The following is a 57,671-nucleotide window of genomic DNA, read 5'->3' on the forward strand; positions in this document are numbered from 1 at the left end:
ATCCCGATGCTGAGGTCGGCGAGCAGCACATCCCCGAGACGCACCTCATTCCGCTGATGCTGGATGCCATCGCGGGCAAACGCCCGGCGCTCACCGTGTTCGGTTCGGATTACGCGACGCGCGACGGCACTTGCATCCGCGATTACGTCCACGTCTCCGATCTGGTCGATGCCCATGTTCTGGGTCTGAAATGGCTCGAGGACGGTAAACCCTCGCGGGTCTTCTGCCTCGGCTCGGGCAACGGGTTCTCGGTGCGCGAAGTGATCGACGCCTCGCGCGCGGTGACCAATCAAGACGTCCCGATTGTCGAAGGCGACCGTCGTCCCGGTGATGCCGCCGCGCTGGTGTCGGGCTCGAAACGGGCGACCGAGGAGCTTGGCTGGCAGCCGAAACGGTCGGACCTTTCCACCATGATTTCCGATGCATGGCGTTGGCATCAGGCGAAAGAGTATGAATACTGACCCCGAGGTAGGGTCAGGAGAATGAATGCCATCGCGCCGTGAGCTTTGGGAGGGCTACAGGCTGCGCCTCAAGCGCAAGCATTTCCTGTGGCGCGCCCTGCGCAAACGGCACCAGCTCGACCCCGTCACCAACCGCACGGGCAAGATAAAGCCCAGCGCGATCCTCGCCTTCGCGGTGATGCGCAACGAGGCGCGGCGGCTGCCGTTTTTCCTCAAGCATTACCGCAAGCTCGGCGTGGATCACTTCCTGATCGTCGACAATGGCAGCACGGACGAAACCGCCGCGCTGCTGGCGGAGGCGCGCGATGTCTCGCTCTGGCAGACGTCGGGCAGCTACCGGGCATCGCGCTTCGGGCTCGATTGGGTGACGTGGCTGATGCTGCGCTACGGGCACGATCACTGGTGCCTCACTGTCGATGCGGATGAACTGCTGATCTATCCCTATCACGACAGCCGCCCCCTGCCTGCGCTGACCGACTGGCTCGACCGGTCGGAACAATGCAGCTTCCCGGCGATGATGCTCGACCTCTACCCGAAAGGGCCGCTGGGCGCGCAGCGCTACGAGGCGGGGCAGGACCCGTGCAAGATCCTGAGCTGGTTCGACGCCGGAAATTACATGATCACCCAGCAGGCGCAGACCGACGCGCTGTGGATCCAAGGCGGACCACGGGCGCGGGCTTTTTTCCCCGACAGCCCGCGCCAATCGCCGACCCTGTCGAAGATCCCGCTGGTGCGCTGGCACCGGCGATGGGCCTATCTGAACTCGACCCATGCGCTGCTGCCGCGCCACCTGAACCAGACCTACGACACACAGGGCGGCGAGGCGATTTCGGGGCTGCTGCTGCACACCAAGTTTCTCGACGAGATCGTGGACAAGTCGAAAGAGGAGAAATCGCGTGGCGAGCATTTCGGCCAGCCCGCGGAATTCGACCAGTATTACGACGCGCTGGCCGCCGATCCGGAGCTCTGGACGCCGCACTCGACGCGGCTCGGCGACTGGCGGCAATTGGAGGCGCAGGGGCTGATGTCGCGCGGCGGCTGGATGTGAAGTTGTTGACTTGGCGGCAACATTGCTGACGCAAGCGTTAGGCGTGGCCTTCTCAGCTGCGCGCAAACCGGGTAAGTATCGGAAGACATTGATAAGCCGTTGAAAACTTGCCGATTTGAACAGGGCGACCTTTAACGATTTGAGAACTACGCTGCGAGTAGCAAAGGACCAGTGCGGCACGAAATGACCGCGACGTCGGAGAGGGACGGATATTGGGACTGAGAGAGATCGCCAGGCTGCGCCGTAAACGCAGAATTCGGCAGATTCGGGCTTTCCGCAAAAGCCGCGAACTCTCTCTCTATTCCGACCGCACCGGCGACATCCGCCCCGAGGATATCCTCGTCTTCGTCACCGCCCGCAACGAACGCATCCGCCTGCCCTATTTCCTGCGCTACTACCGCGAGATGGGCGTCGGGCACTTCCTGTTTGTCGACAATGGCAGCGACGATGGCAGCGCCGAGTATCTCGCCCAGCAGGAGGATTGCTCGGTCTGGCACACGGACGCCTCTTACAAGGCCTCGAATTTCGGCATCGACTGGATGAACTGGCTGCTGCGCAAATACGGCACCGGGCATTGGACGCTGACGCTCGATCCGGACGAGTTCTTCGTCTACCCGTTCTGCGATACCCGGCCCATTCAGGCGCTGACCGACTGGCTCGACACTTATGGCATCCGGTCCTTCCCGGCGATGCTGCTGGATATGTATCCGAAAGGCCCGATCGACGCGCAGCCCTATCGCGAGGGGCAGAACCCGTTCGATCTGGCTTGCTGGTTCGACGCGGGCAACTACATGATCTCGCCCAATCCCGAGACCAGCAATCTGTGGATTCAAGGCGGGCCCCGGGCGCGCATCTTCTTTCCCGACGCGCCCAAGAAAGCCCCCTCGCTCAACAAGATTCCGCTGGTCAGATGGGAGCGCGGGAACGTCTATATCTCCTCGACCCATGCGCTGCTGCCGCGTGGTCTGAACCAGGTATACGACACGATCGGCGGCGAGATGGTCTCGGGCTGCCTGCTGCATGCGAAGTTCCTCTCGCCGCTGACCGACAAGGTCGAAGAGGAATTGCAGCGCAAACAGCATTACGCGGAATCGCGCGAATATCACGCCTATGCCCGCACGATCTCAAAAGAGCCCGATTTGTGGTGCAAATGGTCTGAGAAATATATCAACTGGCGCCAGCTCGAGATCCTCGGGCTGATGTCGAAGGGCAATTGGGCGTGAGGAAACAAGGCGCGTGACAGTCGGATTCATCATGATGTGCCACACCGCGCTCGACCGGGCCGCGCAGGTCGCGCGGTTCTGGTCGGAGGGCGGATCGCCCGTGGTGATCCATGTCGATGCCCGCGTGACCGCGCATGACTATAACGGCTTCAAGAAGATGCTCTCCGATCTGGAGAATGTCTCCTTCTCGCGGCGCTACAAATGCGACTGGGGCACGTGGTCGCTGGTTGCCGCCAGCCAAGCCGCGGCCGAGCAGATGCTGGCGCTGCATGACGACGTGCGCCACGTCTATCTGGCGTCGGGCTCCTGCCTGCCGCTGCGCCCGCTGCACGAGCTAACCGACTATCTCGACGCGCGGCCCTATACCGATTTCATCGAAAGCGTGACCACCACGGAAGTCGGCTGGACCGTCGGCGGGATCGACATCGAACGCTTCACGCTGCGCTTCCCCTTCTCGTGGAAGAAGCAGCGGCGCATGTTCGACCGCTATGTCGAATTTCAGCGCCGCGTGGGCTTCAAGCGGCGCATCCCCGACGGGCTGGTGCCGCATCTGGGCAGCCAATGGTGGTGCCTGACGCGCCAGACCCTGTCAGCCATTCTGGAAGACCCCGATCGCGCGCTCTATGACCGCTATTTCAAGCGCGTCTGGATCCCGGATGAGAGCTATTTCCAGACCCTCGCAAGGCTCTATTCCACCTCGATCGAGAGCCGGTCGCTGACGCTGACCAAGTTCGATTTTCAGGGCAAGCCGCATATCTTCTACGACGATCACCTGCAGCTTCTGCGGCGGTCGGACTGTTTCGTGGCGCGGAAAATCTGGCCCAAGGCGGACAAGCTCTATCGGACCTTCCTCGACAAAAGCCCCGGGCGGTCCGTCATGGCGGAACCGAACCCCGCCAAGATCGACCGGCTGTTTTCCAAGTCGATCGAGCGGCGCACGCGCGGGCGGCCCGGCCTCTACATGCAAAGCCGTTTTCCCAGGAAAGACCACGAGAACGGCAAGACCTCGGCGCCCTATTCGATCTTCCACGGCTTCTCGGATCTCTTCGAGAATTTCGACGGCTGGCTCGCGAAATACGTGGGCGCGCGGGTGCATGGGCATCTCTACGCCCCCGAGCGCGCCGAGTTCGCGGGCAACGAGCGGATGTTCAACGGCTGCCTGACCGACGACGCAGCGCTGCGCGACTACAACCCGCGTGCCTTCCTGACGAACCTGATCTGGAACTCGCGCGGCGAACGTCAGTGCTACATGTTCTCGCCGCGCGACAATCAGGCGAATAACTGGTTCACCGCGACCGACCCGAATGCGCAAATCTCGGTCATCACCGGCGCTTGGGCGCTGCCGCTGTCGCGCAAGAACGAGAATTTCGCGACGATCCGGCGCGAGGCCGCGATGCTGCAAAAGCGCGAGCTGGAGCATCTGGAGATTCTGCGCTCGATGTATGTGAAGGCGCGCGTGCGAATCTGGACCGTCGCGGATTTCATCGAGAACCCGATGGAGCCCCTGCAGACCATCATCGACGAGATCAGCCCCCGCGCGACCCGTCGCCTGACCGAAGCGCCGCAGATGGTCGATTTGTCGGGGTTCAACCAATTCCTGCAAAATCTCAAGAACCAGGGGATGCAGCCACTCGTGATGGGGGATTTCCCGCTCGAGCAAAGCGGGCAGCGCGACGCCGCCACCCGCCGCGGTCGCCCCTATCTGGTGAAATAACCTATGCCCAAGTTTGACAGTTTCGTCGTCTTCGCCGAGATGCGCACCGGCTCCAATCTGCTGGAAGCTGCGCTGAACGATCTCGACGGCGTGACCTGCCATGGCGAGGCGTTCAATCCGGCGCTGATCGGCTATCCGAACCGCAAGGAGCTGGTTGGCGTCACCAAGGCGCAGCGCGATGACGATCCGCTGGCGCTATGGGGCGCGATCAAAGCGCAGGACGGGCTGAACGGCTGCCGCTATTTCCACGATCACGACCCGCGGATGCTCGCCGTGTTCGTGAACGATCCGAAATGCGCGAAGATCGTGCTGACCCGCAATCCGATCGAGAGCTATGTCAGCCTGATGATCGCGCGCGCCACCGGCCAGTGGAAGCTGGGCGATGCGAAGCACCGCAAGGCCACGAAAGCGCGCTTCGACGCCGAGGAGTTCGAGGCCCATCTGGAAGGGCTGCAGGATTTTCAGGTAACGCTGCAAAACGCGCTGCAGCGCTCGGGGCAGACGGCCTTCTATATCGATTACGAGGATGCGCAGTCGGTCGAGGTGCTCAACGGTCTCGCGAATTGGTTGGGCGTCGCGGGGCGGCTGAAACAGTTGCCCGAGAGCCTGAAGGTGCAGAACCCCGAGCCGCTGGAGACGAAGGTTGCGAATTTCCCGGGGATGGAGGCGTCGCTGGCGCGGCTCGATCGGTTCAACCTTTCGAAGACCCCGAATTTCGAGCCCCGGCGCGGCCCCGGCGTCCCCGGTTTCATCGCGAGCGAGGCGGGGCTGCTTTATATACCGCTTCGGCCCGCGATGGATGCGCCGATCCGCGACTGGCTGGCGGCGACCGGCGAACTGGTCGAAGGGTTCAGCCAGAAGACCCTGCGTCAGTGGAAGCGCCGGCACTCCGGCCATCGCAGCTTCACCGTGCTGCGCCACCCGCTGATGCGCGCGCATCTCGCGTTCAACGCGGTGCTCAACTGGGACAACATGGACGAGACCCGCGCCGTCCTTCGTCAAAGCTACAAGCTGCCGATCCCGAAGGAAGGCGAAAGCATCGCGCATGGCGACTATGCCGAGGCGCTGATCGCGTTTTTGGGCTGGCTCAAATCCAATCTCGCGAACCAGACGAGCCTGCCGGTGAATACGCTCTGGGCGACGCAATCCGCGGCGCTGCAGGGGATCGGCCAGTTCGCCCTGCCCGACCTTCTGGTGCGCGAAGAGCGGATGGCGGAGGATTTCGCCTATCTCGCCAACATGGCCGGGGTGGAGGCCCCTGCCTTCGTGCCCGGCGAGACCGACACCGCGCCGATCAAGCTCGCCGATATCTGGACGCCCGACCTCGAAGCCGCCGCACGCGAGACCTATACGCGCGACATGATGCAGTTCGGCTTCGGCAACTGGCGCGACTGAGCCTGCGCCACGAAAAAAGCGCGCCGGACGAACCGACGCGCTTTTTCGATTTTCATTCGAGACCGGTTCAGGCCGCCTGACGGCTCTGCGCCTCCGTCAGAACTGCGTGCAGCGTCGACGGGTCGGTGTTCGCCCGCAGCTTCTCGCAGGTTTCCGGATCGCGCATCGTGCGCGACACGAGGGCCAGCGCCTTGAGATGCTCGACCCCGGAATCCTTCGGCGCGAAGAGCGCGAAGACCAGATCGACCGGCAGCCGGTCCACCGCGTCGAAATCGAGCGGCTTTTCCAGACGCAGGAAGACACCCACGACTTCGCTCAGCCCGTCGAGCCGCGCATGCGGAAGCGCAACGCCGTGGCCGACACCGGTCGGCCCGAGGCTTTCACGCTCCTGCAGCGCATCGACAGTCTCTGCGGCGTCGATCTTGTAGCACGCCGCCGCGATGTCACCGAGATCCTGAAACAGGCGTTTCTTGCTCGTGACATTCGACAGCACTTTGACCGCGCCAGGCACGAGAAGTTTAGATAGGTCCATGAACTCGTCTACTCCGCGCCCGTTCCGGGCCGCTCATTTGCTGTTGCGCGGGTCGATCCAGCCGACATTGCCGTCTTCACGCCGATGAACGACGTTGACCCCGCCATGTTTCTCGTTGCGGAAGACGAGTAGCGACGCATCAGACAGCTCCATCTGCATGACCGCTTCACCGACCGAGAGAGTGGGAACCTTGGTTTCCATCTCGGCTACGATCATCGGAGCACCTTCGTGCGTCTCGCCGGTATCGTCATCCTCTTCCGAGGCGAGCACATATAGACCTGCAGCTTCGAATTCAACTGGTTCAGCACGGTCGCGGTGATGATCTTTCAATCTGCGCTTGTGACGCCGCAGTTGCTTGTCCATCTTTTCGCGCGCCGCATCGAAGGCCGCATAGATTTCCGTGGCATGACCCTTGGCCGAAGCGGTGAGCCCGGTCGACAGGTGCACCGTCGCCTCGCAAATAAACTCATGCGCATCGCGCGAGAAGGTGATCTGCGCATCGGTGGGACGCTGCATGTATTTCTCGGCGACCTCGCCCAACTCCGACTTGACGTGAGATTGCAGGGCCTCTCCGACATCGATTTGTTTGCCGGTGATTTGGTAACGCATGGATTTCCTCCTTCACGCATTGGGCCAGTGACCCCAGCCTTTGGGCTGAGGTGTTTCGGGCCGGTTAATCTCTTGAAAAGTCGCGTTGAGTCTGAATTCGCCCGGGCCCTCTTTCGGGGACCTTCCGCGCGCCGGGCCCCTCTCGGGGGCAGCAAGCGCGCCCGGGGAGTGGGGGCGAACATTACGCATCTCTTATGTATTTGGGGATGGATCGTGGGGGGTGTCAACGGGTCTCCCTCGCTGCAGTGCAAAACTGCCGGTAGGCGGAGGCGCCCGGCAGGGATCCGCGGATCACGATCAGAGGATGCGGAAGTGCTGGCCGAGATAGACGCGGCGGACGTTTTCGTCCTGCACAACCTCTTCCGCCGTGCCCGACATCAGCACCGTCCCGTCGTGCAGAATGTAGGCACGATCCACGATCTCGAGCGTTTCGCGCACATTGTGATCGGTGATCAAAACCCCGATACCCCGATCTTTCAGCTGTGCGACGAGCGCGCGAATCTCCGACACGGCGATCGGATCGACGCCCGCGAAGGGTTCGTCCAGCAACAGATATTTCGGATCGGCGGCCAGACAGCGTGCGATTTCGCAGCGCCGGCGTTCGCCCCCCGACAGCGCCAAAGCGGGCGCATGACGCAGGTGGCCGATCGAGAAATCGCCCAGAAGTTCTTCCAGCCGTTCGCGACGGGTGTGCGGATCGGACTCCGCCACTTCCAGCACCGCCATGATGTTCTCTTCGACCGAGAGACCCCGGAAAATCGAGGCTTCCTGCGGCAGATAGCCGATCCCGAGCCGCGCGCGGCGATACATCGGCAGGCCCGTCACATCGCGCCCGTCGATCAGAACCTCGCCCGCATCGGGTCGGATCAGACCGGCGATATTGTAAAAACAGGTAGTTTTGCCCGACCCGTTCGGCCCGAGAAGCGCCACGACCTCGCCGCGCGACAGGTCGAGCGAGACGTCGCGAATCACGGGGCGGCGCTTGTAGCTCTTGCGCAGACCCCGGACCTGCAAACCGCCCTGGCCCGCGACCGGGGCGAGCCCGGCGTCGCTTTTGACGGCATCCTCGGTCATCACTTGCTCCCGGCGGGCTTCAGAAGCGTGCGCACACGCCCGTCCATCGTGCCGGCGCCGGTGCTCAGATCGACGTTGAGCTTGTTGCCCGACATCACATTGTCGCCTTGGGTCAGCAGCACATTGCCGGTCATCACGACGGTGCCCGCTTTCACGTCATAGACGGCTTCCTCGGCCTCCGCCGCCTCAGTGGGCGAAACCAGCGTGACGCCGCCCGTCGCGTGCAGCTTCGTGATCTCGGAGCGCTTGTCGCTGGCGTAGAACACCTCAAGCTCGGCGGCTTTCATGTGCATGTCGCCCTGCGTGACCTCCACATTGCCGGAGAACACCGCCTGCCCGCTTTCCTGATTGACGTTGAGCGAGTCGGCCGTGACTTCGACCGGGGCCGTCTTGTCGGCGCGCAGCCCGCCGAAATCGACGCTTTGCGCCATCACGAGAACCGGGAACGAAACCGCCATCGCACAGGCGGTGAAAAAACGCGCTCGAAACATCCACACCCTCATTGTTGCGGCTGATATACCAGCTTCACACCCTGTTTGAAAACAAGATCGTGACTGCTGCCATCCGCCGTCGGGACCATCTGCATATAGCCCGCATCGAGCGTTCCGAAAGGGGACGTTCCATGGATCGGGCCGGGCGAGGTCAGGATACTGCTATCGGTCTGCAACTCGACCTTGTCGGAGTTCACCCGGTAGCCATCGGAGGTCTGCATCGCGACTTTGCCGGTCAGGTCAATCCGGTTCGAATTGGGCTGGAATAGACCCTCATTCGCGCTCAGATCGGTCACATGGCCATCGGGCGCGGTCAGCTTTGCCGCGACCTGATCGGCACTCGCGCCCTGATCCTGCGAGGGCTGGGTGCGGGCCATTGCTGCGGTCACCGAGAGCGTCGCGCCGGTATCGGTCACCCCGGAATATTCGGGCCGGGTGACCGCATTTTCGCGCGCGAGTTTTTCGACATCGACCTTGGCATAGGGAATCGCGGCGCTCGGATCGATCCGGCGCGAGACGAGAAAGATCGTCGACAACAGCGCCAGCGCGAGCAGCGGCAGGACGATCTTCGCCCAGTTCACCAGTCGCGTATGGCTGTTGTCGTACATCATCAGACGATCCCGGCCCTCAGGCAGTCGTGGATCTGCAGGAAGCCCACGGGTTTCTCATCTTCGACCACGAAGAGCGCGGTGATCTTGCGCTCGTTCATCTGCGCCACGGCGGCCTCGGCCAATTGTCCGGGCGCGATGGTGCGCGGATTGGCGGTCATCACCTCGGAGACCTTGTGCTCCAGAAGACCCTGCATATGACGCCGCAAATCGCCGTCGGTGACGATCCCGGTCAGACGGCCCGCCTCATCGGTGACGCCGACCACGCCGAAACCCTTCTGGCTCATCATCAAGAGCGCATCGGGCATCGGCGTGTCTTCCGCCACCAGCGGCATATCGCGATGCATCAGGTCGGAGACTTTCGACAGACGCGCGCCCAGCTTTCCGCCCGGATGGAAGGTGCGGAAATGCTCGGCGGTGAATTCGCGATGCTCCATCAGCGCGACGGCCAACGCATCGCCCAGCGCGAGCGTCATCGTCGTCGAGGTGGTGGGTACCACGCCCGTGCCGCAGGCTTCCTCCGCCTTGGGCAGCACCAGCGCCAGATCGGCCTGCCGAAGCAGGGTCGAGTCCGGGCGGCTCGCGACACCGATCAGCGGGATCTGAAAGCGCCGCGTATGGGCGATCAGATCGGCCAGCTCCGGCGTCTCCCCGGAATTCGACAGAACCATCGCCAGATCGTGCCGGGTGACCATGCCCAGATCACCGTGGCTCGCCTCCGCCGGATGCACGAAATGCGCAGGCGTCCCGGTCGAGGCCAGCGTCGCCGCGATCTTGCGCCCGATATGGCCCGATTTCCCCATGCCGGAGACGATCACGCGCCCCTCGGTCTTGAGGATCATCGCCACTGCGCGCGAAAACTCGCCATCGAGGCTCGCCGCCAAGGCTTCCAGCCCGGCAACCTCGATGCCGATCACGCGGCGGGCGACGTCGGAATAATCAGTGGTGGAAGATGTCATTGGGTTCATCCCAGCCCAGCAGATCGAGCTTCGCACGCGTCGGCAGGAAGTCGAAACAGGCCTGCGCCAGCCCGAGCCGGTTCTCGCGCTCCAGCCGTGCCACGAGTTCGGCCTTGATCTGGTGCAGGTAGAGCACGTCCGAGGCCGCATATTCCTTCTGCGCGTCGGTCAGCTCCGCCGCTCCCCAGTCCGAGCTTTGCTGCTGCTTGGAAATGTCGACGCCGACAAGCTCCTGCACCAGAACTTTCAGCCCGTGGCGATCGGTGAACGTGCGCACCATCTTCGAGGCGATCTTGGTGCAGAAGACCGGCTTCGTCTCCACCCCGAACGCATTGTAGAGCGCGGCCACGTCGAAACGCGCGAAGTGGAACAGCTTCTCCACCGACGGGTCGGCCAGCATGCGGCACAGGTTCGGCGCTTCGGTCTGACCTTGGGCGATCTTCACCAGATGCGCGTCGCCGTCGCCCGCCGAAAGCTGCACGAGGCAGAGCCGGTCGCGGCGCGGGTCGAGGCCCATCGTCTCGGAGTCGATGGCCACAACGGGACCGAGATCGAGCCCGTCGGGAAGGTCGTTTTGATGCAGGTGGATTGCCACGGCGTGTCCTTCTTTAACGTCTTGCCGGGCATATAAGCCTTTTGCCGCGTTCTTGCCAACGCGAGATGGCAAAACCCGGCTTAGGTGTCGCTTGTGCTCAGCAGTTCAGCTCTCGCGCGCGGGCGTGGCGCCGCTGGGATCTTCGTTATCTCTCAGCGGCTTCCAGGTGATCACCCGATAGGCGTAGAGCAGGACGAGCACCACGATCACGCCGGTCGAGACCGGGTTCACCCAGCTTGCGACTTCGCTGTACTGCTTCCCGAGCAGATAACCCGCGACGGTCAGCAGCGCGGTCCAGAGCGCGCTGCCCAGCGTCGTGTAGGCAAGGAACGGGACGAAGGGCATCCGCGCCATGCCCGCCGGCACCGAGATCAGCGTGCGGACGCCGGGAAGCATCCGCCCGAAGAACACGCCCACCCAGCCGTGCTTGTCGAACCATTTCTTGGTCCGGGTAATGTCGCGCGGGGTGATGCCGATCCAGCGGCCATGGCGGCTCGACAGGTGGCACAGGCGCTTGATCCCGATCTTGAGGCCGATCCAGTACCAAAGGAGCGCGCCCAGCACCGAACCGATGGTGCCCGCGACGATCAACAATGTGAGCGAGAATTTCCCCTGCGCCGCCATGTAGCCCGCGAGTGGCATGATCAGCTCGGACGGGATCGGCGGGAACACGTTCTCCAGCAGCATCAGCCCCGCGATACCGAAATAGCCGAAGGACGCGATGACGCCGGTGATCCAGTTGAACATGATGTCTCCTTTGGCGCCTCAAGCCGGAACGGCGCGCTGGGTTCGGTTATATTGGACGACAGGTCTCTCGAAGCCTCATTCGGCAGCCTCGTGCGGAGCGTCGGCCTGGCGATCCTTCTCGCTTTGTCGCTGGCGGTGTCGCAGCTGTTGCAGCTCTGCGCCACGCTCGCGGCGTTGGCCGTCTTCGCTGGTCAGGAAAGCGCGTGCTTCCTGCTCCAGCATTTCCTTCAGCCGCGCCGCCAATTCGCGACGTTTGCGGAAACTGCGCAGCTGCACCGTCGAAGAGGTCTGCGGCAAGAAGCGCTGATGCTCCCCGGCGTGATAGACATCGAAACAGAGCCGTCCCGCGGTCAGGATATTGTCGCGACTGCCCTCTGCCAGCACGGTGAAAATCACCGTTTCCACCTGTTTCGCGTCTTCGGGCAGGTCGGAGAATTCCAGCGCGACGTCCACAAGATCGGAAATGCGGCCGAGATCGCGATATGCCGCGGTTTTCAGCGGGCCCTTGATCGACTCGTTGGGGCTGGACTCCGCGAATGGCGCAAAGCCCCCCGAATCGCTGGCGATCGAGTGATAGGTTTTCCCATCGATCACGAGATCGGCCAGAAGGGCTTTCACGAAAATCGGCTCCGCGCCCATATTGCCGAGCATCAGATGCCCGCGCTCATGGCCGCCCGCGACACGGGTCAGCAGCAGTTTCGAGCGACGCTCCCGCCGGAAATTCTGCAGCAGAAGTTGCAGATAGATAATCCAGACGAGCGCGGTGACGATCTGCACCGCAATACTCACCACCTGATTGTGATCGACGAGCCACTCCATTTTCATCCTTCTGCAACGGTCGCGTGTAAGCTTTCATCGGCAACGCGGCAGAAGGGGCTCCGGGTCCGAAAACCCGGAGAAAAGAGGGGCGCGGGCCCGTTTTCGCGTCGTCAGTCGGCCAGAACGAGCAAATCGCGGCTCGCCACGCTGACCTCGGCCTCGGTGCCGACCTTGGGCGGCGGATTGCCGGGGCGGTTGAACGTGTCGAGCGCGATAAGCTGCCCTTCGACCTCCATTTTCACCCGCAGGATCGAGCCGAGGAAATGCGTCTCGACGATCCGCCCCGTGAACACCGTGTCATTGCCCTCGCGGCGACCCAGCGCCAGAACTTCGGGCCGCGCGGCCAGCGTGACCGGAGTGCCTTGGCCTGCGGTAACCGGTTCGGACAGGATCACCTCGGTGTTGCCGACGCGCAGAGCGCCGCGCGCCGGATCGGCCACTTCGGCCTCGAGCGCGTTCAGCGTGCCCACGAATTGCGCGACGAAGCGGGTCTTCGGCTGGTTGTAGATCTCGAAGGGCGCACCGATCTGCTCGGCCACACCGCCATTCATCACCACCACCCGATCCGAGATCGACAGCGCCTCTTCCTGATCGTGGGTCACGAAGATCGTCGTGATGCCCAGACGGCGCTGAATGTCGCGGATCTCTTCGCGCAAGGAGACGCGGATTTTCGCATCGAGCGCGGAAAGCGGCTCGTCCAGCAGCAGCACGCGCGGCTGAATCGCGAGCGCGCGCGCCAGCGCCACACGCTGCTGTTGCCCGCCCGACAGCTGGAACGGGTAGCGGTTGCCCAGATCGGGCAGACCGATCAGCTCGAGCATCTCGGTCACACGGGCCTTGATCTCGGCGCGCGGACGTTTCGCCACGCGCAACCCGAAGCCCACGTTCTGCGCGACCGTCAGGTTGGGAAACAGCGCGTAGGCCTGGAACACCATGCCGATATTGCGCTGGTTCGCGCCCAGATGCGTGACGTCCTGCCCACCGATGCGGATCGCGCCGCCCGAAGGGCTCTCGAAGCCTGCCACCATCCGCAGCACGGTCGTCTTGCCGCAGCCCGACGGGCCGAGCAGCGAGATAAATTCGCCCTCTTCGATGGAGAGGTTGAAATCCTTCACCACGCGGTTCGCGCCGAAGGATTTTTCCAGATGTTCGATCTCGAGAGAGGCCATGGGTTACCGCTTTGCGTTCGTATGTTTGGAAAACCGGGTGACGAGTTGGATCAGCCCCATGCAGATCCAGGTGATCGAGAAGGCGATCACCGCAAGCGCGGCGGGCTCGTAAGCCTTGTTCGCGCCCGTCAGCTGCATATAGGGGCCGAATGCTGGCCGGTTGAGGAGCGAGGCGAGGACGAACTCGCCGATGACGATGGCGAAGGTGATGAAGGCGCCCGAGAGCACCGCTACCAGCACGTTCGGCAGGATGACGCGGGCGAGGATCGTGCTCCACCCGGCGCCGAGGCTTTGCGCGGCTTCGGTCAGCGTGCCGACATCGATGGTGCGCAGCCCGGTATCGACCGCGCGATACATGTAAGGCAGCGATAGCGTGGCATAGCCCAGCATCAGCAGGAGGTTGGTGCCCGTCGTCGTGCCGGTCAGCGGCAGGATCGAAGAGGTGTTATAGAGCCGGATATAGCCGAAGACGATCACGATCGGCGGGATCACCAGCGGCAGGAGCGTGATGAACTCCACCACCGGGCGCCAATGCGGCAGCTTCAGACGCACCCAATAGGCGGTCGGCACCACGATCAGCGCGCCCACGAGGATCGTGAAGATCGCCATCACCACGGAGTAGCTGAAGGTCTCGCGGAATTGCGGATCGGCCAGCACCGAGCGGTAAGCGTCGAGCGAATAGACCCCGCGCCGCGCCCGCAGCGAGAATTCCAGCGTACCAAGCAGCGGCAGCGCGAAATAAAGCGCCCCGAAAGCCAGCGCGAGCCAGGACCAGAGTTTCTTGGATTTCATCGCATCCACCTTTCGGAGCGTACGCGGAGCCAGACATAGGCGAGGTTGGCGAGGCCGGTGATGACGATCATCCCGAAGGCCAGCGCGTAGCCCAGATGCGGGTCCTGCAGCACATCGCCGCGGATTTGCGCGTAAAGCATGATCGGCACGATCGACATCGACGAGCCGGTGAGCGCATAGGCCGTCGCCACCGCGCCGAAGCTATTGGCGAACAGCAGCGCCAGCGTGCCCAGCAGTGAGGGCCAGAGGATCGGCAGCGCGACGATGCGCCAATACTGGAAGCCGGTCGCGCCGAGGATGCTCGCCGCCTCTTTCCATTCGCGCTTCAGACCGTCCAGCGCCGGGGTGATGATCAGCACCATCAGCGGGATCTGGAAGAACAGATAGGTCAGCGTGAGGCCGAAGAAGCTGAGAAGGTTGAAGCCGTGGCTGTAGATGTTGAAGCCGAACCACGACTTCAGCAGCACGGTCACGAGACCCAGACGTCCCAGCGTCGCGAGGAAGGCGAAGGCCAGTGGCACGCCTGCGAAGTTCGAGGCCACGCCCGAGAAGGTCATCACCGGACCGCGCAGCCAGTTCGGCAGGCCGCCCAGCGTCACGGCGGCAGCCAGCGCGAAGCCGATCAGGCAGCCTACAAGCGCAGTGGCGAGGCTGATCTTGATCGAGATCCAGTAGCTCGCGAGGATCGTCGGTTGAAACAGGTTCACGAGGTTCGACAGCGTGAAGCCCCCGTCGCTCGTCCTAAACGCGCCGACCACGATATACATCGTCGGTGCGATCAGGAACAAAAGCGCGAAGAGCGTGAAGGGAACCATCCCCACCCAAGTCAGCGGCAGCTTGCGGCTTTGCATCGGGCCTCGCTTTGCAGAATTTTCAATAAAGTCGCCCCGCGCGATCAGGCGCGGGGCGTGTGCTTATGCGGGTTCGGTTACTGGACGTTCGCGCCGACGACGCTATCCCAGCCGCCGGTCACGACTTCCTTGTTCGCAGCCTGCGCGTCGAGCGACGGGAAGACCGCTTTGGCATAACCCTCGGCGGGCGGCATCGCGTCGAGCATCTTCTGCGGAACCTTGCCGTTGGCCGACAGGTCGTTGAAGCGGATCGGGTGGCAATAGCCCTCCAGCCAGCCGAGCTGACCTTCGTCCGAATAGAGGTATTCCATCCAGAGTTTGGCTGCGTTCGGGTGCGGCGCGTAGGCCGAGATCGCCTGAACGTAGACACCGGCGACAACGCCCGATTTCGGCACGACGACGTCGACCGGCGGGTTGCCGTTCAGCGTGTCGCGACCGGCCAGAGCGTTATAGTCCCACTCGACGACGATCGGGGTCGCGCCTTGGGCTAGCGTCCCGGTCTTGCCGATGACGGGCACGAAGTTGCCGTTCTTGTTCATCTCGGCGAAGTATTTCAGGCCGGCTTCGCCCGAGGCTTTGCCCGGCTCGCCGCCTGCTGCGACGCCCGCGGCCAGAACGCCGAGGATCGCCTGGTTCGAGGCGCGCGGATCGCCCGCGAGAGCCACCGAGTTCGCGTATTCCGGCTTGAGCAGGTCCGACCAGTCCTGCGGCACATTGTCGACGATGTCCTTGTTCACCGCGAACGACAGCACGCCGTAATAGTCGCCATACCAGTAGCCTTCAGCATCCTTGGCGCTGTCCGGGATCGTGTCCCAGGTCGAGACCTTGTAGGGCTGGATCAGACCCTCGTCCTTGGCCGCCGGGCCGAAGGAAAGGCCCACGTCGATCACGTCGGGCGCCTGCGGACCCTTGTTGTCCTTGTTGGCGCGGATCGCTTCGAGTTCGTCGGCCGAGCCCGCATCGGGGTTCAGTTCGTTCACGGTGATCCCGGGATACTTCTTCTTGAAGCCGTCGATCACGCCCGCGTAGTTGCACCACGAATGCGGCAGCGCGATCGTGGTCAGGCTGCCTTCTTCTTTCGCAGCAGCGTAGAGGTCATCCATGCTGTCGGCGAAGCTGGCGCCGGTGCTGGCAGCAAGGGCCATGGCGCTGGCCGCTGCAAGGTAACGGAACTTGAAGGTCATTTTCAGGTCTCTCCCCGTTGATGGAGGGCGGTGCCGCCTCATGCGGTCCTGTCTCCCCCGAGCTAATGTCTTTCGACGGTTGTGCCGTCCGGTTGGCTCCGGCATCGGCGACCCTTTATGCGGGCGTTGTAACAGATTTTTGGCAGTACAGATGTTGAAGCAAAATTCCTCATCAACACTAGTTACAGACGCGTGAGCCGCGCCAACGAGCGAGGGCGCAGCCCCCGCTCGCGCCGATGTCAAAGGCACGCCTCATAAAGCGCGCGGGTATTCTCGGTCGTCATCTCGACCGGGTTGCCGCCACAGGACGGATCTTCCAGCGCCATCTCGACCAGCATTTCGAGATCTTCGCGCTTCACGCCCATCTCGGTCAGGTTCGCCGGGATGGACAATTCGGTGCGCAGGCTCTCGATCCGGGCCTTGAAGCCCTCGAAGCCGCCCGCGATGCCCAGGTAAGCCGCCGCGCGGTTGATCCGCTCCTCGATGGTGGCGCGGTTGAAGTCGAGCACCATCGGCATCACGCAGGCATTGGTCGTGCCGTGATGGGTGCCGTAAACCGCGCCGACCGGGTGGCTCAGCGAGTGGATCGCGCCGAGGCCCTTCTGGAAGGCCACCGCCCCCATCGCCGCAGCCGACATCATGTTGGCGCGCGCCTCCAGATCGTCCGGCGTCGTATAGGCGCGCGGCAGGTTCTCGAACACGAGCCGCATCCCTTCGAGCGCGATCCCCTGGCTCATCGGGTGGTAATGCGGGCTACAGAACGCCTCGAGACAATGCGCCAGCGCGTCCATCCCGGTTCCCGCCGTGATGAAGGGCGGCATGCCGACCGTCAGCTCCGGATCGCAGATCGTGATCGCGGGCATCAGCTTCGGGTGGAAGATGATCTTCTTCTTGTGAGTCTCGGAATTCGTCAGAACGCCTGCGCGCCCGACCTCCGAGCCGGTCCCGGCGGTGGTCGGCACCGCAATGATCGGCGCGATGGCGTCACCGTTCGCGCGCGTCCACCAGTCGCCAATATCTTCCAGATCCCAGACGCTCAGCGAAGCGTCCTGCCCCGCCATCAGCGCGATCATCTTGCCCAGATCGAGCGCGGAGCCGCCGCCGAAGCAGATCACACCGTCATGGCCGCCCGCCTTATAGACCTCGATCCCGGCGGCCATATTGCCCTCGTTCGGGTTCGGATCGACCTCGGAGAACACCGCGCGGCCAAGGCCCGCCGCGTCCAGCACGTCGAGCGCCCCGGCGGTGATCGGCAGCGCGGCCAGCGCCTTGTCGGTCACCAGAAGCGGCTTCTCGATACCCACGGATTTGCAGTGATCGGCCAGTTCCGAAATTCGGCCGGGGCCGAATTTGATCGTGGTCGGATAGGACCAGTTTGCGGTGGGGGCAGTCATTTCGTCACCTTCTTGAGATGGTAGGATTTCGGACGCGTCAGCGCGTGATAGCCCAGCACGGAGAGCGAGCCGCCCCGGCCCGTTTCCTTGCAGCCGGTCCAGCACAGCGCCGGGTCGAGATAGTCGCAGCGGTTCATGAAGACGGTGCCGGTCTGCAGTCGCTTGCCCATCGCCTCGGCGCGGGCGGGATCGGCGGTCCAGATCGAACAGGTCAGCCCGTAATCGCAATCGTTCATCGCGGCGATGGCTTCCTCGTCATCCTTCACCGGCATGATGCCGACGACAGGACCGAAGCTTTCTTCGCGCATCACGCGCATCTCGTGGTTCACATCGACGAGGATCTGCGGCGCGAGATAGGCGCCACCGTCATCGGCCGGGAACAGCTCGGGGTCGAGCAGCGGCTTGGCGCCATCGGTGATCGCATCCTCGATCTGGCCGCGCACCACTTCGGCGAAGCGCTTGTTGGCCATCGGGCCCAGCGTCGTTTCCGGTTCGAACGGATTGCCGAGGGTCAGCTTGCTCGCCCAGGCAGCGGCCTTCTCGACGAACGCATCATAGAGGCTGGCATGGACGTAGATCCGCTCGATCCCGCAGCAGCACTGGCCCGCGTTGAACAGCGCGCCATCCATCAGCCCGTCGACCGCCGCGTCCAGATCAGCATCCGCGGCCACATAGCCCGGATCCTTGCCGCCCAGTTCGAGGCCCAGCCCGGTGAAGGTGCCCGCCAGCGCGCGCTCCACCGCGCGGCCACCGCCGACCGAGCCGGTGAAGTTGACGAAATCGAACGCCTTCGCGCCCATCAGCTCTTCCGAGGTCTCGTGCGTCAGGTAGACGTTCTGGAACACGTCCTGCGGCACGCCCGCCGCGTGGAAGGCTTCGGCGATGCGCTCGCCCACCAGCATCGTTTGCGTCGCGTGCTTCAACATCACCGTGTTGCCGGCGATCAGGGCCGGGACCAGCGAGTTGATCACGGTCATATAGGGGTAGTTCCACGGCGCGATGATGAAGACGACGCCGACCGGTTCGCGCGCGATCTGGCGCAGGAAGCTGTCGCTCTGCTCGACCACCATCGGGGCGAGCGCCTCTTCAGCGATCGAGGCCATGTAGCCCGCGCGCTCGTTCATGCCGCCGAATTCGCCGCCATAGCGGGTCGGGCGGCCCATCTGCCACGCAAGCTCCTCGACCACGAGATCCTTCATCTCGTTGAGCTTGGCGATGCCCGCCTCGACGAGCGCGATACGCTCCGACAGCGGGCGTTCGGCCCATGCGGGCTGCGCGGCGCGAAGGCTCGCGGCCAGCGCCTGCGCGTCGGAGGCGCTCAGCGCCTCGCGTTCGGCATAGACCTGCCCGTCGACGGGCGAGATACATTTCAGGGTCTTGGTCATCATGTCTCCTTGCGGGGTGTAGGGCCCCGCGGGTCTGTCAAAACTCAGGCGCGTTCGAAACCGCGCATCCGCTCCCAGTCGGTCACAACTCGGTTCTGTTCTTCGATTTCCCAGCGAGCGGCGCGCACGTAATGGGCCATCACGTCCTCACCGAAGGCGGATTTGAGCATGTCCGAACCTTCGAGAGCGCCCAGCGCCTCGGTCAGGGATTTCGGCACCTCGGTCACTTCGCCCGCCTTGTAGATGTCGCCCGCGGCTTCCGGCCTCGGGTCCATCTCACCCTCGATCCCGGCCAGCCCCGCCGCGAGAAGCGACGCGCAGGCCAGATAGGGGTTCAGGTCGGCCCCGCCGATGCGGCACTCGACGCGAATTCCTTTCGTGCCCTCGCCGCAGATGCGGAAGCCCGCCGTGCGGTTGTCGAGCGACCAGACCGCTTTCGTCGGCGCGAAAAGCCCCTCGCAGAAGCGCTTGTAGCTGTTGGTATACGGCGCGAGGAAATAGGTGATCTCGCGCGCATGGGTCAGCTGCCCGGCAAGGAATTGGTGCATCAACTCGGACATGCCGTTCGGCGCGTCCTTGTCGAAGAAGGCCGGTTTGCCGCCCTTCCAGAGCGACTGGTGAACGTGGCTCGACGAGCCCGCCTTGTCGGTGTGGTATTTCGCCATGAAGGTCGCCGAGAGCCCGTGGGACTGGGCGACTTCCTTGGCGCATTGCTTGACCAGCACATGCATGTCGGCGGTCTGAAGCCCGCCCGCATATTTCACGTTCAGCTCTTCCTGACCGCATTCGGCCTCGCCCTTGGAGCATTCGACCGGCACGCCCGCCGCATAAAGCGCGTTGCGCATCGCCCGCATCGCCGGTTCGGCGCGCGAATTGCCCATCAGCGAATAGTCGACATTGTAGCGCGCGACCGGGGTCGGATCGGGATAACCCGCATCAAAGAGCTGCGGATAGCTTTCCTCGAACAGGAAGAACTCCAGCTCGGTCGCCATCATCACGTCAAAGCCCATGTCCTTGGCGCGCTTGAGCTGCGATTTCAGCATCTGGCGCGGCGCATGGGGGATCGGCTCGTGGCTGTGATGATCGAGCAGATCGCAGATCACCAGCGCCGTGCCCGGAACCCACGGGATCAGCCGCAGCGTCTCCATGTCGGGCTTCATCACGTAATCGCCGTAGCCGCGCTCCCAGCTGGACGCGTCATAGCCCGGCACCGTGACCATCTCCATGTCGGTCGCCAGCAGGTAGTTGCAGCAATGGGTCTCTTCCCATGCGCTGTCGATGAAATGCGCCGCGTGGAACCGCTTGCCCTGAAGCCGTCCCTGCATATCCACAAGGGCTGCGATGACCGTATCGACCTCGCCTGCATTGACCGATTTCTTGAGCGCGTCGAACGATAATTTACGCGACATGAGTTCCTCCGGGATCAAGATCACCGCGCGAGATTGCCGCGCGGTGCGGGGCCCCACAAGAGGGCAAATGTTGCGTCGTAGGGGCAGCGTTTCCGCCGCCCCCGCTCTGCTTAGCCGCAGCGATAGGGCGGGCCTGCCTTCGCCATCGTCGCGTTGTATTTCTTGAAGATGTCGACGACCTTGGCCTTCAACTCGCTTTCGGCCGCGATCTCGTCCCAGAACTTGTGGGCGGCGTCTTCGACCTTCTGCCATTCGGCGTCCGGAATGGTCGTCAGCTCCATATCGGTGCCTTCGACGCGCAGCTTCGCCTCGCCCGACCAGTACCAGTACTGGCGGTGGTAATGCGATTGATCGAAGCAGGTCTTCATCAGCGTCTTCAGACGATCCGGCACTTCGTTCCAACGGTCCATGTTGGCGAAGAAGTGGCCGATCCAGGCGCCCGAGATGTTGTTGGTCAGGAAGTAAGGTGCGTTCTTGCCCCAACCCGAGGTGTAATCCTCGGTGATGCCCGACCATGCGACGCCGTCCAGCTCGCCAGTCTGCAGCGCGACTTCGACGTCTTCCCACGGGATCGTCACCGGCACGACGCCGAATTGCGCAAGGAAGCGCCCGGCGGTCGGGAAGGTGAAGACCCGCTTGCCGTTCAGATCGTCGAGCGACTTCACCGGCTCTTTCATGGCGAAGTTGCACGGATCCCACGAACCCGCCGAGATGTGCTTCACACCGACGGCCGAATACTGCTCGTCCCAGATCTCGTTGAGACCCCATTCGTTGAACAGCGTCGGCACGTCGAGCGAGTAGCGCAGGCCGAAGGGGAAATAGCCGCCGAAGACGGTGACTTCGGTGGGCGAGGCCATCGAGTCATCGTCCGATTGCACGGCGTCGATCGTGCCCGACTGCATCGCGCGGAACAGCTCGGAGGTCGGCACCAGCTGGTCGGCGTAGTAAAGTTCGATCTCCATCTCGCCATCGGCGATTTCGTTGAAGGTCTTGATGCAATTGTCCACGACCTGTTCGGCCAGCGCGGGGCCGGCATAGGTCTGCATACGCCACTTGATCGGCGTGGTCTGCGCGACGGCCGGGGCCGCAAGGCCCGCCGCAGCCGCACCCACCGCACCGGTGGTGAGGAACTGTCTTCTTGTCGTCATCACTCTCTCCTTGTTGGTTGATCCCGGTTTTTCCGGGTTATGGTTATCTTCCAAGCACCGCATGCGGCAGCCAGAGCGCCAGCTGCGGAAAGATCATCACGAGGATCAGCGTCAGGACCATCACGCCCACGAAGGGGATCACCGAGGCGTAGATCACCGGCAGGGTGAATTCCTTGGGCGCCATCGCCTTCATCAAGAACAGGTTATAGCCGAAGGGCGGCGTGAGATAGGCAACCTGACAGGTGATGGTATAAAGGACACCGTACCAGATCATGTCGAAGCCCAGATGCCGGGCGAGCGAGACATAGACGGGCGCCACGATCACCAGCATCGCCGTGTCGTCGAGGAACATCCCCATCACGAGGAAGCTCAGCTGCATCAGGATCAGGATCTGCCACGGGCCGAGGCCGAGGCTGTCGGTGAAGAAATCCTCGATCGCGCGGCCCGCGCCGAGACCGTCGAACACCGCCCCGAAGGACAGCGCCGCGGTGATGATCAGCATGAACATCACGGTGATCTTGAGCGTGTTCTCGGTCGAAACCTTGAAGACCTGCCAGGTGAAGCGCCGCTTGATGGCCGCCGCGAAGACGGCCGCCAGAGCGCCGATCACCGAGGCTTCGGTCAGGCTCGCCCAGCCCTTAAGAAAAGGCACCATCATCGCAACGAAGATGAAGACCGGCATCAGGCCCGCGCGCAGAAGGCGCAGCTTCTCGCGCATGGTGATCATGGCGCGCTCTTCCGCATCCATCGGCGGCGCGAGGTCCGGGTTCATTTTGCAGCGGATCACGATATAGGCGACGAAAAGCGTGGCCATCAGCAGCCCCGGCACCGCACCTGCCAGCCACAGCTCCGACACCGGCTGGCGCGCGATCAGCGAGAACAGCACCAGCACGACCGAGGGCGGGATCAGGATGCCCAAGGACGACCCCGCCTGAATGACACCCGAGATCATCAGCTTGTCGTAGTTCCGGCGCAGCAGTTCCGGCAGCGCGATCGTCGCCCCAATGGCCATGCCCGCGACCGACAGACCGTTCATCACCGAGATCATCACCATCAGCATGATCGTCCCGATGGCGAGCCCCCCCGGTAATGGCCCGAACCAGACGTGGAACATCCGATAGAGGTCTTCGGCCAGACGGCTCTCGGACATCACATAGCCCATGTAGACGAACATCGGCAGCGTCAGCAGCGGCGTCCATTTCATCAGCTTCATCACCGAGCCGAAGCCCATCTGCGTGCCGCCCGGCCCCCAGAGCCAGAACGCCGCGACGACGGCGACGAAGCCGATGGCACCGAAGACGCGCTGACCGGTCAGCATCATCAGCAGCATCGTCGAGAACATCAAAAGGGCGATGGTGTTGTGATCCATCAGATTTCCTCTCCGCGAATAGTCGCGACATCGCGGATCAGAAGGGCCACGGCCTGCAAGAAGAGAAGTGCGAAGCCCGTGGTGATGATGACCTTGATCGGCCACAACACCGGGCGCCACGCGGTCGGGTTTCGCTCGTTATATTCGAAGGAATAGACCGTGGAATCGAAGGCCGAGTAGACCATGATCCCGAGGTAGAACATCAGCGCGAAGACGGTGAAGGCATCCCACCAGGCCTGCCCTTTCGGCGACCAGCGGGAATACAGCAGATCCATCCGCACGTTCGTGTCGCCCTGAAGCGTCCACGGCGCGCCGAGCATGTAATAGGCGACCAGCGTGAACTGGGCCATCTCCAGCGTCCAGAGCGCGGGAATCTCGAAGATCTTCGTCAGCGATGAGAACAGCATAATCGCCATCATCACGTAGAGAAGGTACATCGCCACCTTGCCGAGCTTGCGGTTGAACCCGTCGATCAGGCGAACATAGGCGACACTCCAGCGTGGCATCAGGCGGCCTCCCCGTTATTTGCGGTGATCTGCGACAGCGCGGCTTGCAGCACCGGGGCAAGCGTCGCGGCCATCGCCTCTTGCGCGGTAGGATCGGCGATCAGATCGTTGCGCAGTTCCAGCATAACATTCCGCAGTCCCATCGGCGTGGCCTGCAGCGCCAGCGTATGACAGACGCCATCCGCGCCCGAGTAAGGTTCGTTAAGACGCGCATCGAGCTCGGTGACACGGCGGGCTTCCTCGAGAACCGCCTGCGCCAGGCTCGGATCGGCATCGTGGATCACGCCAAGCTCGACCTCGCGGGGCTTCCCGAACCAGATCGGCGTGAAGGAATGCACCGTCACCAGCGCCGTCGGCCGCCCGCGGGCCAGCCGCTCGGCGATCAGACTGCGTAGCGCTGCGTGGAACGGCTCGTATAGCGCCTCGGTGCGCGCACTACGGTCGTCCGGCGAAAGCGCCGCATTACCGGGAATGTCATGGATCTCGGAGGTCACGGGCATCGCACCCGGATGATGCGGCGGACGATTGAGATCGTAGATCAGCCGCGACTGGCGTGCGGCGACCAGCGGTGCCTCCAATTGCGCGGCCAGACCGCGCGCAAGGCCCAGCGCGCCGGGATCCCAAGCGATATGCGCCTCGCGCTGATCGGATGTCAGCCCCAGATCGCCCCAAGGCGCAGGAAAAACATTCGACGCATGTTCGCAGACCAGAACGACCTCACCCGGTCGATCCGCGCCTTCGATTTCCACCGCTACATGCGCGCTGTTCAAATCGGTCCCTCTCTGTTGAGCGGCGCGATTCTACGTCGCGTCCTGGGGTCAGGCTCGCCCCGCCAAGCCGCATCTGTCAAGAAAATTTCAGAGAAGAAAATTCTGTTACAATCATTTCTAACTTGATTCGCACGGGGGTGCCCGATTTGTCAGCAGCGACGCAAAGCATCGAAGACAGGCTCCGGACGGGCATCGAAGAGATGACCCGGACCGAGAAACAACTCGCCGGACATATCCTGCGCCACTATCCGATGGCGCTTCTGGGATCTGTCGCGCAGCTGGCGCGGGCCGCCGAAGTGTCCTCTCCCACCGTGGTGCGATTGGCGCAGAAGATGGGCTATGGCGGCTATCCGGGGCTGCAGCAGGCGGTGCGCGACGAGTTGGAGGCGCAGCTTGTCTCGCCGCTGGTCAAACACGATCGCTGGGCGGGGGATGCGCCCGACACCCATATGATCAACCGCTTCGCCGATACCGTTCTGGGCAATCTGCAGGCGACGCTGAAACAGATCGACCATGCCGAGTTCGACGCCGCTGCCGCGCTGATGGCCGACCCGAAGCGCCGCATCTTCGCGACCGGGGGCCGGATCACCGGCCCGATCGCGGCCTATTTCGTGGCGCATATGAAGGTGATCCGCCCCGGGGTCGAACTGCTCGAACCGCTCTCGAACAGCTGGCCGCCCGCGCTTCTCGAGATGCAGAAGGGCGACGTGCTGCTGGTTTTCGACATTCGCCGCTACGAATCGAGCGTGCTGCAACTGGTCGAGATGGCGGTCGAGCAGGGCGCGGAAGTCGTGCTGATCACCGACCCATGGGTCTCGCCCGCCGCGACCCATGCACGCTATCGCTTCTCGGCGCAGATCGAAGCGCCCTCGGCCTGGGATTCGACGGTCGCGATTCAGGTTCTGGTCGAAACGCTCATGGCCGCGATCCAGTCGCTGACTTGGGAAGAAACCTCGGCCCGCATGGCGCGGCTGGAGGCCCTTTATGACCGTGCGCGCTTTTTCCGCAGGAAATAAGGCCCAGCGCGCGCGCCTGCGCGAAAAAGCTCAGCCCGGAAACGAAAAAGTCGCGCAACCCGGATGAGTTGCGCGACTTTTTGAGTAATGGTGCCCAGGAGATGCTGCCTCGAGGGAGAAAGCAATTTTCTCTCGGGCGTCGGAAGCTCCTAGTTTCTTTGGAGAAATTTCTCCACCCAACTGCGGGTGGAATTTGCGAGAACTCCACCCGGGTGGGGCAACGGGCAAGACCTACTACTTCCGCATGCGCGTCCCGAATGAGTTTACGGACGTCGAACCTCTCCGTGAAATTAACAGGTCTCTTAAGGCGAGGGACTTCATCAAGGCCGAGGCACGCTGTGCCAACGTCAGGCTTGCTCTCTTCACCGAGTGGAGGGCGCGTCGCGCCGGGCGTGCCGCAGACACACGAGCTATGTTCGACGCCTCGGTCGACATACTGAAGGCCTCGGGCATGAGCTTCAGCCCGATGGCAGACCTGATTACGGGACCTCTCAGCGACGTCCATTCCCGAATCGAGGCCATTGCCAATGTGGATCCTCTGTCGCCCGCAGTCCCGGCAGCACTCGGAGCCACAGGCCTCCCCGACCTGTCTCTCTATGAGAGAGCCAAAAGCATGCCCATCCTGAAGGCGAATGAGGTTCGTGCGAAGAACACACGTCAAAGCTTACCTATTTTCGGATGCCAGAGCGGTTTGGCGTGGGTGGAAGACCCGCGCCCGAGACGGCAGCCTGACAGGTTTGAAGCGTCACGGCGCGGCGGAATGACGACCACCGCATAGGCATGAGGTCACGCGATGGACCGAAACCGCCCTATTCGAGCGATGCCGCGAGGGCGCGCGCTGCGTCCTTGCCCAGCCGCGCGCCTGGCTCGCCCAAGACCGCGCCGCCGACTGTCTGCCCCATGCCGATCGCCTGTTCGACCGAATGCCCAAGAAGACGGGAGGCAAGATAGCCCGCATTGAACGCATCGCCCGCGCCGGTGGTATCGCGCAACTCTGTCAGAACCGGGGTGCCGCGCCGACCAGTGTGGCCCTCGGCAAGATACCAGACGGGTTGCGCGCCATCCTTCACGGCGATCTCCGCCACCCCCTGCCCGCTCAACCGCTCCAAGGTCTGTTCCGGCGTCGCATCGCCCCACAAGGCAGCCTCGTCGTCAAAGCTCGGCAGCGCGATATCGGTATGGGAGAGCATGCGCAGACAGGTGTCACGCGCTTCCTCCGGCGATTGCCAGAGCCGTGGCCGATAGTTCGGATCGAAGGAAATTCGCGCGCCTTCGCTGCGCACGGTGGCAATCGCGTCGAACAACGTCTCGCGCGCCTCCGGCGAGAGAATGGCGAGGGTGATGCCCGACACATGGACGAGATCCGCGCCGGACAAGGCGCGCCCGAGGGTATCGGGATCATCCGCGAGCCGACGCGCCGCAGAGAGCTGGCGCCAATAGTGAAAACTGCGCTCCGCCCCCTCGAGCTCGATCATGTAGAGGCCCATCTCGCGCTCGGCATCGCGCTGCACGGTGGAGATGTCCAAGCCATCCGCCTCCATCTCGGCGAGGAAACGACCGGACAGCTTATCCTCGCCGATGCGCGTGACGAAGCCCGCCCGGGCACGCGACCCAAGCAGTTGCGCCGCATGCCACAGCGTGTTGAACGTATCGCCCGCATAACCGAGGCGGAACGTGCCGCCCTCGACCGGGGCGAGTTCCAGCATCGCTTCCCCGATGGCGACCATCTTCTTCGGATTCTCACTCATTCGCGCAGACCTTTCGCGTCGAGGTCAAAGATGCGGCCGGTCAGCCAATCGGGCCAGTCCCGCTCGAAGAACGCGCGTGCGCTCTCGTCGAAGCGGCGGTTTTCGCGGGTGTCGATCTTCAAGTCTTCCCCCTGCAGACGGACGAGGATTTGGGTCTGTTTGTCGATGTCGCGCTCCGTCTTGAAGCGGAACGCGCCCAGATCCGTGTCGCGCGCCATCGGGATCGCTTCGCCCTCATCGGAACAAATCGCGCGCGCGCCGCGGCTGCCACCGCCTTGCGAGATATACTGGTCGAGCGCGGCAAGGACGGCCTCGGAGGCAAGTGCCATCTGCTGCCACTGGATCGCGCGCCCACCATCGCCCGCGCGCTCCGGGGCGATCCCGCCGCTCCGCAAGCTCCGGTTCAACTGGCGCGCCGCTGCAAGCGCTTCGGCCACGTCCTCGCCATTGCAGATCATCCCGGCATGGTCGCTCATCCGGGCCTGAACTTCGTCGCGGACCGACTTCACGGAATGCGCGCTGTCGGTGTTCAACCGTGCGAGCAGATTCGTCACCGCCGCAGTGAGGGCCTCCGATCCGACAGCATCCGGCGCATGCGCCGTGCGGCTTGCGCCGATATGCTCGCCAACGCGGGTGCCGAAGACCTGACCGGCGTTCAGGGCCGATCCGCCCGGGCGCGTCACGCCATGCGTGCCCGCCGCTTCGCCCGCGGCATAGACACCGCGCAGGTTGGAGCGTCCCCAGGGATCGACCGCGATCCCACCATTCATATGCTGGTTGTTCACCGCGAATTCGAGCGGCGCGGCGGCGATGTCGACCTTGTAGCGACGGTACAGTTCGATCGCGAGCGGGTTCATGTGGCGCAGCCGGTCGATCGGCAACTCCTGATCCGCCCCGGCAGTGCCCAGATAGGTCCGCACATCCTCGTCGAGGCGGGTGAGATCGAAAGGCTGATCGCCGGGCACCGGCAGCGGGTTGCGATTGAAATCCATGAAGACCCGCCGCCCCGCTGCACTCTCGCGCCAGATCGCCAGATCGACGAGGCTCGACGCGAAATCCAGCATCCGCGTCGCGTGGAACGGCCATTGATAGCCCTTGCGGAACACATTGGAAGCCAGCTCCTGCGTCGTCCGGTAATATTGCGCGAGGAAATGATGCTCGCGCCCTTCGGCATCGACCGAATAGATATGCGGCAGGGATTGCACGTAAGTCCCCGAAAGGTTCCACGGGAACCCCTCGCGGCGCGTCCCGATGCCGAACTGGCTCTCGGTGAGGTTCACCAGTTCGATCCCCGCTTCAAGCGCGAGACCCAGCGTTCCGAAACAGCCATTGGGATAGACGCTGTCGCGATAAAGCTCGCCCGGCCCGCCCGCCGCTAGCACGACATTCGGCGCGGCAAACAGCACGAGACCATAGGGATTGGCCTCGCTGCGGTCGGATTTGCGGAACGCCAGCGCCCCGGAGACCCGGCGGTCATCCCCGTCGCCTTCGGTGAGCAGCTGCACGACCGTCGTGTGGTTAAAGATCGGCACGTGGAGCCGCAGCGCCTCCTCCGCCAGCACCTTGACCATCAACCGCGAGGTTCGGGGGCCGCAACTCGTCGCGCGCCCGGTCTCGTCATGGTCGGTCTTGTAGCGCAACGTCGCGCCGAACCGGTCCTGCGGGAGCGGCAGGCCGAGATATTGCAGCGAGGCCATCATGCGCGGCGAGCCGACCGCCTCGATATAGGCCGTATCCTCGTCCATCGCGCCGCCAGCCCGGATCGCCCGCGCCATCGCCTGAAAATCATCCCCGTGATCGGCGGTATTCGCGGTGTGCAGCGTCTGCTTGTCGGAGCCCGAGCAGGCGGAGGTCCCGCCCCAGGCGCTCTGGCTCGCGACGACAACCTCGCCGCCGCGCCGCTTGAGTTCGACGGCAGCGCGAAGGCCCGCCGCCCCGCTGCCGACGACGAGGCAACCGGTGCGATAGACCGGCAGGGTGAGGCCCGCGATCTCGAGCATCTCCGGGACCGCCTCGTCGGCCCGCAGCCGCGGCATCTCGATATCGGTCAGGGCGTCTAGGATTTCCTGAGGGATTGCACTGTCCATGTCTTGGCTCCGTTTGCGGTCCGGTCAGCTTTGCGGAATATCGACCCAGGCGCGTTGCCGGGACGAGCTCATGCAGGCGTCGACGATCTGGGTGATGTGATGGCCTGTCTCGAAGGTCGGCCACATCTCCTTGCCGGAGACGATGGAGCGGATGACCTCCGCCGCTTCGATGATCTTGGTCTCGTTATAGCCGAGCGCGAAATTCGGCAGCGGCAGAAAGGCCGCGTAGGTCGGATGCTCGGGCCCGACATCGATCTCGCGGTAGCCGCGGCGCCCGATCGGATCGGCATTGGTGTAGAAGCGCAGCCGGTTCACCTCGTCGAACGTATAGGCGAGGCTGCCTTTCGTGCCGTAGATCTCGTAGGTCTGCATGAATTTGCGCCCGGTCGCGACGCGGCTGAAATCCACGATCCCGTTCGCACCGTTCTCGAACGTGCACAGAATCTGGCTCGCGTCGGGATTGGTGATATCGGCCCATTCCTCGCTGCCGGTCAGCTCTGCCGTCTCGCCAAGCCCCAGCCCTTCGATCTTGGGACGGCGCGGCGTGACGATGATGTTGTTGGCGATCAGAGACGAGACGCGACCGACGAGGAATTCCATGAAGCTGAAGACATGGCTGCCGGTATCCCCGACGATCCCGGTCGGTGCGAGCGCCCCATCGGCGCGCCACATATAGGGCACCATCGGGTCGCCATACATGTCGACATGCTGGCACCCTTTGAACATCGTGATCTCGCCGATCTCGCCCGCATCGATGATCTCCTTCGCGAGATCATGGACGGGGTTCCGCGGGAAGCCGTGGCCGACGCGGGTGATCAGGCCGCGCGCCTTCGCGATATCGGCAAGCTCGCGCGCCTCCTCGGCGGACTCGGCAAGGGGCTTTTCGCAAAAGACATGCTTGCCCGCTTCGAGCGCGGCTTTCGCGACCTCGTAATGCAGGTTGTCGGGCAGGCAGATATCCACGAGATCGACCTCGGGATCGGCGATCACCTCGCGCCAGTCCTGAACGATCCGCGCACCGGGCACCCGGGCGGCAAGCTCCTGCGCCCGCGCAGGATTGCGATCGACGAGGGTGACGACGCGCGCCGTGCCCCCCTCGGTCCCGAAGAAATGCGGAAAGGTCTGGTAGGCCATCGTGTGGACTTTGCCCATCCACCCCGAAGCGCCGAGCACGGCAACGCGGATCTCTGTCATTAGAACACTCCTCTCCTGTTCGCGCCGGTGTCTCTCCGCGCGGTCTCGTCTCTGTTTCGTCCGAACGGGCGGGCCTCCCGTCTCCCTGTCGTCTCAGCCCGCGGGTGTCTCGCCACTCGATCCACGTATGGCCAGCGAGACCGGCGTGCGGATTTCCGGCGCCGGTACCTTGTCATTCTCGAGCCAGGCCAGGATCGTTTCGGCGACAAGCTTCCCGAAGCCGTCAATATCGCAGCGCACCGAGCTGAGCGGGGGCCAGGAATGGGCCGCCTCTTCAATGTCATCGAAGCCCACGATGCGCAGGTCGCGCCCGACATTGCGCCCGATCTCGGCGCAGCCCGAAATCATCCCAAGCGCGACCTGATCGTTGAAGCAGACCGCGCCATCCACCTCCGGATGATCCTTTGCCAACGCGTGCGCCGCCTCCCTGCCGAAGGCGCGGCTCGCACTGCCGGTCAGAACATGAGGCTCGAGCCCGGCCATCTCGATCGCACTCAGATAGCCCGCCATGCGTTCCTGCGTGACAGCCCGGCCTTCCAGACCGCCCACGAAAGCGATCCGCTTCGCGCCTTGTTCGAGGAGATGCTCGGTCGCGATGCGCGTCCCGTTCGGATAATCCGGCGCGGCGAAGGGGAAAAGCTCGGTCCGCATCTCGACTTTGCGCAGCACCTGCATCGCCGGAATGCCCGCCCGCTGGAGCGCCTCGAAGCTCAGCGCCTCGTCGCCATAGGCGGGCGACAGGATCATCGCGGAGACTCCGTGCTCGATCATCGCCTCGACCACCTGCGCCTGCAGCTGCGGGTCTTCGTCGGTATTGGCCACGACGGCCGCATAGCCACGGCTCGACAGCGCCATTTGAACGGATGTCGCGAATTCGGTGAAGAACGGGTTGCGAAGGTCGTTGATCACGAGACCGACGAGCCCGGCCCCGGCACTGCGCAGATTGGCCGCCGCCCGGTTATAGACATAGCCGATCTCGGTCATCGCAGCCTGCACTTGTTCGCGCGTTTTCTGCTTCACCAAGGGGCTGTTCTGGATCACGAGGCTGACGGTCGATTTCGAGACCCCGGCCTTGCGGGCCACGTCGATGATCGTCGGTCTGCGGTCGCTCGGCGCCATGTCACGCCCCCTGCGGCTGAGCCGCGATCTCAAGGTCGAAGACGAGGATGCCGTCGATCCCGCCTTGCGCGTTGGCCACGAGCTTCGCCCCGAGCGCCCGATGATCGGGATGTTCCTGATAGGCGGCGAGCGCCTCCCAGTCGCGGAAATCGACCGTGAAGCCGTGCATGTAGCCGCGCTCGATCTTCTCGGGGCTCTCGGAGCGGCCCGCGCAGATCGCGCCAAGCCCGTCCACCTTGCCCTCGATCGCATGCAGCTCCTGCCAGAGCGGCGCGATCTCTTCCTCGCTCAGCTCGGGTTTGAATTTGACGAGAACAATGTGGCGCACTGTCATGTCAGCCTCCATGTGACGCGCGGATCATATCGGCGGCTTTCTCGCCGATCATGATCGCCGCGGCGTTGGTGTTGGACGAGATCACGCGCGGCATGATCGAGTTATCGACGACGCGCAGCCCCTCGATCCCGTTGAACCGCAATGTCGGGTCTACGACAGCTCCCGGATCGGCGCCCATGCGACATGTCCCCGCGCAGTGATGCGACGTCTTCGAATGGGTGCAGATGAAATCGAAGTAATCCTCATCGGTTCGGACGTCAGGCCCCGGAAGGCGCTCGGCGAGGATATATTTGCGCAGAGGCGATTGCGACAGGATTTCCTGCGTCAGCTTCAGCCCCCGGATCGACATTTCGCGATCGAGCGGATCCTGCAGGTAGTTCGGATCGATCAGCGGCGCCTTCGCCGGATCGTCGCTTTGCAGGCGGACGCTGCCGCGCGAGCGCGGGCGCAGATAGCAGGAATTGAGCGTGATACCGCCCTGCGGCATCGAGACGACGCCGTGTTCGATGCCGGTCCCGAGCCCGAGATGGAACTGCAGATCCGGGGACCGCGCCTCGGGATCGGCATACCAGAAACCGCCGGTTTCGAACAAAGACGACGCCACCGGCCCCTTGCGTCCGAACAGATATTGCAGCCCCGCCAACGCCGCCCAATGCGGTTTCGCATAGCGGTCGTAGCTATAGGGGCCCGAGAGTTCGCTGATGCAATAAAGGTCGAGGTGATCCTGCAGATTGGACCCCACCTCCGGCTGGTCGAAGACGACATCGATCCCGAGCGAGGCCAGCTCATCCGCCGGTCCGATCCCCGACAGCTGCAAGAGCCTCGGCGAGCCGATCGCCCCCGAACAGAGCAGCACTTCGCTTTCCGCCCGAAGCTGCGTTCCATCGACAAGCTCGACCCCGGTCGCGCGGCCATTCTCGACCACGATCCGGCGCACCTGCGCACCCAGCTTCACCGTGAGGTTCTCGCGGTGACGATTGGGCGCGACATAGGCCATCGCGGCCGAGGAGCGGCGCACATTTCGCTGAGTCAGCTGGTAATAGGCGACCCCGTCCTGCTTCTCGCCGTTCACGTCGTAATTTCGCGGAATGCCAAGCTCGGCGGCCGCTTCGAAATAGGCCTCGCAGACCGGCAGGGGCGCACGCGGATCGCTCACGCCGAGCGGGCCGCCCTTGCCGTGATACCGGTTCTCGAGGCTCGCGTTATCCTCGGCCTTGCGGAAATAGGGCAGCACGTCCTCATAGCCCCAGCCGGTGCATCCCATCTGACGCCATTCGTCGTAATCGCGCGCATTGCCACGGGTATAGACCTGCGCGTTGATCGCGGAGCCGCCCCCGATCACCTTGGCCTGCGTGTAGCGAAAGACCTTGTTCTGCATGTGGCGCTGCGGAACCGTGTCCCAACCCCAGCTGCCGATGCCCTTGGTCATCTTCGCGAAGCCCGCGGGCAGATGATAGAACGGGTGGCGATCGCTGCCGCCCGCCTCGAGCAGCAACACGTCAGCCGACGGGTCCTCGGAGAGACGCCCGGCCAGCACCGAGCCCGCCGAACCACCGCCGATAATGATGAAATCGTAAGTCGTCTTCATGCTGGCCTCCTTTGGCCAAGTCTCTCGCCGCAGCCCGGGTGGCTCAGGCGGCAAGCTCTGTCTGTGCGATATGCTCGGCTGCGCGCAGGGCGAGCGCCGCGACGGTAAGGGCGGGGTTCACGGCAGCCGAGGTCGGCAGGACGGACGCATCGGCGATGAACAGGTTCGGGTGGTCATGGCTGCGGCAGAACGTATCGACGACACTCGACGCCGGATCGTTGCCCATCCGCGCCGTCCCGCATTGATGCGACGGGGTCTGCCGGTCGAAGGGCCGCGCGAGCACAATCGGATAGCCCGCAGCGCGCAGCTTTCTGCGCAGCATGGCGACGAGTTCGAGATGTGCCTCCCAGTTGGAGCGCTTCCAGTCGAGCCGGATCGTGCCGTCCTTCAGCGTCACGCGACTCTCGGGATTGGGAAGGTCCTCGGACATCGCGTAGAGATCGACCGAACGGTTGGCGATCCAGCTTGCCACCGGTCGCGGCAGCGGCGAGGCCGAGGCGAGGATCGGACCGGAGATTTTGCCGAGCAGCTGGATATTGCCCAGCGGCGCACCGTTCGCCCCGCCCGACAGGTAGAAATCGTTGATCGCGAGTGTCTTCTGGTAAATCGCCCGGTTCCGGCGCAGCGGGTGCAGCGCCAGAACGGCCGAGCAATTGTGGTTCATGAAATTGCGCCCGACCTGATCGGAGCCGTTCGCCAGCCCGGTCGGATGACGCTCATTCGCAGAGGCCAGCAGAAGGGCCGCGCTTTGCACCGCACCGGCGGAGAGCACGACGACCGACGCCGTGAGTGTCTGCGTCTGCCCGTCTTTCTCGATCTCGACCCCACTGATGCGGTTCTCGGCATCGACGATCAGACGCCGCGCCCGCGCGCCCGTCATCAGCTCCACATTCGGGGATTTCAGCGCCGTCGCCAGACCGACACTTTCGGCATCCATCTTGCCGCCGCAGGTATCGGGGAACGCATCCCAAGGCGTCCGCCCATGCGCGAGCCAGCGGTCGATATCGACCCCGAGCGGCAGGGAAGAAGGGTGCAGCCCAACCGATTTCAGCCGCCGACGGAGCGCCACGATATCGGGCTCGTCCGGGACCGGCGCATGGGAGTAGAGGCCGGAATGGCGCGGCTCCGTCGGGTCCTCTCCAAGCTGACCGCGCACCTGATAGAGCGCCTCGGCCCTCTGGTAGAACGGCTCGATCTCGTCATAGGCGATCGGCCAGCCCGGCGTGGTCCCGCCCTGATGCACAACCGGCGAGAAATCCGCCTTGCGGTAGCGCATCAGAACGGCGCCGTAGAATTTCGAGTTGCCGCCGACATTGTAGTAGTTGCCGGGGCTGAACGGCACGTCATCGCCATCGAGCCAGGTTTCCTCGGGCCGGTAATGACCGCGCGCGAAGATCGCGTCCGGGTCGCGCGCGTCCGGCGTGTCGGGCAGGCGTTCGCCACGCTCGAGCACCAGCACGCGCCGCCCCGTCCGGGCCAATGCCGCCGCCGTGGTGGCACCGCCCATGCCCGAGCCGATGATGATGACGTCGGCATCGCTCATGGCTGGATGCGCTCCTCCGTTTCGGGATCGAAGGCCACCGCCTTGTCCATGTTGACGGCGAAATCGAAGACCTCGCCCGCCCGCACGGTCACATCGGCCCGCATCCGGGCGATAGCGTCGCGCCCGCCCAGCGTCATCGTCACGAACGTGTCCGACCCTGCGGGTTCGGTGACGCCGATATGGTTGCGCAGCGACGCGATATGGGCGGCGTTGCGATCGGCCCCCTCCGGATCGGTGATCGTCTCCGGCCGGATTCCGAGAAGGATTTCGCGCCCGTCCCACTGAGCGAGATTGGTTTGCGGGAAGCGAAGCAGTTGCTCCACCCCGTCATGGCCCGTCACGGCGGCATGCGGCGCGCCGTCCTTCACCACGATCCGCGACGGGAACACGTTCATCGCGGGGCTGCCCATGAAGGTCGCCACGAAGACATTCGAGGGCGTGTCGTAGATTTCCTTCGGCGTGCCGAGCTGCTGCACATAGCCCTTGTTCATCACCGCGATCCGGGTCGAGAGCGTCATCGCCTCGATCTGGTCGTGGGTGACGTAGACGATCGTGGTGCCAAGGCTCTGGTGCAGCTTTTTGATCTCGGTGCGCATATCGACGCGCAGCTTCGCGTCGAGGTTCGACAGCGGCTCGTCGAACAGGAACACATCCGGGTCACGCACCAGAGCACGGCCCATTGCGACGCGCTGACGCTGACCGCCCGAAAGCTGCCCCGGTTTGCGCGAGAGCAGATTGTCGATCTGCAGCATCTCCGCCACCCGGTTCATCGCGTCCTCGCGTTCGGGCTTGGGTGTGCCATGCATCTCGAGACCGAAAGTGATGTTCTGGCCGACCGTCATGTTCGGGTAGAGCGCGTAGGACTGGAACACCATCGCGATGTTGCGCTTCGACGGGTGCACGCCGTTCATGGTGCGCCCCTTGATCGAAATCTCGCCGGAGGTGATCCCTTCCAGCCCCGCGATCATGCTCAAGAGCGTGGACTTGCCGCAGCCGGACGGGCCGACCAGCACGAGGAATTCACCTTCATCGACCGAGATGTCGACGCTGTGCAGCACTTCGACCGCGCCGTAGGACTTGGTGACGTTTGAAATATCGAGGAGACCCATTGGCATTACCCCTTGACTGAGCCCGCCATCAGGCCGCGCACGAAGAAGCGCCCCGAGACGATGTAGACGATGAGAGTGGGCAGCGCCGCAAGGATCGCACCCGCGAAGTGAACGTTGTAGGCCTTCACGCCGGTCGAGCTTTGAACGAGGTTGTTCAAGGCGACGGTCATCGGCTGGCTGGCCTGCCCGGCGAAGGACGACCCGAACAGGAAGTCGTTCCAGATATTGGTGAACTGCCAGATGATCGTGACCACGATGATCGGCCCCGACAGCGGCAGCAGGATGCGGTAGAAGATCCGGAAGAACCCAGCCCCGTCGATCTGCGCCGCGCGCACCAGCTCGGTCGGGAAGGCCGAGTAGTAGTTGCGGAAATAAAGCGTCGTGAAACCGAGCCCGTAGACGACGTGGACGAGGATCAGCCCCGGCACCGAGCCTGCGAGCCCGATCATGCCAAGCACCCGCGCCATGGGGATCAGCACGATCTGGAACGGAATGAAGCACGAAAACAGCAGCATCCCGAACAGGATCGTGTCGCCGCGGAACCGCCACTTGGTCAGTACGTAGCCGTTGAGCGCGCCCATGATGGTCGAGATCGCTACCGCCGGAACCACGATCAGGATCGAGTTGATGAAGTAGGGGCGCAGGCCGGTCGGCTGAACGCCGATCTGGGCCGAGGACCAGGCTTCGCGCCAGGGCTCGAAGGTCCAGACATTGGGCAGCGCCATCATGTTGCCGCCCGTGATCTCGCTCAGAGGTTTGACCGAGTTGATCAGCATCACCGCAAGCGGCAGCAGGTAGAACAGCGCGAACAGCAGCAGGAAAAGATAGATGAAGGTGCGGGTCACGCGATTTGTGCGGATCGCGACCCCGGTATCGACGGCGCCGGACATTACTTCGGCTCCTTCAGTTCAGCATAGAGATAGGGGATCATGATCGCGGCGATGGTCATCAGCATGATAACCGCCGACGCTGCGCCCACGCCCATCTCGTTGCGGGTGAAAGTGTAGGAATACATGAAGGTCGCGGGCAGTTCGGTTGCCCGGCCCGGGCCGCCACCGGTCAGCGCGATGACGAGGTCATAGGATTTGACCGCGAGGTGCGCGAGGATGACGAAGGCCGACAGGAAGGCGGGCCGAAGCTGCGGAATGATGATGCGGCGATAGAGGTTCCAGTTCGAGGCGCCATCCATCTGCGCCGCTTTCAGGATCTCGTTGTCGATGCCGCGCAGCCCGGCGAGGAACATCGCCATGACGAAGCCCGAGCTTTGCCAGACCGCAGCGATCACCACCGTGTAGATCGCCATGGACGAGCTCTTGATCCAGCCGAAATGGAAGCTCTCCCATCCCCAGAGATGCAGGGTATGTTCGATGCCGATGCCCGGATCGAGAAGCCATTTCCACGCCGTGCCCGTCACGATGAACGAAAGCGCCATCGGATAGAGGAAGATCGGGCGCAACATCCCCTCGCCGCGGATTTTCTGATCCAAAAAGATCGCGAGGGTGAGGCCGATCGCGATACAGATCGCGATGTAGAGCGAGGCGAAGATCGCAAGGTTCTGGACCGCGATCGTCCAGGTCGGCAATTGGAAAAGCCGCCAGTAATTGTGCCAGCCGACAAGGTCGAAGCTCGGCAGGATCCGGCTGTTTGTGAACGACAGGTACCCGGTGAACACGATGAAGCCGTAGACGAAGATCAACATGGACGCGACAGAGGGCGCGAGGACGATCTTGGGAATCCATTCCTGAAGCCGGGTACGCAAGTCTGACTGGACCGGACGGGCCATTGCTCTCTCCTTTGGGGAAATGAGACGGATGGGTGAGGTTCGGGCCGGTCAGATCGACCGGCCCGAGGGCCTGTTACTGAGCCAGCGACACGGCCTTGACGAGTTCCTTGGCGGCGGTCTCGGCGTCATATTCGCCGTTGAAATTCGCCGTCACCACGTCATAGATCGCGTTCTTCACCGAAGCCGGGTCAGCATGGCCATGCGCCATCGAACCCAGAAGCGTGCCGTTCTCGCTCGCTGATTTCAGCTGAGCCATCGCCTTCTTGCCGCAAGCGTCGAACTCTTCGTCCGACACGTCCGTGCGCGAAGGAACAGAGCCTTTCACCGTGTTGAAGGCGATCTGGAACGACGGCGACATCACGGCTTTCGCCATGGCATCCTGCGCGGCCTGCGCATCCTCGCCCACCTTGAACATCGCGAACTGGTCGGAGTTGAAGGTCACATCGCCTGCGGTCCCCGGGGTGCGGAAGCAGCCGAAATCGACCTCGGCTTCTTTGCCGGCCCGAAGGAATTCACCCTTGGCCCAGTCGCCCATCATCTGGAAGGCGGCTTCGCCATTGATGACCATCGCGGTCGCGAGGTTCCAGTCGCGGCCCGAGAAGTTCGGGTCGACGAAGCTGTGAAGCTGCTCCATGCGCTTGAAGGATTCGACCATCTGCGGGCCGCCGAGCGCCTCGGGATCGAGATCGACGAAGGCCTTCTTGTAGAACTCGGGGCCACCCACCGACAGCACGACGCCATCGAACATCGTGGCTTCCTGCCAGGGCTGGCCGCCCGCGGCGAGCGCGATCTTCCCGGAATCCTTCACCTTCTGCATCGCAGCGATGAACTCGTCCCAGGTCTTCGGCTCTTCGATCCCGAGATCGGCGAGCATCTTCTTGTTCGACCAGACCCAGTTGGTCGAGTGCACGTTCACCGGAACCGCGACCCAGTGGCCGTCATATTTCGAGAACTTCTGCAGCGCCGCAGGCACCACGGCATCCCAGTTGCCATCGGCCGCGACCTTGTCGAGATCGGCCAGCGCGCCTTGCTGCGCCCAGTCCGAGATGTCGAAGCCGAGCATCTGAACCGCGGTCGGCGGATCACCCGAGGTGACGCGCGCACGCAGCACGGTCATCGCGCTTTGGCCACCGCCACCGGCGACAGGCATGTCCTTCCAGCCGATGCCTTCTTTCTGCAGATCGTCCTTGAGGACGTTGAGCGCGGCTGCTTCGCCACCCGAGGTCCACCAGTGAAGAACCTCCACATCCTCCGCCTGTGCCGACCCTGCCACGAGCGCCAGAACGCTCGCCATTTTCAGTGTCCGTCCGATGTAACTACGCATGATTTTCCTCCCTCTTGCGTTGTCGTTACACTTCTCCTCCCGTGCGACCGGTCAGGTCATTCGGGTCTCACCCAAGGCTCACGCGTGCGACCGATGCGCATCACGAGCGTCTTGATCTCGAAGAACTCCTCGAGGCCGTAGCGTCCGATCTCTCTCCCTTGACCGGACTGCTTGACCCCACCGAAGCTCAATTCCGGGAAACCGTCCATCCAGGTATTCGTCCAGACGGTCCCAGCCTGCGCCCGCGTCGAGAACTCGAGGCAGGTGTGGACGTTCTCGCTCCAAACGCCCGCAGACAAACCGTAGCTTGCATCATTCGTTAGCGCTACCGCTTCGTCCATCGTGCGGAAGGTCAGAACCGAAAGCACCGGTCCGAAGACCTCCTCGCGGGCGATCGCCATCTCGGGCGAGACGCCGCGCACGACGGTCGGTTGATAGAATTGGCCCTCGAGGCCCGGCACGGTCATCGGCCCGCCACCCAGCGCGATCTCGGCGCCTTCGGTGACGGCCGCGCGAACGTAATCGTCGATCTTGCCCTGATGCTGGACGGAAATGATCGCCCCGACCTGCGTGCGCGGATCGAGCGGATCGCCGAAAGCCACGCGCTTCGACAGCGCGACCACGCGCTCGACCACCTCATCCACGATATCTTCATGGACGATGATCCGGCTGCTCGAGTTGCAGCATTGCCCGGTGTTGAAATAGACGCCGAAGGTGATCGCATCGGCTGCGCTCTCAATATCGGCATCGGGGAACACGACTTGCGGGTTCTTCCCGCCAAGCTCCAGCGCGACCTTCTTCAACGTGCTCGACGCGGCCGCCGAGATCGCCTTGCCGACCACGGTCGAGCCGGTGAAGGTCACCATGTCCACGGCCTCATGCGTCGACATCAGGCCGCCCACGGCAGGCCCATAGCCCAGAACTATATTCACGACGCCCGCGGGCATCCCCGCCTCGAACAGCAGTTCCCCGAGCATCACCGTCGTCGATGGCGTCAGCTCGGATGGCTTGATGACCGTGGTGCAGCCGGCGGCGAGCGCGAAGGGCAGCTTCTGGCTCAGGATCCAGAACGGGAAGTTCCACGGCGTGATCATCGACACGACGCCGATCGGGTCTTTCACGACGACGCCGAGCATGTCCGGCCCCAGCGTGTTGTGGCTGTCCCCATGCATGGTGCGCGCCAACGAAGCCGCGTAGCGCCACAGATCGGCCGCGCCCGACACTTCGGCCCGCGACTGCGAGATCGGCTTGCCGCTTTCGAGCGTCTCCAGCAGTGCCATGCGCTCGACATTGCCCTCGATCAGATCGGCAACGCGCAGCAGGATCGTGGCGCGTTCCTTGCCCGAAATCCGGCTCCAGACGCCACTGTCGAACGCTTCGCGCGCCGCGACGATCGCGGCTTCCGCATCGGCTTCGGCGCCCAGCGCCGCGCGGCTCACGAGGCAGCCATGCGCCGGGGACATCCGATCGTAGGTCTCGCCAGAGGCACTGTCGCGCCACTCGCCTGCGATCAGGTGACGACAGATGAAGGGCTCTGCGGGGATCGCCGCATCAACGGCAGAGATCAGGTTCAGCTCGGTCATGTTCAAAGTCCCGAAAAATTAGGTTTGCGTTTCTCGCGGAAAGCCGTGACCCCTTCGGCGCGATCTTCGCTGGCCGAAATGGCGGCACTTCCGAGCGCCTCAGCCATGGCGCCGCGATCTTCACCCGCCGCGACATGGATCATCGATTTCGTGATTTCGACGGCGCGGGGCGACAGCCCGAGCGCACGGTCGATCAGGGTCTGCGCTGCCGCGCGCGGATCGTCGGAGACCGCGGCCACGAAGCCGACCGCCAAAGCCCGCTCGGCTTTCACGCGGTGGCCGAAAAGCGCCATCTCCTTCACCATCGGTTCGGGCAGCAGACGCATCAGCCGCTGCGTGCCCGACCAACCGGGAACGATCCCGACGCCAGCTTCCGGGAGGGCAAGGCTGGCGCCGGGTGCCATGACCCGAAGGTCGCAGGCTGCGGCAAGTTCGAGACCGCCCCCGAAGGCGTGTCCGTTCAGCGCCGCAATCGTCGGCTTCGAGAGGCGCGCCAGCCGGTCGAAGATCCGGTGGCCGTCGCGGACCCAATGCCGCGCGAACTGGGCCGGGCTCAGATCGCCCCAACCGTTGATATCCGCCCCGGTGCAGAAGGCCCGGTCGCCCTCGGCGCTCACCAACACGCAGCGAATCTCGACGTCTCGTTCGATCCGATCGAGATGCGCCTCGAGCGCACTCAGCATCTCGACCGTGAGGGCGTTCATCTTCGCCGGGTTGTCGAGGCGCAGCTCTGCCACCGCGCCGTCGATGATCAGGTGAATATCGCTCATGGCGTCCACCCCATCGGGGCGTCGGCGAGAAGCTTCGTCGACATGGTGACGGCATTCTCCGCCACGCGCACCCGCCCTTCGGAGGCACCGACGATATCCCGCTCGGGATCGATCCCCGGCATGATTTCGGTCGCGATGAGCCCTTTGTCATCGAGCCGCATCACGCAGCGCTCGGTGATATAGAGCACCTCCTGCCCCTGCTCGCGCGCACGCTCCCCGGAGAAGGTCACATGCTCGACCTGGTCGACCATCTTGGTGAACTTGCCGGGCGCACGGACGCGGATGCCGGTCGCGTCCATCTCCATCTGCGCCCCGGCCTCGAACCAGCCCGAGAAGACGATCTTGCGCGCATGGGCGGTGATATCGACGAAACCGCCGCAGCCAGCGGTCAGGTAAGGTTTCTTGCCGAGCTTGGAGACATTCACGTTCCCCTCCACATCGACTTCGAGGAAGGACAGGAAGGACATGTCGAACCCGGCGCCCTGGAAATAGATGAATTGCTGCGGCGAGGGCACGTAGCCATCGGCATTCGATGCGCAACCGAAGGCGAAGCCGGTCAGGGGCATCCCGCCCACCGCGCCTTGTTCGATCGCCCAGGTGACCGCGTCGGGGTGCCCTTCTTCGAGCAGGATGCGCGGCACCATCGCAGAAATCCCGAAGCCGAGATTGGCCGTCATGCCGCCGCGCAGCTCCATCGCCGCGCGCCGTGCGATCACCTTCTCGATGCCGTGCTCCGCCAGTTCGAAGCTCGACCACGGACGCATCACCTGACCCGAAATCGCCGGATCGTAGGGCGTCTCGCAGGTCTGCTTCTGATCCTCGTCCACGACGACGTAATCCACGAGATGCCCCGGCACGCGGACGTCATGGGGCCGCAGGGAACCCGCCGCGGTGACGCGCTCCACCTGCGCGATCACCAGCCCGCCATTGTTGCGCACCGCAATCGCCTGCTCGAGCCCGCCGAGATAGGCGCCCTCGTGCTCATAGGTCAGATTGCCGCGCTCATCGGCGGTGGTCGCGCGCAGGATGCAGACATCGGGGTAGATATTCGGGAAATGGAGCCAGGTGTCGCCATCGAACTCCACCCGGCGCACGATGGGCGCGCCTGCTGCGCGATCGTTCATCGCACAGCCCTCGCGCTCGGGATCGACGAAAGTTTTCAGACCGACCTTGGTCATCACCCCCGGACGCCGCGCAGCCGCTTCACGATGCATGTCGAACAGGATGCCGGAGGGCACGTTATAGGCGGTCACCCGATCCTCGACGACCATCTTCCAGATTTCCGGCATCGGCAGGTTCGACGAACCCGACGGATAGGACCCGGCCAGAACCGTGCTGAGCAGACCATCCTTGGCGATATGGTCGATGCCCTTCACACCGTACATGTCCCCCGCGGCGATCGGATGGATCATGGTCAGGTTCTGCGGATGGTGCTCCTGATCGAAGCGCTCGCCGATCGCCTTGAGCACGGAATCGGGGCAGCCCAACGCCGAAGACGAGGACACCGTGATGATAGCGCCATCCGCGATTTTCCCCACTGCTTCCGATGCACTGACGATCGTGCCCATAGTTCGCTTCTCCCAATCCAAATTGCCGACCCCAGACAAGATTTCAGTCGACGCGCCCCAAAAAGACTCAGCAAATAGGAACGTTCCAAATACTTATAGGAACGTTCCAAATTTGTGTCAAACGTTTTTAGCTGAGCAAATTCATTCAATAGGACATGGAAACGAGGCGATCGCGCGAAGAGGCCCCTTCTTGCCGGGCTAAGGAGGTCGGCGCCCCGCGCAGAGCCTTGACGATGAGGAGCAACTGTCAACGGCGGGATAAAATCCTGCCATTGGGCCGCGCAAAAACCGGCGACTTCGGGGTATGGGCGCGACGCGCACTATAAGACAGCGACCGGTCAACCGCGCTCCCCAGATAGCGGACAGTTGACTGGCCGCCTTGGCCCGTGAAGGCCAAGCCTTCATCGGCTGGATCAGGCGGCGTCGGTGGACTTGCCTGCGCGACTTTAGGCGAGCCGGTAATCGCGCTGAAGAGATGGCGAGCCAATGTTCATCTGGGCGCGCCACCAAATCCTTTCCGCATTTGCTCCACTGAACCGGAACCGGTGCGCCCGAATCTTATCGTTGTGCCTCAGGGTCGACCCTCACGAACGATATTCATAACCCGCCTCATGAAATTCACATGCGGGACAGTTTTTGAGGCAAAAACAGGCCCAAAACAGAGAAAAGCTCGGAAAACCGAAGTTTTCCGAGCTTTTCGCTTGGTTTATGGTGCCCAGGAGAGGACTCGAACCTCCACGCCTTGCGGCACACGGACCTGAACCGTGCGCGTCTACCAATTCCGCCACCTGGGCAGGTGTCGTGGAGCGCGAGATACATAGCGGCGCTGGGACTGTCAACGGGGATCGACACGAAAAATTCGCAAGCTTCGACTCTTCGGGTCTTTGGCCTTGTTCCCGCGGGGGCGAGGCGGTAATCAAAGAACGAAATTCTTGCAAGGAAAGGCCTCTGCCCATGTCCAAGCTGGTTACGATCTACGGCGGTTCGGGGTTCGTCGGGCGCTATATCGCGCAGCGCATGGCAAAGGACGGTTGGCGGATTCGCGTTGCGGTCCGGCGTCCGAACGAGGCGCTCTTCGTCAAACCCTACGGTGCGGTCGGGCAAGTCGAGCCGGTCTTCTGCAACATTCGCGACGATGCCAGCGTGCGCGCGGCGATGCAGGGCGCGGATGCGGTGATCAACTGCGTCGGTATTCTCGTCAATGAAGGCAAGAACAAGTTCGGCGCCGTGCAAGCCGAAGGTGCAGGCCGCGTGGCACGTATCGCCGCAGAGATGGATGTGCCGAAACTGGTGCAGATCTCGGCCATCGGCGCCAATCCCGACAGCGAGAGCGAATATGCCCGCACCAAGGCTGCAGGCGAGAAGGCGGTGCTGGATGCCTATCCGCAGGCCGTGATCCTGCGCCCCTCGATCATTTTCGGCAACGAGGACGGGTTCTTCAACAAATTCGCCTCGATGTCGCGCTTCACCCCGATCCTTCCGATCACCGGCGGTCACACGAAATTCCAGCCGGTCTTCGTCGATGATGTCGCGAAGGTCGCGGTCATGGCGGCGGATGGCAAAGTGACCCCCGGCACCTATGAACTCGGCGGGCCGGATGTGGAGACGTTCCACGATCTGATGAAGCAGATGCTGACGGTGATTCACCGTCGTCGTCTCGTGCTGTCGCTGCCGCGCTGGATCGCGAGCATCCTCGGCGGCGTCTTCGATCTGGGCCAAGCCGTCACCGGCGGCCTGTTCACGAACCGCATTCTCACGCGCGATCAGGTGAAGAACCTGCAAGCTGACAATGTCGTGTCCGAGGGCGCGAAAGGCTTCTCCGATCTCGGAATTCAGCCTATGGCAATGGAAGCGGTGATGCCCGGCTACCTGTGGCGCTTCCGCCCCGGTGGGCAATATGACGACATCAAAGCTTCGGCGAAGAACCTTCGCAAGACATAACCCCCTCCTTCCTCCCCGGTGCCGCTTGCGGCGCCTCTCTGACCTAGGCGGTATTTCTTGAGCTATCTGAACGACGTTCTGCTCGGTGTGATCGAAGGGATCACCGAGTTTCTTCCGATTTCGAGCACTGGCCACTTGATCCTGGCCGAACATTGGCTAGGCACGCGCTCGGATACCTACAACATCGTCATTCAGGCCGGGGCGATCCTTGCGGTGACGCTGATCTATTGGCGCCGCCTGATGGAGCTGCTGTTCAACTGGCGCAATCCGGAGAACCGCGACTATCTCGCGAAGCTGACCGTGGCCTTCCTGATCACCGCCGTTCTGGGCCTGATCGTGAAGAAGATGGGCTTCGAGTTGCCGACAACGATCCAGCCCGTCGCCTGGGCGCTGGTGATCGGCGGTTTCTGGATGCTGTTTGCGGAACGCGTCGCGGATCGGCAGGCCGATAACAGCCAGATCTTCTGGCGCGTCGCGATTGCGGTCGGGATTGCGCAGATCGTGGCCGGGGTCTTTCCGGGCACCTCGCGCTCGGCCACGACGATTTTCGTGGCGATGCTTCTGGGCACCTCGAACCGGGCGGCGGCGACTGAATTCGCCTTCCTCGTCGGCATCCCCACGATGTACGCGGCGAGCGGTTACGAATTGCTCAAGCAGCTCAAGGACGGGACCGGCGGCAACGAGGATTGGGCCGGGCTCGGCATCGCTTTCGTCGTCTCGACCGTCACGGCCTTCGTCGCGGTGAAATGGCTCCTTGGCTATATTCAGGGGCACCGTTTCACCATCTTCGCGATCTACCGGATCATCTTCGGCGGGCTCCTGCTGAGCCTTGCGGCGCTCGGTGTGCTAGGCTGATCAGGAGCGAATCGCTTTTTGGCGGCGCGTCATCCTCAGGAAAATCAGGGCGAAGCAGCGACAAAGTAAACGAAGCTGACCTATTTTGGGCGAATTTGAGGTGCCTTCTCGTGCGCCTCTCGCAAAAAATGCACATTTAGGTCAGTCTTGCTTACTTTTATTGCTGTGGCAGGCGGTGTAGTCATGCGCACCCACCGGTTTTCTAGGGAGGCGCCACAATGGCCAAGCAACCGATGCTCAAGTTCGTCAAGACGGCGAAAGAGATGCCTCAGAAGCGCGACGCGAACGTGCGCTCCCATGATTTCAACGAAATCTATCGCGAATACGCGGCCGAGAAGGCTGCCGAGCAGGCGAGCCGCTGCAGCCAATGCGGCGTGCCCTATTGCCACACGCATTGCCCGCTCCATAACAACATCCCCGACTGGCTCCGCCTGACCGCCGAAGGCCGTCTGCAGGAAGCCTACGAGATGTCGCAGGCCACCAACACCTTCCCGGAAATCTGCGGCCGCATCTGCCCGCAGGACCGTCTGTGCGAAGGCAACTGCGTGATCGAACAGTCGGGCCACGGCACCGTCACCATCGGCGCAGTCGAGAAATACATCACCGACACCGCCTTCGACATGGGTTGGGTGAAGCCGATCAAACCGGCAACCGAGCGCGCCGAAAGCGTCGGCATCATCGGCGCGGGCCCGGGCGGTCTGGCGGCCGCCGACGCGCTGCGGCGCGCTGGCGTGCAGGTCACGGTCTATGACCGCTACGACCGCGCGGGCGGGCTGATGACCTACGGCATCCCCGGTTTCAAGCTGGAGAAAGACATCGTCATGCAGCGCGTGAAGCAGCTGGAAGATGGCGGCGTCGAGTTCGTGCTGAACTGCAATGTCGGCACCGACATCTCCTTCGACGCGATCCGCGGCAAGCATGACGCGGTGCTGATCGCGACGGGCGTCTACAAGACGCGCGAGCTGACCGACGAGGGCGCGGATGCGGCTGGCATCGTGCGCGCGATCGACTATCTTACCGCCTCGAACCGCAAGAGCTTCGGCGACGACGTGGCCGAGTTCGAAGACGGCACGCTGAACGCGGAAGGCAAGCGCGTCATCGTCATCGGCGGCGGCGACACCGCGATGGACTGCGTGCGTACCGCGATCCGTCAGGGCGCCAAGTCGGTGAAATGTCTCTATCGCCGTGACCGCGCGAACATGCCGGGCTCGCAGCGCGAAGTGCAAAATGCCGAGGAAGAGGGCGTGGAATTCGTCTGGCTCTCCGCCCCCGCGGCCTTCTCGGGCAACCCGGTCACCAACTGCTCGGTGCAGCAGATGCGTCTGGGCGCGCCGGATGCCTCGGGTCGTCAGAGCCCCGAGAAGATCGAGGGCGGCATCTATGACGAAGAGGCAGATCTGGTGATCAAGGCGCTCGGCTTCGAGCCCGAGGACCTGCCCGGCGCTTGGGAGGCCGACGATCTAGAGACCACCCGTTGGGGCACCGTGAAGGCCGAATTCGGCACCCACGCGACCTCGATCCCGGGCGTCTATGCGGTCGGCGACATCGTGCGCGGCGCGAGCCTCGTCGTCTGGGCGATCCGCGACGGGCGCGAAGCGGCGGGCTCGATCCTGCGCTATCTCGAAAACGTGGCGGCTGTGGCGGCGGAGTGATCCGCGCCCTGCCGATCTGAAAAGGAATGTATGCGATGCGGTCGAATTTTCTCGGCATGGCGATCTGCGGGGGGCTGTTCAGCGCCCTGCCGGTGCATGCCGAAGACTTCGCGCCGCCGCAGGGCTGCGAGGTCTTCATGACCGTGCAGATGCATAACTGTCAGGTCGCCAATTACTACCGCTGCGCCGCCGATCCGGAGGGCGATCTGTGGACCGCCTTCGCCGATGGCGAGGGCATCTATTACCTGAGCCATATCGATGCCGAGACGCGCTGGCTTGAAAGCGTGTCGACCGATACCGGCGAGATCGAGGTGTTCGATCCGGGCGCGTCGAAGGACGCCCCGTCGTTCTCGGCGCTCCTGTCGGAGGGTACGGACGATTACGATTTCGTCACGCGCTCGAATTTTCGCGGGCTGCGCCGTTTTGTCGGCAGCGATACCCTCACGGGCAAATCGCTCAGCATCGACGATGTCCCGCTCGAGACGATCACCTTCGATCTGCGCGAGGATGACCAGAACGGTCAGACCGTCGCGACCCGCACCGGCACGCAATATATCTCGCGCAAGTATCGCGTGTTTTTCAGCGGCGCGGAGCGGTTCGAGAACGATCAGGGCGACGTCGTGAGCTATGACGACAGCCCCGTGCGCTTCGACTTTCCCGGCGATCCCGGTTTCTCGACCGAGACGCCCGAATATGACTGCGACCTGATGATGACGCAGGCCGATCTTCGGCCCACGCAAGTCAGCCTCGCCCCCCTTTCCCGCTCTTTCTCCAAGGAGGCACTGCAATGACCAAATATGACGAAGCCTGGGTGGCCGCCGAGGAAGCGAAACGCCAGTGGATGAACGAGAATTCACTGTGGAAGGAAGAAGACGAGAAGGCGTCCTGCGGCGTCGGTCTCGTGGTGTCGATCGACGGCAAGGCCTCGCGCCGCGTCGTGGAGAACGGCATCGACGCGCTGAAGGCGATCTGGCACCGCGGTGCCGTGGATGCTGACGGCAAGACCGGCGACGGCGCGGGCATCCACGTCCAGATCCCCGCCCCCTTCTTCTATGACCAGATCCGCCGCACCGGCCACGAGCCGGACATGGAGAAAATGGTCGCCGTCGGTCAGGTCTTCCTGCCGCGCACCGATTTCGGCGCGCAGGAGCGTTGCCGCACTATCGTGGAATCCGAAGTTCTGCGGATGGGTCACTATATCTACGGCTGGCGCCACGTTCCGGTGAACACCGAAGTGCTGGGTGAGAAAGCCAATTCGACCCGCCCCGAGATCGAGCAGATCCTGATCCGCAACGACAAGGATATCGACGAGGAGCAGTTCGAGCGCGAGCTCTACATCATCCGCCGCCGTATCGAGAAAGCGGCGATCGCGGCGCAGATCAACGGGCTCTACATGTGCTCGCTGTCGTGCCGCTCGATCATCTACAAGGGCATGATGCTGGCTGAGCAGGTCGCGGAATTCTATCCCGATCTGAAGGACGAGCGCTTCGAGTCCGCCTTCGCGATCTATCACCAGCGCTATTCCACCAACACCTTCCCGCAATGGTGGCTGGCGCAGCCCTTCCGGATGCTGGCGCATAACGGCGAGATCAACACGATCAAGGGCAACACCAACTGGATGAAGAGCCATGAAATCCGCATGGCCTCCTCGGCCTTTGGCGACAGCGCCGAAGACATCAAGCCGATCATCCCGGCGGGGGCGTCCGACTCCGGCGCGCTCGATGCGGTGTTCGAACTGATGGTCCGCTCGGGCCGCAACGCGCCGATGGTGAAGACGATGCTCGTCCCCGAGCCGTGGTCGAAATCCACCGACACGATGCCCTCCGCGTGGCAGGACATGTATGCCTATTGCAACGCCGTGATGGAGCCGTGGGACGGGCCCGCCGCGCTCGCGATGACCGATGGTCGCTGGGTTTGTGGCGGCCTCGACCGCAACGGTCTGCGCCCCCTGCGCTATGTCATCACCGGTGACGGCGTTCTGATCGCAGGTTCCGAAGCCGGCATGGTGCCGGTCGATGAGGCGAGCGTTGTCGAGAAAGGCGCGCTTGGTCCGGGTCAGATGATCGCGGTCGATATGCGCGAGGGAAAGCTCTACCACGACACCGAAATCAAGGACAAACTGGCCGCCGCTCAGCCCTTCGGCGAATGGGTCGGCAAGGTCACCGATCTGAACGCGATCCTCGTGGACGTCCCGGAGAACCCGAAATTCTCGGGCGGTGAGCTGCGCAAGCGTCAGGTCGCGGCGGGCTATTCGGTCGAAGAGATCGAACAGATCCTCGCGCCGATGGCCGAGGACGGCAAGGAAGCCATCGCCTCCATGGGCGACGACACGCCGCCTGCGGTTCTGTCCAAGCAATACCGCCCGCTGAGCCATTTCTTCCGTCAGAACTTCAGCCAGGTCACCAACCCGCCGATCGACTCGCTTCGCGAAAGCCGGGTGATGTCGCTCAAGACGCGCTTCGGTAACCTCAAAAACGTGCTCGACGAGGATAGCTCGCAGACCGAGATTTGGATCTTGGAGAGCCCTTTCCTCGCGAATTCCGAATTCGATCACATGCTCAACGAATTCGGCGAGCAGGTGACGATCATCGACTGCACCTTCCCGGCCAATTCCGATCAGGAGGCGCTGCGCGAAGGTCTGACCCGGATCCGTCAGGAAGCCGAAGACGCGGTGCGCTCGGGCGCGCTCCATATCGTGCTGAGCGATGAGGAGCAGGACGAGGGCAAAGTCGCGATGCCGATGATCCTCGCGACGAGCGCCGTGCATAGCTGGCTCACGCAGAAAGGTCTGCGGACCTTCTGCTCGATCAACGTGCGCTCGGCGGAATGTATCGACCCGCATTACTTTGCGGTGCTGATCGGCTCGGGCGCGACCACGGTGAACGCCTATCTCGCGCAGGACACGCTGGCCGACCGGATCGACCGCGGCCTGCTGGGCGGCACGCTCGTCGACGCGATGCGCAAATATCGCGATGCGATCGATGCGGGCCTGCTGAAGATCATGTCGAAGATGGGGATCTCGGTGATTTCCTCCTATCGCGGCGGTCTGAACTTCGAAGCCGTGGGTCTGTCGCGCGCGATGGTCGCCGAATACTTCCCCGGCATGCACTCGCGCATCTCCGGTATCGGTCTGCACGGTATCCAGCACGCGCTGGAAGGTGTGCATGCCAAGGGCTGGAAAGGCGGTCAGGACGTGCTCCCGATCGGGGGCTTCTACAAGGCCCGCCGCACCGGCGAGTCCCATGCGTGGGGCGCGCAGTCGATGCACATGCTGCAATCGGCCTGTAACCGCGCGAGCTACGACCTGTGGAAGCAATACAGCTCGATGATGCGGGCGAACCCGCCGATCCACATCCGCGACATGCTGGATATCAAATCGCTGGGCAAACCGGTCCCGATCGAAGAGGTCGAGTCGATCACCTCGATCCGCAAGCGCTTCGTGACGCCGGGCATGTCGCTGGGCGCGCTGTCGCCCGAGGCGCACAAACTGCTGAACGTCGCGATGAACCGGATCGGTGCGAAGTCGGACTCGGGTGAAGGCGGGGAAGACCCGGCGCATTTCGTGCCCGAGCCCAACGGCGACAACCCGTCGGCGAAGATCAAGCAGGTGGCTTCGGGTCGTTTCGGTGTGACCGCCGAGTACCTCAACCACTGCGAAGAGCTTGAGATCAAGGTCGCTCAGGGCGCCAAGCCCGGCGAAGGCGGCCAGCTTCCGGGGATGAAGGTCACCGATCTGATCGCGCGTCTGCGGCACTCGACCAAGGGCGTGACCCTGATCTCGCCGCCACCGCACCACGACATCTACTCGATCGAAGACCTCGCGCAGCTGATCTACGACCTCAAGCAGATCAACCCGAAGGTCAAAGTGACGGTGAAGCTGGTGGCGTCCTCGGGCGTCGGCACGATCGCGGCCGGGGTGGCGAAGGCGAAGGCCGACATCATCCTGATCTCGGGCCACAATGGCGGCACGGGCGCATCGCCTGCGACCTCGATCAAATATGCCGGTCTCCCGTGGGAGATGGGTCTGACCGAGGCGCATCAGGTGCTCGCGATGAACAACCTGCGCGAACGCGTCACCCTGCGGACCGATGGCGGTCTGCGCACGGGCCGCGATATCGTGATGGCCGCAATGATGGGTGCCGAGGAATACGGCATCGGTACCGCCGCCCTGATCGCGATGGGCTGCATCATGGTCCGTCAGTGTCAGTCGAACACCTGCCCGGTGGGCGTCTGCACCCAGGACCCGGAGCTGCGCGCCAAGTTCACCGGCACGGCGGACAAGGTAGTGAACCTCATCACCTTCTACGCTCAGGAAGTGCGCGAAATCCTCGCCTCGATCGGTGCGCGGTCGCTCGACGAGGTGATCGGTCGCGCCGATCTTCTCAGCCAGGTGAGCCGCGGCTCGGCCCATCTCGACGATCTGGATCTCAATCCGCTCCTGATCACCGTCGATGGCTGGGACAAGATCGTCTACGACCGTTCGAAGCCGCGTAACTGGGTCTCGGATACGCTCGATGCGGAGATCATCAAGGATGGTCATCGCTTCTTCGAGGAAGGCGAGAAGATGCAGCTCTCCTACGCGGTGCGCAACACGCTGCGCACTATCGGGACGCGCGCTTCGAGCCATATCGTGAAGAACTTCGGGATGCGCAACGCGCTGCAGTCGGACCACCTGACGGTGAAGCTGACCGGCTCCTGCGGTCAGTCGCTGGGCGCTTTTGCGGCCCCGGGTCTGAAGATCGAAGTGTCGGGCGATGCCAACGACTATGTCGGCAAGGGTCTGTCGGGCGGCATGATCGTCGTGCGTCCGCCGATGGCTTCGCCGCTGGTGGCGTCGGAGAACACGATCATCGGCAACACCGTGCTTTACGGCGCGACCGAGGGTCACCTGTTTGCGGCAGGCCGCGCAGGCGAACGCTTCGCGGTGCGGAACTCGGGTGCGAAAGTGGTGATCGAGGGCTGCGGCTCCAACGGCTGTGAATACATGACCGGCGGCGTCGCGGTGATCCTCGGCTCGATCGGCCCGAACTTCGGTGCGGGCATGACCGGCGGGATGGCCTATCTCTACGATCCGGACAACACCGCGGAAGAGCTGATCAATCTCGAAAGCCTCGTCACCTGCGGTCTGGGCCACGAGCATTGGGAAGCCGAGCTGAAAGGCCTGATCGAGCGTCACGTCGCCGAGACGGGCTCGCGCAAAGGGGCCGATATTCTCCAGCACTGGGAGACCGAGAAGGCGAACTTCCTGCAGGTCTGCCCGAAGGAAATGCTGGCGCATCTGTCCTACCCGCTCAGCGACGAACCGCAGGCGATGCCGGCGGAATAAGGGAACCCTTTCCCCAACGGAACCGTTTCAGAGGGCGAAGCACATGCTTCGCCCTTTGTTCTGTCTGGAGGTAACGATGTCCGAACTGTTGGTGATGGCGCATGAAACCGAGGCCGCGGGCTTCGCGACGCGCGAGGAACTCAGAGCACTGGAAAAAGAAGGATTTTTCCGGTCGCAGGACATTGTTGTCGTGACCCGCGACGAAAGCGGCGAGATTAACGTTCATGAAAACAGCAACACGATGGCCCTCGGCGCGATCGGCGGCGCTGTCTGGGGCGGGTTGCTGGGTCTCGTCTTCCTGTCGCCGGTCGTCGGCGCGGCAATCGGTGCGGGCGCGGGCGCCGTATCCGGCAAGTTCACCGACCTCGGGTTGAACGACTCTTTCCTGCGCGAAGCGGGCGAGAGCTTGCCGCAAGGCGGTTCGGCTGTGTTCATCTTGCTTAAGAAGGGCAGCGCTGCAGAGGTCCTTGAACGGATGAAGACCCTAGGCCACGCGCGCGGTCGCGTGCTGCAGATTCCCTTGCCGGAAGATTTCCACGAAAGGCTCGAATCCGCCCTGTCTTCGGGGGGCACCACAGCCTTCACCGGCGAGGAAATCACCGAAGGTGCCACTGGAAATCTCGCGCGGATGGTGGGCCCCTCTGCCCTCTGAACGCGCTGTGACCGGGATGTCACTCTTTAACCCGTAGTTAACTTTGCGCCCCACAGGCGCCTTTGTGTCGCCCTGATCTCTGCTTACCAAGTAACGAATAATTTATAATAACGTTACTCGAGCAACAAAAATGGCAACCTATTACGACCAGTTCTACATCATGGATCCGGGCAGTCCGCCCGCTGCGGGCACGGCGCTTTCACCGGCGACATATGAAATTGTCGATCGGAATAACGACAATTGGATTTCCAGCAGCAACAGCGCCCGCGACACGATCAACGGCCAGCGCGTCACCGATGTCTGGCGTGGCGACACGATCACCATCGAGCGTCCGAACGGCGTGCAAGAGACGATCACCGGCGACACGTTCTACCTGCGCGACGGAAGTGCCGTGTTCACGCCGTCCGATGGCACGATCCTCCACAACGCGACCTTCATCAGCTCCACCTATGTCACGCAGAGCACCCAGGCGCCGGTCGGCGATCTGGGGCCGGAATGTTTCCTCGCGGGGACGCGGATCGACACGCCCGACGGGCCGCGACTGGTGGAGCGGCTCAAGGCGGGCGATCTTGTCATGACCGAGGACGACGGGCCGCAGCCTCTTCTTTGGACGGGTGGCCGGGTCTGCCGCGGCGTCGGGGCCTATGCGCCGATCCGGTTCGCGCCGGGGGCTATGGGAAATCGACGCGCTCTTTACGTGTCTCAACAACATCGGATGTTGCTGCGCGGCTGGCGCGCCGAGATTGCCTGCGCCCATAGCGAAGTTCTGGTCGCCGCCAAGCATCTCGTGAACGGCAATAGCATTCGGGTGGCTCCGCGCCCGCGCGTGCAATACCGCCACCTGCTTTTCGCGCGCCATCACATCCTCATGGCCGAGGGCGCGCCGACCGAGAGCCTGTTTCCCGGCAATGTCGTCCTTGAAGACGACCACGGTATCGCGCGCGAAATACGCACCGCGTGGAAGCGGGTGTCAGATGCGCCGATCGAAACCATGGTAACGGCGCGACAGGTCGCGCGCGGACCGGAATTGGCGCTGCTTGTCGCTTGACCCTTCGGGGCGCGCTGTGACTTATACGCACATGGCTAAGAGCAAGAAAAAATCGGGCCGCAAACCCGCCAAACGCAGCCCGAAATCGAGCGTTTCCAGCAGCATGCGCGCGCCTTTCCGCACCGCCCTGAAATGGGCGCTGCGGGGCGTGATGGGTCTCGTCGCGCTGGTGCTTGTGCTGATGGTCCTGTTCAAGTTCGTTAATCCGCCGACCACCTGGACGATGTGGAGCGAACGCCAGCGTCTTGGCGCCGTCGATCAGAAATGGGTGCCGATCGAGGATATCGCGCCCGTGCTCGCCCGCTCCGTCGTCGCGGCGGAAGACGCGAATTTCTGCAACCACTGGGGCTTCGACATGCGCGCGATCCGCAAGGCAATCGACGATGGCGCCAATCGCGGCGCCTCGACGATCACCCAGCAGACCGTGAAGAACGTGTTCCTCTGGCAGGGCCGAAACTGGCTGCGCAAGGCGCTTGAGGCGTCGATGACGCCGCTGGCCGAGGCGATCTGGGGCAAGAAGCGGATTCTGGAAATCTATCTTAACGTCGCTGAATTCGACGAAGGCGCGTTTGGCGTCGATGCCGCCGCGCATCGCTATTTCCGCACCACGCCCGACAAGTTGAGCGCCCGCCAATCCGCGTTGATCGCTGGCGTCCTGCCCGACCCGAAGGACCGTTCGGCGGCGAAGCCCGGCAGCTTCCTGTCGCGCCGCGCGCAGTCGATCATGGACGGCGCGGCGACGATCCAGAAGGACGGGCGCGCAAGCTGCTTCGAGTGATTACTCGGCCGGTTCGGTCATCGGGCGCATGACGGCGAACAGCTCCGCGACCTTGATCCCGAATTTGCGCATCTGCGACCGATTCAGCAGCGTCCCGTCCGGCATCAGGTAAATCCAGTCAGTCACGTCGAGCACGTGGCCGCCCGCATCCTCGGGCAGCCGCAACCGATAGCGCATCCGCAGCGCATTGCCCGACTGCTCCATCTCGGCGCGCCCCTCGATATCGTCGGCGGTCGAGCTGATCTCGCCATTCGGCCCGAACTGGATATTCCAGGCGCGGCTCTGGCGCCGACCGGAGGCATATTCGAACTCCTCCTCGATCACGCCGCCATCATTCGTGAACCGCCCCGTCATCACGGCACGGAAGCGCGAGGTGACCCGACCGTCCGGCCCATAGATCATGCCATGCGCCTCGATAGGGCCCTCGAAGGCCCGGCGAATGTCGAATTCCGGGCTTTCCGAAGCGTAATCCGCCGACTTTTGCGCCGGGAATGAGAAGAAGAAATGCCGGATCAAGAGAGCCGCCAGGATCAGAACCGCGAGGGTGAAAAGCAATTTTAACAACATTTTACGCACTCGCATGTGCCAGTTGGACCTGCACCACATCGGTATGGCCTACCGCGAAGGCCGCCGCGCAGGCTTCGAGATAATAGGACCAGTTGCGCAGGAACTCCGGCCCGAAGCCAAGTTCGGTGGCCCGCGCGCTGCGCTCTTTCAGGCGCGTCGCCCATTGCCGGCAGGTCTCGGCATAGTCCTGCCCGAAGGCGAAGCTTTCCTTCACCGCCAGTCCGGCCTTCGCCGCCTGATCGCGGATCACCCCATCGGACAGAAGCATGCCACCCGGGAAAGTGTATTGCCGAATGAAATCGGAAGTCTCGCGATATTTCGGAAAGTAGGAATCAGACACTGTTATGGCCTGAATCATCGCAGAGCCGCCCTCCGCCAGGCGATCTTTCACCGTTTGGAAATAGTTCGGCCAATAGCGCTCGCCGACCGCTTCGATCATCTCGATCGAAACGATATGATCGAATTTGCCCGGCGTGTGGCGATAGTCCTGCAACCGGATATCCGCCCGCCCGTCGAGCCGCGCATCGGCGTAGCCTTTCTGGCTGGGCGAGATCGTGATCCCGGTGACATGACGCCCCTGCTCGGCCGCGCGTTCGGCGAAATGGCCCCAGCCGCAGCCGATCTCCAGCACCTGTTCCCCGTCGCCCATCTGGTCGAGAATGCGGTCGAGCTTGCGGTTCTGCGCCCGGTGCAGATCGTTGTCCCCCGGCGCGAAAAGGGCAGAGGAATAGCTCATCCCCTCGTCCAGCCAGAGCTGGTAGAACTCGTTCCCCACGTCGTAATGGGCCCGGATGTTGCGCGACGCCCCGCGCAGCGAATTGGCCCGCATCAGCCGATCGATCAGGCGGAACTTCAGGTTCGACCAGAAGCCCGCATAGGCATAGCCGTCGACCACATCGAGGTTCTTCAGCGCGAGCGACAGAAGCGCCTCAATCGAAGACGTCTCCCACAGCCCCGCGATATAGGCCTCGCCCAGGCCGACATCGCCGCGCGACGCCATCGCCACCACGGCCTGCCAGTCGCGGATTTCCATGTCGGCTTGCGGCTCCCCGCGACCGAAACTGCGCACGGTGCCGTCAGGCAGGCGCAGATGCAGCGTCCCCTGCTCGATCTTCTCGCAGGTCGCGAGGAATTCGCTGCGGATCCGGTTGGTCAGGAAAGGCATCATTGGCTGATCTCCTCGCTGGGGGGTGTGGGCCGCGAAAAGTAGCGGGCGCCTTTGAGCTTGAGCCGCAGGGCCTGCCAGTAGATCAGGCCGAGCGTGCGGATCGGGGTGAGCGGACGACGCAGCGCCATACCGAGAAGCGCCGCCGAAGTCAGTTTGCGGCGTTGGGTCGCGAGGGTGGCCACGACACCCTCCTCGCCATTTCGGTGATCGATGCGGATGCGGATGTGCTCGGCTCCGAGGTCGAAGCGGAACCGATATTCCCCGGCGATGGTCTGGAACGGGGAGACGTAGAAGATTTTCGCCGCGTGAAGCTCGGTTTCCGCTGAAATAGGGTCGAAATTCGGGGTGGCGCAGAGATAGGAATGTCGATCGCCGAAGGTATTGTTTACCTCTGCTATCACGGCGCGCAGGTCATCTTGCGCATCATAGGCCAGCCAGAAATTCACCGGGTTGAACCCGGCCCCGAGGATCTTCGGCTGGGTCAGAAGGCGCAGCTTCGTAATCTCGGGCGCACCGTGACGGGAGAGCTGTTTGCGGACCCATGCAGCACCCTCGCCGCGACCGGGCGCCCCGCCGTAATCCTTGTCATGCACCGTCGCGAGGTTGCGTCCGCGGCGCGAGAAAATCCGCGGCCACGGGCCCGGCGCATCGGGATCGATCATCACG

51 protein-coding genes and 1 tRNA gene (2 of these 52 running past the window's edge) are annotated in these 57,671 nt (G+C 63.3%); 14 read left to right on the forward strand and 38 right to left on the reverse strand.

The annotated features are described in order from the left end of the window. The 5 genes from galE to BMI85_RS18800 all read left to right on the forward strand — a co-directional run. Positions 1-461, forward strand: partial view of a UDP-glucose 4-epimerase GalE gene (gene galE, locus BMI85_RS18780; protein ID WP_078541566.1) — the 3' end only. Its footprint begins 526 nt before the window's first position; 461 of the gene's 987 nt are visible here — the last part of the coding sequence; its start codon lies beyond the left edge, outside the window; the stop codon is at positions 459-461. Positions 462-486: 25 nt separating this feature from the next. Then, a complete protein-coding gene (locus BMI85_RS18785; protein ID WP_078602364.1) occupies positions 487-1,509 on the forward strand; it encodes a glycosyltransferase family 2 protein in 1,023 nt (340 codons plus the stop codon). Positions 1,510-1,721: 212 nt separating this feature from the next. Further along, positions 1,722-2,732, forward strand: a complete 1,011-nt coding sequence (locus tag BMI85_RS18790) for a glycosyltransferase family 2 protein (RefSeq protein WP_078602365.1) — start codon at positions 1,722-1,724, stop codon at positions 2,730-2,732. A 13-nt stretch (positions 2,733-2,745) separates the two neighbouring features. Further along, the gene (locus BMI85_RS18795; protein ID WP_078602366.1) at positions 2,746-4,446 is read left to right on the forward strand and encodes a beta-1,6-N-acetylglucosaminyltransferase; all 1,701 of its coding nucleotides are present in this window, start codon (positions 2,746-2,748) and stop codon (positions 4,444-4,446) included. A gap of 3 nt (positions 4,447-4,449) precedes the next feature. After that, a complete protein-coding gene (locus tag BMI85_RS18800; protein WP_078602367.1) occupies positions 4,450-5,841 on the forward strand; it encodes a nodulation protein NodH in 1,392 nt (463 codons plus the stop codon). Between the two features lie 67 nt (positions 5,842-5,908). Here the strand turns inward: BMI85_RS18800 and BMI85_RS18805 are convergent, their stop codons facing one another. The 20 genes from BMI85_RS18805 to BMI85_RS18900 all read right to left on the reverse strand — a co-directional run bounded on the left by BMI85_RS18805 (position 5,909) and on the right by BMI85_RS18900 (position 24,252). Continuing rightward, positions 5,909-6,373, reverse strand: a complete 465-nt coding sequence (locus tag BMI85_RS18805; RefSeq protein ID WP_078522192.1) for a PTS sugar transporter subunit IIA — start codon at positions 6,371-6,373, stop codon at positions 5,909-5,911. A gap of 33 nt (positions 6,374-6,406) precedes the next feature. Further along, positions 6,407-6,982 carry a ribosome-associated translation inhibitor RaiA gene (gene raiA, locus BMI85_RS18810; protein ID WP_078522191.1) on the reverse strand — a complete coding sequence of 192 codons (576 nt, stop codon included), beginning with the start codon at positions 6,980-6,982 and terminating at the stop codon, positions 6,407-6,409. Positions 6,983-7,279: 297 nt separating this feature from the next. Next, positions 7,280-8,056 (reverse strand): LPS export ABC transporter ATP-binding protein, encoded by a 777-nt coding sequence (lptB, locus tag BMI85_RS18815; protein ID WP_078550967.1) that lies wholly within the window; start codon positions 8,054-8,056, stop codon positions 7,280-7,282. Beyond that, positions 8,056-8,547, reverse strand: a complete 492-nt coding sequence (gene lptA, locus BMI85_RS18820; protein WP_078541559.1) for a lipopolysaccharide transport periplasmic protein LptA — start codon at positions 8,545-8,547, stop codon at positions 8,056-8,058. The genes lptB and lptA overlap by 1 nt, the downstream gene beginning before the upstream one ends. A gap of 8 nt (positions 8,548-8,555) precedes the next feature. Next, entirely contained in the window at positions 8,556-9,158 is a 603-nt protein-coding gene (gene lptC / locus BMI85_RS18825; RefSeq protein ID WP_143595178.1) for an LPS export ABC transporter periplasmic protein LptC, read from the reverse strand. Next, on the reverse strand, positions 9,158-10,114 hold the full coding sequence (locus BMI85_RS18830) for a KpsF/GutQ family sugar-phosphate isomerase (protein WP_078602369.1): 957 nt from the start codon (positions 10,112-10,114) through the stop codon (positions 9,158-9,160). Before BMI85_RS18830 ends, lptC begins: the two co-directional genes overlap by 1 nt. Continuing rightward, entirely contained in the window at positions 10,095-10,709 is a 615-nt protein-coding gene (locus tag BMI85_RS18835; protein WP_078602370.1) for a ribonuclease D, read from the reverse strand. Before BMI85_RS18835 ends, BMI85_RS18830 begins: the two co-directional genes overlap by 20 nt. A 105-nt stretch (positions 10,710-10,814) precedes the next feature. After that, entirely contained in the window at positions 10,815-11,456 is a 642-nt protein-coding gene (locus BMI85_RS18840; protein WP_078602371.1) for a DedA family protein, read from the reverse strand. Positions 11,457-11,531: 75 nt separating this feature from the next. Continuing rightward, on the reverse strand, positions 11,532-12,275 hold the full coding sequence (locus BMI85_RS18845; RefSeq protein WP_143595180.1) for a hypothetical protein: 744 nt from the start codon (positions 12,273-12,275) through the stop codon (positions 11,532-11,534). Positions 12,276-12,385: 110 nt separating this feature from the next. Then, on the reverse strand, positions 12,386-13,444 hold the full coding sequence (locus BMI85_RS18850) for an ABC transporter ATP-binding protein (protein WP_078602373.1): 1,059 nt from the start codon (positions 13,442-13,444) through the stop codon (positions 12,386-12,388). Between the two features lie 3 nt (positions 13,445-13,447). Next, on the reverse strand, positions 13,448-14,236 hold the full coding sequence (locus tag BMI85_RS18855; RefSeq protein ID WP_078541553.1) for an ABC transporter permease: 789 nt from the start codon (positions 14,234-14,236) through the stop codon (positions 13,448-13,450). Beyond that, complete coding sequence (locus tag BMI85_RS18860) at positions 14,233-15,087, reverse strand: ABC transporter permease subunit (RefSeq protein WP_078602374.1); 855 nt, start codon at positions 15,085-15,087, stop codon at positions 14,233-14,235. Before BMI85_RS18860 ends, BMI85_RS18855 begins: the two co-directional genes overlap by 4 nt. Positions 15,088-15,164: 77 nt before the next feature. Continuing rightward, positions 15,165-16,271, reverse strand: coding sequence for an ABC transporter substrate-binding protein (locus BMI85_RS18865; protein WP_078570658.1), 1,107 nt, complete (start codon positions 16,269-16,271; stop codon positions 15,165-15,167). Positions 16,272-16,510: 239 nt separating this feature from the next. Next, on the reverse strand, positions 16,511-17,665 hold the full coding sequence (locus tag BMI85_RS18870) for an iron-containing alcohol dehydrogenase (protein WP_078602375.1): 1,155 nt from the start codon (positions 17,663-17,665) through the stop codon (positions 16,511-16,513). After that, positions 17,662-19,050, reverse strand: coding sequence for an aldehyde dehydrogenase family protein (locus tag BMI85_RS18875; RefSeq protein WP_078570835.1), 1,389 nt, complete (start codon positions 19,048-19,050; stop codon positions 17,662-17,664). The genes BMI85_RS18870 and BMI85_RS18875 overlap by 4 nt, the downstream gene beginning before the upstream one ends. A 44-nt stretch (positions 19,051-19,094) precedes the next feature. Continuing rightward, entirely contained in the window at positions 19,095-20,459 is a 1,365-nt protein-coding gene (locus BMI85_RS18880) for a glutamine synthetase family protein (protein WP_078602376.1), read from the reverse strand. A gap of 110 nt (positions 20,460-20,569) precedes the next feature. Continuing rightward, a complete protein-coding gene (locus BMI85_RS18885) occupies positions 20,570-21,607 on the reverse strand; it encodes a TRAP transporter substrate-binding protein (RefSeq protein WP_078522177.1) in 1,038 nt (345 codons plus the stop codon). 43 nt (positions 21,608-21,650) lie between these two features. Then, a complete protein-coding gene (locus BMI85_RS18890; protein WP_078550976.1) occupies positions 21,651-22,976 on the reverse strand; it encodes a TRAP transporter large permease subunit in 1,326 nt (441 codons plus the stop codon). After that, complete coding sequence (locus tag BMI85_RS18895; protein WP_078522175.1) at positions 22,976-23,482, reverse strand: TRAP transporter small permease subunit; 507 nt, start codon at positions 23,480-23,482, stop codon at positions 22,976-22,978. The genes BMI85_RS18890 and BMI85_RS18895 overlap by 1 nt, the downstream gene beginning before the upstream one ends. Beyond that, complete coding sequence (locus BMI85_RS18900) at positions 23,482-24,252, reverse strand: N-formylglutamate amidohydrolase (protein WP_078602377.1); 771 nt, start codon at positions 24,250-24,252, stop codon at positions 23,482-23,484. The genes BMI85_RS18895 and BMI85_RS18900 overlap by 1 nt, the downstream gene beginning before the upstream one ends. Positions 24,253-24,374: 122 nt before the next feature. Between BMI85_RS18900 and BMI85_RS18905 the strand changes: the two genes are divergently transcribed. Beyond that, positions 24,375-25,268: a MurR/RpiR family transcriptional regulator gene (locus BMI85_RS18905; protein WP_210402381.1), complete on the forward strand. Its 894-nt coding sequence runs from the start codon at positions 24,375-24,377 to the stop codon at positions 25,266-25,268. An 809-nt stretch (positions 25,269-26,077) separates the two neighbouring features. Here the strand turns inward: BMI85_RS18905 and BMI85_RS18915 are convergent. The 15 genes from BMI85_RS18915 to BMI85_RS18985 all read right to left on the reverse strand — a co-directional run bounded on the left by BMI85_RS18915 (position 26,078) and on the right by BMI85_RS18985 (position 43,812). Then, positions 26,078-27,016 carry a sugar kinase gene (locus BMI85_RS18915; protein ID WP_078602379.1) on the reverse strand — a complete coding sequence of 313 codons (939 nt, stop codon included), beginning with the start codon at positions 27,014-27,016 and terminating at the stop codon, positions 26,078-26,080. Then, positions 27,013-29,103, reverse strand: a complete 2,091-nt coding sequence (locus BMI85_RS18920) for an FAD-binding protein (RefSeq protein WP_078602380.1) — start codon at positions 29,101-29,103, stop codon at positions 27,013-27,015. Before BMI85_RS18920 ends, BMI85_RS18915 begins: the two co-directional genes overlap by 4 nt. Before the next feature lie 24 nt (positions 29,104-29,127). Beyond that, positions 29,128-30,297, reverse strand: a complete 1,170-nt coding sequence (locus tag BMI85_RS18925) for a Gfo/Idh/MocA family oxidoreductase (protein ID WP_078602381.1) — start codon at positions 30,295-30,297, stop codon at positions 29,128-29,130. Between the two features lie 93 nt (positions 30,298-30,390). Beyond that, positions 30,391-31,416 carry a LacI family DNA-binding transcriptional regulator gene (locus BMI85_RS18930; RefSeq protein ID WP_078602382.1) on the reverse strand — a complete coding sequence of 342 codons (1,026 nt, stop codon included), beginning with the start codon at positions 31,414-31,416 and terminating at the stop codon, positions 30,391-30,393. A 1-nt stretch (position 31,417) separates the two neighbouring features. Beyond that, positions 31,418-31,750, reverse strand: coding sequence for a Dabb family protein (locus tag BMI85_RS18935; RefSeq protein ID WP_143593867.1), 333 nt, complete (start codon positions 31,748-31,750; stop codon positions 31,418-31,420). 1 nt (position 31,751) lies between these two features. Beyond that, positions 31,752-33,338 (reverse strand): GMC family oxidoreductase N-terminal domain-containing protein, encoded by a 1,587-nt coding sequence (locus BMI85_RS18940; protein ID WP_078602383.1) that lies wholly within the window; start codon positions 33,336-33,338, stop codon positions 31,752-31,754. 43 nt (positions 33,339-33,381) lie between these two features. Continuing rightward, positions 33,382-34,881: a GMC family oxidoreductase gene (locus BMI85_RS21790; RefSeq protein ID WP_078602384.1), complete on the reverse strand. Its 1,500-nt coding sequence runs from the start codon at positions 34,879-34,881 to the stop codon at positions 33,382-33,384. Next, on the reverse strand, positions 34,878-35,990 hold the full coding sequence (ugpC, locus tag BMI85_RS18950) for a sn-glycerol-3-phosphate ABC transporter ATP-binding protein UgpC (RefSeq protein WP_078602385.1): 1,113 nt from the start codon (positions 35,988-35,990) through the stop codon (positions 34,878-34,880). Before ugpC ends, BMI85_RS21790 begins: the two co-directional genes overlap by 4 nt. A gap of 5 nt (positions 35,991-35,995) precedes the next feature. Beyond that, positions 35,996-36,880: a carbohydrate ABC transporter permease gene (locus tag BMI85_RS18955; RefSeq protein ID WP_078522164.1), complete on the reverse strand. Its 885-nt coding sequence runs from the start codon at positions 36,878-36,880 to the stop codon at positions 35,996-35,998. Beyond that, the gene (locus tag BMI85_RS18960) at positions 36,880-37,773 is read right to left on the reverse strand and encodes a sugar ABC transporter permease (RefSeq protein ID WP_078522163.1); all 894 of its coding nucleotides are present in this window, start codon (positions 37,771-37,773) and stop codon (positions 36,880-36,882) included. Before BMI85_RS18960 ends, BMI85_RS18955 begins: the two co-directional genes overlap by 1 nt. Positions 37,774-37,846: 73 nt before the next feature. Then, positions 37,847-39,097, reverse strand: a complete 1,251-nt coding sequence (locus BMI85_RS18965; protein ID WP_108722337.1) for an ABC transporter substrate-binding protein — start codon at positions 39,095-39,097, stop codon at positions 37,847-37,849. A gap of 56 nt (positions 39,098-39,153) precedes the next feature. After that, positions 39,154-40,680 (reverse strand): aldehyde dehydrogenase family protein, encoded by a 1,527-nt coding sequence (locus BMI85_RS18970; protein WP_078602387.1) that lies wholly within the window; start codon positions 40,678-40,680, stop codon positions 39,154-39,156. A gap of 2 nt (positions 40,681-40,682) precedes the next feature. After that, positions 40,683-41,450, reverse strand: a complete 768-nt coding sequence (locus BMI85_RS18975) for an enoyl-CoA hydratase/isomerase family protein (RefSeq protein WP_078602388.1) — start codon at positions 41,448-41,450, stop codon at positions 40,683-40,685. After that, a complete protein-coding gene (locus tag BMI85_RS18980) occupies positions 41,447-43,018 on the reverse strand; it encodes a CoA-transferase (RefSeq protein ID WP_078602389.1) in 1,572 nt (523 codons plus the stop codon). Before BMI85_RS18980 ends, BMI85_RS18975 begins: the two co-directional genes overlap by 4 nt. 709 nt (positions 43,019-43,727) lie before the next feature. Next, a tRNA-Leu gene (locus BMI85_RS18985) sits at positions 43,728-43,812 on the reverse strand. A gap of 160 nt (positions 43,813-43,972) precedes the next feature. Between BMI85_RS18985 and BMI85_RS18990 the strand changes: the two genes are divergently transcribed. From BMI85_RS18990 to mtgA, 8 genes are all read left to right on the forward strand, one after another. Beyond that, the gene (locus tag BMI85_RS18990; RefSeq protein ID WP_078602390.1) at positions 43,973-44,959 is read left to right on the forward strand and encodes a complex I NDUFA9 subunit family protein; all 987 of its coding nucleotides are present in this window, start codon (positions 43,973-43,975) and stop codon (positions 44,957-44,959) included. A 57-nt stretch (positions 44,960-45,016) separates the two neighbouring features. Continuing rightward, complete coding sequence (locus BMI85_RS18995) at positions 45,017-45,814, forward strand: undecaprenyl-diphosphate phosphatase (protein WP_078602391.1); 798 nt, start codon at positions 45,017-45,019, stop codon at positions 45,812-45,814. Positions 45,815-46,032: 218 nt separating this feature from the next. After that, positions 46,033-47,466 (forward strand): NAD(P)-dependent oxidoreductase, encoded by a 1,434-nt coding sequence (locus BMI85_RS19000; RefSeq protein ID WP_078541530.1) that lies wholly within the window; start codon positions 46,033-46,035, stop codon positions 47,464-47,466. A 35-nt stretch (positions 47,467-47,501) separates the two neighbouring features. Then, positions 47,502-48,257, forward strand: coding sequence for a hypothetical protein (locus BMI85_RS19005; protein WP_246832598.1), 756 nt, complete (start codon positions 47,502-47,504; stop codon positions 48,255-48,257). Next, positions 48,254-52,792, forward strand: coding sequence for a glutamate synthase large subunit (gene gltB, locus BMI85_RS19010; RefSeq protein ID WP_078602393.1), 4,539 nt, complete (start codon positions 48,254-48,256; stop codon positions 52,790-52,792). The genes BMI85_RS19005 and gltB overlap by 4 nt, the downstream gene beginning before the upstream one ends. Positions 52,793-52,868: 76 nt before the next feature. Then, the gene (locus tag BMI85_RS19015; RefSeq protein WP_168174817.1) at positions 52,869-53,444 is read left to right on the forward strand and encodes a DUF1269 domain-containing protein; all 576 of its coding nucleotides are present in this window, start codon (positions 52,869-52,871) and stop codon (positions 53,442-53,444) included. 130 nt (positions 53,445-53,574) lie between these two features. After that, positions 53,575-54,492, forward strand: a complete 918-nt coding sequence (locus BMI85_RS19020; protein WP_078602395.1) for a Hint domain-containing protein — start codon at positions 53,575-53,577, stop codon at positions 54,490-54,492. Positions 54,493-54,523: 31 nt separating this feature from the next. Then, complete coding sequence (gene mtgA / locus BMI85_RS19025; RefSeq protein WP_078602396.1) at positions 54,524-55,270, forward strand: monofunctional biosynthetic peptidoglycan transglycosylase; 747 nt, start codon at positions 54,524-54,526, stop codon at positions 55,268-55,270. Here mtgA and BMI85_RS19030 read toward each other — a convergent pair whose 3' ends face one another. The 3 genes in view from BMI85_RS19030 to BMI85_RS19040 are tightly spaced (at most 1 nt apart) and all read right to left on the reverse strand, a layout consistent with a single transcriptional unit that may run on beyond the window. Beyond that, on the reverse strand, positions 55,271-55,837 hold the full coding sequence (locus BMI85_RS19030; RefSeq protein ID WP_078570634.1) for a DUF3833 domain-containing protein: 567 nt from the start codon (positions 55,835-55,837) through the stop codon (positions 55,271-55,273). Between the two features lies 1 nt (position 55,838). Next, positions 55,839-57,002, reverse strand: a complete 1,164-nt coding sequence (locus tag BMI85_RS19035; protein ID WP_078602510.1) for a cyclopropane-fatty-acyl-phospholipid synthase family protein — start codon at positions 57,000-57,002, stop codon at positions 55,839-55,841. Then, positions 57,002-57,671, reverse strand: the 3' portion of a protein-coding gene (locus BMI85_RS19040) for a DUF1365 domain-containing protein (protein WP_078602397.1). Its footprint extends 83 nt past the window's final position; 670 of the gene's 753 nt are visible here — the last part of the coding sequence; its start codon lies beyond the right edge, outside the window; it ends in the stop codon at positions 57,002-57,004. Before BMI85_RS19040 ends, BMI85_RS19035 begins: the two co-directional genes overlap by 1 nt.

It is taken from the genome of Thioclava sp. DLFJ4-1, from assembly GCF_002020145.1.
Classification (GTDB): Bacteria; Pseudomonadota; Alphaproteobacteria; order Rhodobacterales; family Rhodobacteraceae; genus Thioclava; species Thioclava sediminum.

Bases quoted from the DNA above. Each gene is read 5' to 3' on its own strand.
- BMI85_RS18785 (WP_078602364.1), top strand. From the start codon at position 487: ATGCCATCGCGCCGTGAGCTTTGGGAGGGCTACAGGCTGCGCCTCAAG.
- BMI85_RS18800 (WP_078602367.1), top strand. From the start codon at position 4,450: ATGCCCAAGTTTGACAGTTTCGTCGTCTTCGCCGAGATGCGCACCGGC.
- BMI85_RS18805 (WP_078522192.1), bottom strand. From the start codon at position 6,373: ATGGACCTATCTAAACTTCTCGTGCCTGGCGCGGTCAAAGTGCTGTCG.
- raiA (WP_078522191.1), bottom strand. From the start codon at position 6,982: ATGCGTTACCAAATCACCGGCAAACAAATCGATGTCGGAGAGGCCCTG.
- lptB (WP_078550967.1), bottom strand. From the start codon at position 8,056: ATGACCGAGGATGCCGTCAAAAGCGACGCCGGGCTCGCCCCGGTCGCG.
- lptA (WP_078541559.1), bottom strand. From the start codon at position 8,547: ATGTTTCGAGCGCGTTTTTTCACCGCCTGTGCGATGGCGGTTTCGTTC.
- lptC (WP_143595178.1), bottom strand. From the start codon at position 9,158: ATGATGTACGACAACAGCCATACGCGACTGGTGAACTGGGCGAAGATC.
- BMI85_RS18830 (WP_078602369.1), bottom strand. From the start codon at position 10,114: ATGACATCTTCCACCACTGATTATTCCGACGTCGCCCGCCGCGTGATC.
- BMI85_RS18840 (WP_078602371.1), bottom strand. From the start codon at position 11,456: ATGTTCAACTGGATCACCGGCGTCATCGCGTCCTTCGGCTATTTCGGT.
- BMI85_RS18845 (WP_143595180.1), bottom strand. From the start codon at position 12,275: ATGGAGTGGCTCGTCGATCACAATCAGGTGGTGAGTATTGCGGTGCAG.
- BMI85_RS18850 (WP_078602373.1), bottom strand. From the start codon at position 13,444: ATGGCCTCTCTCGAGATCGAACATCTGGAAAAATCCTTCGGCGCGAAC.
- BMI85_RS18855 (WP_078541553.1), bottom strand. From the start codon at position 14,236: ATGAAATCCAAGAAACTCTGGTCCTGGCTCGCGCTGGCTTTCGGGGCG.
- BMI85_RS18860 (WP_078602374.1), bottom strand. From the start codon at position 15,087: ATGCAAAGCCGCAAGCTGCCGCTGACTTGGGTGGGGATGGTTCCCTTC.
- BMI85_RS18865 (WP_078570658.1), bottom strand. From the start codon at position 16,271: ATGACCTTCAAGTTCCGTTACCTTGCAGCGGCCAGCGCCATGGCCCTT.
- BMI85_RS18870 (WP_078602375.1), bottom strand. From the start codon at position 17,665: ATGACTGCCCCCACCGCAAACTGGTCCTATCCGACCACGATCAAATTC.
- BMI85_RS18875 (WP_078570835.1), bottom strand. From the start codon at position 19,050: ATGACCAAGACCCTGAAATGTATCTCGCCCGTCGACGGGCAGGTCTAT.
- BMI85_RS18880 (WP_078602376.1), bottom strand. From the start codon at position 20,459: ATGTCGCGTAAATTATCGTTCGACGCGCTCAAGAAATCGGTCAATGCA.
- BMI85_RS18885 (WP_078522177.1), bottom strand. From the start codon at position 21,607: ATGACGACAAGAAGACAGTTCCTCACCACCGGTGCGGTGGGTGCGGCT.
- BMI85_RS18890 (WP_078550976.1), bottom strand. From the start codon at position 22,976: ATGGATCACAACACCATCGCCCTTTTGATGTTCTCGACGATGCTGCTG.
- BMI85_RS18895 (WP_078522175.1), bottom strand. From the start codon at position 23,482: ATGCCACGCTGGAGTGTCGCCTATGTTCGCCTGATCGACGGGTTCAAC.
- BMI85_RS18915 (WP_078602379.1), bottom strand. From the start codon at position 27,016: ATGAGTGAGAATCCGAAGAAGATGGTCGCCATCGGGGAAGCGATGCTG.
- BMI85_RS18920 (WP_078602380.1), bottom strand. From the start codon at position 29,103: ATGGACAGTGCAATCCCTCAGGAAATCCTAGACGCCCTGACCGATATC.
- BMI85_RS18925 (WP_078602381.1), bottom strand. From the start codon at position 30,297: ATGACAGAGATCCGCGTTGCCGTGCTCGGCGCTTCGGGGTGGATGGGC.
- BMI85_RS18930 (WP_078602382.1), bottom strand. From the start codon at position 31,416: ATGGCGCCGAGCGACCGCAGACCGACGATCATCGACGTGGCCCGCAAG.
- BMI85_RS18935 (WP_143593867.1), bottom strand. From the start codon at position 31,750: ATGACAGTGCGCCACATTGTTCTCGTCAAATTCAAACCCGAGCTGAGC.
- BMI85_RS18940 (WP_078602383.1), bottom strand. From the start codon at position 33,338: ATGAAGACGACTTACGATTTCATCATTATCGGCGGTGGTTCGGCGGGC.
- BMI85_RS21790 (WP_078602384.1), bottom strand. From the start codon at position 34,881: ATGAGCGATGCCGACGTCATCATCATCGGCTCGGGCATGGGCGGTGCC.
- ugpC (WP_078602385.1), bottom strand. From the start codon at position 35,990: ATGGGTCTCCTCGATATTTCAAACGTCACCAAGTCCTACGGCGCGGTC.
- BMI85_RS18955 (WP_078522164.1), bottom strand. From the start codon at position 36,880: ATGTCCGGCGCCGTCGATACCGGGGTCGCGATCCGCACAAATCGCGTG.
- BMI85_RS18960 (WP_078522163.1), bottom strand. From the start codon at position 37,773: ATGGCCCGTCCGGTCCAGTCAGACTTGCGTACCCGGCTTCAGGAATGG.
- BMI85_RS18965 (WP_108722337.1), bottom strand. From the start codon at position 39,097: ATGCGTAGTTACATCGGACGGACACTGAAAATGGCGAGCGTTCTGGCG.
- BMI85_RS18970 (WP_078602387.1), bottom strand. From the start codon at position 40,680: ATGACCGAGCTGAACCTGATCTCTGCCGTTGATGCGGCGATCCCCGCA.
- BMI85_RS18975 (WP_078602388.1), bottom strand. From the start codon at position 41,450: ATGAGCGATATTCACCTGATCATCGACGGCGCGGTGGCAGAGCTGCGC.
- BMI85_RS18980 (WP_078602389.1), bottom strand. From the start codon at position 43,018: ATGGGCACGATCGTCAGTGCATCGGAAGCAGTGGGGAAAATCGCGGAT.
- BMI85_RS18990 (WP_078602390.1), top strand. From the start codon at position 43,973: ATGTCCAAGCTGGTTACGATCTACGGCGGTTCGGGGTTCGTCGGGCGC.
- BMI85_RS19000 (WP_078541530.1), top strand. From the start codon at position 46,033: ATGGCCAAGCAACCGATGCTCAAGTTCGTCAAGACGGCGAAAGAGATG.
- BMI85_RS19005 (WP_246832598.1), top strand. From the start codon at position 47,502: ATGCGGTCGAATTTTCTCGGCATGGCGATCTGCGGGGGGCTGTTCAGC.
- gltB (WP_078602393.1), top strand. From the start codon at position 48,254: ATGACCAAATATGACGAAGCCTGGGTGGCCGCCGAGGAAGCGAAACGC.
- BMI85_RS19015 (WP_168174817.1), top strand. From the start codon at position 52,869: ATGTCCGAACTGTTGGTGATGGCGCATGAAACCGAGGCCGCGGGCTTC.
- BMI85_RS19020 (WP_078602395.1), top strand. From the start codon at position 53,575: ATGGCAACCTATTACGACCAGTTCTACATCATGGATCCGGGCAGTCCG.
- mtgA (WP_078602396.1), top strand. From the start codon at position 54,524: ATGGCTAAGAGCAAGAAAAAATCGGGCCGCAAACCCGCCAAACGCAGC.
- BMI85_RS19030 (WP_078570634.1), bottom strand. From the start codon at position 55,837: ATGTTGTTAAAATTGCTTTTCACCCTCGCGGTTCTGATCCTGGCGGCT.
- BMI85_RS19035 (WP_078602510.1), bottom strand. From the start codon at position 57,002: ATGCCTTTCCTGACCAACCGGATCCGCAGCGAATTCCTCGCGACCTGC.